The 41,408-nt window shown below is 60.2% G+C and carries 50 protein-coding genes and 2 tRNA genes; 17 read left to right on the top strand and 35 right to left on the bottom strand.

Features of this window, described 5'->3' with window-relative positions:
• Positions 1-162: 162 nt before the first annotated feature.
• On the bottom strand, positions 163-1,302 hold the full coding sequence (locus H6M51_RS11265; protein ID WP_185809931.1) for an HPP family protein: 1,140 nt from the start codon (positions 1,300-1,302) through the stop codon (positions 163-165).
• A gap of 312 nt (positions 1,303-1,614) precedes the next feature.
• On the opposite strand from H6M51_RS11265, the gene H6M51_RS11260 reads away from it, so the two are divergent.
• Positions 1,615-1,767 carry a hypothetical protein gene (locus H6M51_RS11260; protein ID WP_185809930.1) on the top strand — a complete coding sequence of 51 codons (153 nt, stop codon included), beginning with the start codon at positions 1,615-1,617 and terminating at the stop codon, positions 1,765-1,767.
• A 57-nt stretch (positions 1,768-1,824) separates the two neighbouring features.
• On the opposite strand, the gene H6M51_RS11255 is transcribed toward H6M51_RS11260, so the two are convergent.
• The 7 genes from H6M51_RS11255 to H6M51_RS11225 all read right to left on the bottom strand — a co-directional run bounded on the left by H6M51_RS11255 (position 1,825) and on the right by H6M51_RS11225 (position 9,322).
• Positions 1,825-2,643, bottom strand: coding sequence for an MBL fold metallo-hydrolase (locus H6M51_RS11255; RefSeq protein ID WP_185809929.1), 819 nt, complete (start codon positions 2,641-2,643; stop codon positions 1,825-1,827).
• A 10-nt stretch (positions 2,644-2,653) separates the two neighbouring features.
• The gene (locus H6M51_RS11250) at positions 2,654-3,439 is read right to left on the bottom strand and encodes a TatD family hydrolase (protein WP_185809928.1); all 786 of its coding nucleotides are present in this window, start codon (positions 3,437-3,439) and stop codon (positions 2,654-2,656) included.
• A gap of 4 nt (positions 3,440-3,443) precedes the next feature.
• Positions 3,444-4,997, bottom strand: a complete 1,554-nt coding sequence (gene metG / locus H6M51_RS11245) for a methionine--tRNA ligase (protein ID WP_185809927.1) — start codon at positions 4,995-4,997, stop codon at positions 3,444-3,446.
• 172 nt (positions 4,998-5,169) lie between these two features.
• Positions 5,170-6,195 (bottom strand): DNA polymerase III subunit delta', encoded by a 1,026-nt coding sequence (locus H6M51_RS11240; protein ID WP_185809926.1) that lies wholly within the window; start codon positions 6,193-6,195, stop codon positions 5,170-5,172.
• Positions 6,192-6,887, bottom strand: coding sequence for a dTMP kinase (gene tmk, locus H6M51_RS11235; protein ID WP_185809925.1), 696 nt, complete (start codon positions 6,885-6,887; stop codon positions 6,192-6,194). The genes H6M51_RS11240 and tmk overlap by 4 nt, the downstream gene beginning before the upstream one ends.
• Positions 6,888-7,008: 121 nt before the next feature.
• Complete coding sequence (locus H6M51_RS11230) at positions 7,009-8,184, bottom strand: D-alanyl-D-alanine carboxypeptidase family protein (protein WP_185809924.1); 1,176 nt, start codon at positions 8,182-8,184, stop codon at positions 7,009-7,011.
• Positions 8,185-8,257: 73 nt separating this feature from the next.
• Positions 8,258-9,322, bottom strand: coding sequence for a septal ring lytic transglycosylase RlpA family protein (locus H6M51_RS11225; RefSeq protein WP_185809923.1), 1,065 nt, complete (start codon positions 9,320-9,322; stop codon positions 8,258-8,260).
• Positions 9,323-9,622: 300 nt separating this feature from the next.
• On the opposite strand from H6M51_RS11225, the gene H6M51_RS11220 reads away from it, so the two are divergent.
• A tRNA-Ser gene (locus tag H6M51_RS11220) sits at positions 9,623-9,712 on the top strand.
• Between the two features lie 187 nt (positions 9,713-9,899).
• Here the strand turns inward: H6M51_RS11220 and H6M51_RS11215 are convergent.
• From H6M51_RS11215 to H6M51_RS11205, 3 genes are all read right to left on the bottom strand, one after another.
• Positions 9,900-10,121, bottom strand: a complete 222-nt coding sequence (locus tag H6M51_RS11215) for a hypothetical protein (protein ID WP_185809922.1) — start codon at positions 10,119-10,121, stop codon at positions 9,900-9,902.
• 126 nt (positions 10,122-10,247) lie between these two features.
• Positions 10,248-10,324: transfer RNA gene (locus tag H6M51_RS11210), tRNA-Arg, on the bottom strand.
• A 9-nt stretch (positions 10,325-10,333) separates the two neighbouring features.
• On the bottom strand, positions 10,334-10,591 hold the full coding sequence (locus H6M51_RS11205) for a hypothetical protein (protein ID WP_185809921.1): 258 nt from the start codon (positions 10,589-10,591) through the stop codon (positions 10,334-10,336).
• A 449-nt stretch (positions 10,592-11,040) separates the two neighbouring features.
• Between H6M51_RS11205 and H6M51_RS11200 the strand changes: the two genes are divergently transcribed.
• Positions 11,041-11,853, top strand: coding sequence for a hypothetical protein (locus tag H6M51_RS11200; RefSeq protein WP_185809920.1), 813 nt, complete (start codon positions 11,041-11,043; stop codon positions 11,851-11,853).
• Between the two features lie 41 nt (positions 11,854-11,894).
• On the opposite strand, the gene H6M51_RS11195 is transcribed toward H6M51_RS11200, so the two are convergent.
• Genes H6M51_RS11195 through H6M51_RS11185 form a run of 3 tightly spaced genes read right to left on the bottom strand, consistent with a single transcriptional unit; the run spans position 11,895 to position 15,041 of the window.
• Complete coding sequence (locus tag H6M51_RS11195) at positions 11,895-12,560, bottom strand: DUF5131 family protein (RefSeq protein WP_185809919.1); 666 nt, start codon at positions 12,558-12,560, stop codon at positions 11,895-11,897.
• 22 nt (positions 12,561-12,582) lie between these two features.
• Positions 12,583-14,832 (bottom strand): tape measure protein, encoded by a 2,250-nt coding sequence (locus tag H6M51_RS11190; protein ID WP_185809918.1) that lies wholly within the window; start codon positions 14,830-14,832, stop codon positions 12,583-12,585.
• Positions 14,832-15,041, bottom strand: a complete 210-nt coding sequence (locus H6M51_RS11185) for a hypothetical protein (RefSeq protein WP_185809917.1) — start codon at positions 15,039-15,041, stop codon at positions 14,832-14,834. The genes H6M51_RS11190 and H6M51_RS11185 overlap by 1 nt, the downstream gene beginning before the upstream one ends.
• A 194-nt stretch (positions 15,042-15,235) precedes the next feature.
• Here H6M51_RS11185 and H6M51_RS11180 point away from each other — a divergent pair, with 194 nt between their 5' ends.
• Positions 15,236-15,616: a PadR family transcriptional regulator gene (locus tag H6M51_RS11180; RefSeq protein WP_185809916.1), complete on the top strand. Its 381-nt coding sequence runs from the start codon at positions 15,236-15,238 to the stop codon at positions 15,614-15,616.
• A gap of 249 nt (positions 15,617-15,865) precedes the next feature.
• Here H6M51_RS11180 and H6M51_RS11175 read toward each other — a convergent pair whose 3' ends face one another.
• The 9 genes from H6M51_RS11175 to H6M51_RS11135 form a co-directional block, all read right to left on the bottom strand.
• Positions 15,866-16,138, bottom strand: coding sequence for a hypothetical protein (locus H6M51_RS11175; RefSeq protein WP_185809915.1), 273 nt, complete (start codon positions 16,136-16,138; stop codon positions 15,866-15,868).
• On the bottom strand, positions 16,129-16,413 hold the full coding sequence (locus H6M51_RS11170) for a hypothetical protein (protein WP_185809914.1): 285 nt from the start codon (positions 16,411-16,413) through the stop codon (positions 16,129-16,131). Before H6M51_RS11170 ends, H6M51_RS11175 begins: the two co-directional genes overlap by 10 nt.
• Positions 16,413-16,763: a hypothetical protein gene (locus H6M51_RS11165; RefSeq protein WP_185809913.1), complete on the bottom strand. Its 351-nt coding sequence runs from the start codon at positions 16,761-16,763 to the stop codon at positions 16,413-16,415. The genes H6M51_RS11170 and H6M51_RS11165 overlap by 1 nt, the downstream gene beginning before the upstream one ends.
• Positions 16,764-16,874: 111 nt before the next feature.
• Complete coding sequence (locus H6M51_RS11160) at positions 16,875-17,195, bottom strand: hypothetical protein (RefSeq protein ID WP_185809912.1); 321 nt, start codon at positions 17,193-17,195, stop codon at positions 16,875-16,877.
• 29 nt (positions 17,196-17,224) lie between these two features.
• On the bottom strand, positions 17,225-17,818 hold the full coding sequence (locus H6M51_RS11155) for an HK97 family phage prohead protease (protein WP_185809911.1): 594 nt from the start codon (positions 17,816-17,818) through the stop codon (positions 17,225-17,227).
• Positions 17,802-17,942, bottom strand: coding sequence for a hypothetical protein (locus tag H6M51_RS11150; RefSeq protein ID WP_185809910.1), 141 nt, complete (start codon positions 17,940-17,942; stop codon positions 17,802-17,804). The genes H6M51_RS11155 and H6M51_RS11150 overlap by 17 nt, the downstream gene beginning before the upstream one ends.
• On the bottom strand, positions 17,942-18,517 hold the full coding sequence (locus H6M51_RS11145) for a hypothetical protein (RefSeq protein ID WP_185809909.1): 576 nt from the start codon (positions 18,515-18,517) through the stop codon (positions 17,942-17,944). The genes H6M51_RS11150 and H6M51_RS11145 overlap by 1 nt, the downstream gene beginning before the upstream one ends.
• 9 nt (positions 18,518-18,526) lie before the next feature.
• Positions 18,527-19,033: a hypothetical protein gene (locus H6M51_RS11140; RefSeq protein WP_185809908.1), complete on the bottom strand. Its 507-nt coding sequence runs from the start codon at positions 19,031-19,033 to the stop codon at positions 18,527-18,529.
• A 231-nt stretch (positions 19,034-19,264) separates the two neighbouring features.
• Positions 19,265-20,377 (bottom strand): hypothetical protein, encoded by a 1,113-nt coding sequence (locus H6M51_RS11135; RefSeq protein WP_185809907.1) that lies wholly within the window; start codon positions 20,375-20,377, stop codon positions 19,265-19,267.
• A gap of 330 nt (positions 20,378-20,707) precedes the next feature.
• Here H6M51_RS11135 and H6M51_RS11125 point away from each other — a divergent pair, with 330 nt between their 5' ends.
• Entirely contained in the window at positions 20,708-22,456 is a 1,749-nt protein-coding gene (locus tag H6M51_RS11125; RefSeq protein ID WP_246780477.1) for a flagellin, read from the top strand.
• A gap of 387 nt (positions 22,457-22,843) precedes the next feature.
• Here H6M51_RS11125 and H6M51_RS11120 read toward each other — a convergent pair whose 3' ends face one another.
• The 6 genes from H6M51_RS11120 to H6M51_RS11095 all read right to left on the bottom strand — a co-directional run bounded on the left by H6M51_RS11120 (position 22,844) and on the right by H6M51_RS11095 (position 27,238).
• Entirely contained in the window at positions 22,844-23,026 is a 183-nt protein-coding gene (locus H6M51_RS11120; RefSeq protein WP_185809906.1) for a hypothetical protein, read from the bottom strand.
• Positions 23,027-23,191: 165 nt separating this feature from the next.
• Complete coding sequence (locus tag H6M51_RS11115; protein ID WP_185809905.1) at positions 23,192-24,436, bottom strand: AAA family ATPase; 1,245 nt, start codon at positions 24,434-24,436, stop codon at positions 23,192-23,194.
• Complete coding sequence (locus tag H6M51_RS11110) at positions 24,436-24,825, bottom strand: hypothetical protein (RefSeq protein ID WP_185809904.1); 390 nt, start codon at positions 24,823-24,825, stop codon at positions 24,436-24,438. The genes H6M51_RS11115 and H6M51_RS11110 overlap by 1 nt, the downstream gene beginning before the upstream one ends.
• Positions 24,826-25,075: 250 nt before the next feature.
• Positions 25,076-25,732 carry a hypothetical protein gene (locus H6M51_RS11105; protein WP_185809903.1) on the bottom strand — a complete coding sequence of 219 codons (657 nt, stop codon included), beginning with the start codon at positions 25,730-25,732 and terminating at the stop codon, positions 25,076-25,078.
• The gene (locus H6M51_RS11100) at positions 25,729-26,031 is read right to left on the bottom strand and encodes an AlpA family transcriptional regulator (protein ID WP_246780476.1); all 303 of its coding nucleotides are present in this window, start codon (positions 26,029-26,031) and stop codon (positions 25,729-25,731) included. The genes H6M51_RS11105 and H6M51_RS11100 overlap by 4 nt, the downstream gene beginning before the upstream one ends.
• Before the next feature lie 46 nt (positions 26,032-26,077).
• Positions 26,078-27,238, bottom strand: a complete 1,161-nt coding sequence (locus H6M51_RS11095) for a site-specific integrase (RefSeq protein WP_185809902.1) — start codon at positions 27,236-27,238, stop codon at positions 26,078-26,080.
• A 295-nt stretch (positions 27,239-27,533) separates the two neighbouring features.
• On the opposite strand from H6M51_RS11095, the gene H6M51_RS11090 reads away from it, so the two are divergent.
• From H6M51_RS11090 to H6M51_RS11075, 4 genes are all read left to right on the top strand, one after another.
• A complete protein-coding gene (locus H6M51_RS11090) occupies positions 27,534-28,811 on the top strand; it encodes an efflux RND transporter periplasmic adaptor subunit (protein WP_185809901.1) in 1,278 nt (425 codons plus the stop codon).
• Between the two features lie 8 nt (positions 28,812-28,819).
• Entirely contained in the window at positions 28,820-29,536 is a 717-nt protein-coding gene (locus tag H6M51_RS11085) for an ABC transporter ATP-binding protein (protein ID WP_185809900.1), read from the top strand.
• Entirely contained in the window at positions 29,526-30,731 is a 1,206-nt protein-coding gene (locus H6M51_RS11080; RefSeq protein ID WP_185809899.1) for an ABC transporter permease, read from the top strand. Before H6M51_RS11085 ends, H6M51_RS11080 begins: the two co-directional genes overlap by 11 nt.
• A 126-nt stretch (positions 30,732-30,857) precedes the next feature.
• The gene (locus H6M51_RS11075) at positions 30,858-31,199 is read left to right on the top strand and encodes a hypothetical protein (protein ID WP_162547929.1); all 342 of its coding nucleotides are present in this window, start codon (positions 30,858-30,860) and stop codon (positions 31,197-31,199) included.
• Positions 31,200-31,525: 326 nt separating this feature from the next.
• Here H6M51_RS11075 and H6M51_RS11070 read toward each other — a convergent pair whose 3' ends face one another.
• Entirely contained in the window at positions 31,526-32,191 is a 666-nt protein-coding gene (locus H6M51_RS11070; protein ID WP_185809955.1) for a phosphodiester glycosidase family protein, read from the bottom strand.
• 251 nt (positions 32,192-32,442) lie between these two features.
• Here H6M51_RS11070 and H6M51_RS11065 point away from each other — a divergent pair, with 251 nt between their 5' ends.
• Complete coding sequence (locus H6M51_RS11065) at positions 32,443-33,003, top strand: GNAT family N-acetyltransferase (RefSeq protein ID WP_185809898.1); 561 nt, start codon at positions 32,443-32,445, stop codon at positions 33,001-33,003.
• 39 nt (positions 33,004-33,042) lie between these two features.
• On the opposite strand, the gene H6M51_RS11060 is transcribed toward H6M51_RS11065, so the two are convergent.
• Together H6M51_RS11060 and H6M51_RS11055 are read right to left on the bottom strand one after the other, a co-directional pair.
• Entirely contained in the window at positions 33,043-33,777 is a 735-nt protein-coding gene (locus H6M51_RS11060; protein ID WP_185809897.1) for a ferredoxin, read from the bottom strand.
• A gap of 98 nt (positions 33,778-33,875) precedes the next feature.
• On the bottom strand, positions 33,876-35,441 hold the full coding sequence (locus H6M51_RS11055; RefSeq protein ID WP_185809896.1) for a trimethylamine methyltransferase family protein: 1,566 nt from the start codon (positions 35,439-35,441) through the stop codon (positions 33,876-33,878).
• 270 nt (positions 35,442-35,711) lie between these two features.
• On the opposite strand from H6M51_RS11055, the gene H6M51_RS11050 reads away from it, so the two are divergent.
• Positions 35,712-36,413 (top strand): B12-binding domain-containing protein, encoded by a 702-nt coding sequence (locus H6M51_RS11050; RefSeq protein WP_162547933.1) that lies wholly within the window; start codon positions 35,712-35,714, stop codon positions 36,411-36,413.
• Positions 36,414-36,436: 23 nt separating this feature from the next.
• Here the strand turns inward: H6M51_RS11050 and H6M51_RS24850 are convergent, their stop codons facing one another.
• Together H6M51_RS24850 and H6M51_RS11045 are read right to left on the bottom strand one after the other, a co-directional pair.
• On the bottom strand, positions 36,437-36,568 hold the full coding sequence (locus H6M51_RS24850; RefSeq protein ID WP_281418950.1) for a hypothetical protein: 132 nt from the start codon (positions 36,566-36,568) through the stop codon (positions 36,437-36,439).
• A gap of 49 nt (positions 36,569-36,617) precedes the next feature.
• Complete coding sequence (locus H6M51_RS11045) at positions 36,618-36,779, bottom strand: entericidin (protein WP_185809895.1); 162 nt, start codon at positions 36,777-36,779, stop codon at positions 36,618-36,620.
• Positions 36,780-36,817: 38 nt separating this feature from the next.
• Here H6M51_RS11045 and H6M51_RS11040 point away from each other — a divergent pair, with 38 nt between their 5' ends.
• The gene (locus H6M51_RS11040) at positions 36,818-37,444 is read left to right on the top strand and encodes a DUF1638 domain-containing protein (RefSeq protein ID WP_185809894.1); all 627 of its coding nucleotides are present in this window, start codon (positions 36,818-36,820) and stop codon (positions 37,442-37,444) included.
• Positions 37,445-37,470: 26 nt separating this feature from the next.
• Here H6M51_RS11040 and H6M51_RS11035 read toward each other — a convergent pair whose 3' ends face one another.
• Positions 37,471-37,599: an entericidin B signal peptide protein gene (locus tag H6M51_RS11035; RefSeq protein ID WP_162547969.1), complete on the bottom strand. Its 129-nt coding sequence runs from the start codon at positions 37,597-37,599 to the stop codon at positions 37,471-37,473.
• A gap of 261 nt (positions 37,600-37,860) precedes the next feature.
• Between H6M51_RS11035 and H6M51_RS11030 the strand changes: the two genes are divergently transcribed.
• The 5 genes from H6M51_RS11030 (at position 37,861) to H6M51_RS11010 (ending at position 41,399) form a co-directional block, all read left to right on the top strand.
• Complete coding sequence (locus H6M51_RS11030; protein WP_162547936.1) at positions 37,861-38,508, top strand: exopolysaccharide biosynthesis protein; 648 nt, start codon at positions 37,861-37,863, stop codon at positions 38,506-38,508.
• Positions 38,509-38,519: 11 nt separating this feature from the next.
• The gene (locus tag H6M51_RS11025) at positions 38,520-39,296 is read left to right on the top strand and encodes a formyl transferase (protein ID WP_246780475.1); all 777 of its coding nucleotides are present in this window, start codon (positions 38,520-38,522) and stop codon (positions 39,294-39,296) included.
• Positions 39,297-39,404: 108 nt separating this feature from the next.
• Complete coding sequence (locus H6M51_RS11020; protein ID WP_162547937.1) at positions 39,405-39,707, top strand: virulence factor; 303 nt, start codon at positions 39,405-39,407, stop codon at positions 39,705-39,707.
• A complete protein-coding gene (locus H6M51_RS11015) occupies positions 39,700-40,299 on the top strand; it encodes a methylenetetrahydrofolate reductase C-terminal domain-containing protein (RefSeq protein WP_162547938.1) in 600 nt (199 codons plus the stop codon). Before H6M51_RS11020 ends, H6M51_RS11015 begins: the two co-directional genes overlap by 8 nt.
• A 2-nt stretch (positions 40,300-40,301) precedes the next feature.
• Positions 40,302-41,399, top strand: coding sequence for a methylenetetrahydrofolate reductase (locus tag H6M51_RS11010; protein WP_162547939.1), 1,098 nt, complete (start codon positions 40,302-40,304; stop codon positions 41,397-41,399).
• Positions 41,400-41,408 lie beyond the last annotated feature (9 nt).

The raw sequence follows: 41,408 nt of genomic DNA, 5'->3' as shown, positions 1-41,408 counted from the left end.
ATTGACCAGTGCATCAAGAGGCGAGGCTGTCGCATCTCTAACTGGCCCAACTGTCGCATTACTAAATAGCCCCTACAGACAAAGATCGCATAAGATGGATTATGGAACTATCCGATATGGCCTTCGCTGCATCCGGCCTGAATTTGCCGGCCGCTTTGCGGTTCAACCCGCCGCTTTCGCCGTAACGCCGGCACCGTGTGACAGGCTTCGCGCCAGCGTGGCCAGGAGATCGGTCTGCGACACGACCCCCAGCACGTGCCTATCATCGTCGGTCACGACGACAATGTGGCTGAGACCATCCGTCAGCCTTGGCAGCAAGCCGACCGCCGGTTCCGTCGGCGTGGCGGTTACGGCATCAGCGATCGGCAGCCGCTCGGCATCCGAAGCCGCGGCAAGTTCGCGCAGTCCAACCTGACCCGCCAGCCGACCAGCGCTGTCAAGGATCGGCAGCGTCCGGACCTTGTGCAGCAGAAGAAGTCGGCGGGCTTCATCCGGTGTTTCGTCAGCGGCCACGGTGATCACATCGCGTGACATCACATCCGCGACAGACAGCGCGCCGTGCTGGCGCATTAGCGCCTCTTGCTCGACCTCGCGCAAGAGAACATCGAGATCGGCTCGGCTTACATCCAGAGTTTCGTGGAACTTGGCCACTGCGGCATCGATGTCGGCGCTGGTGAAGCCGACGCGCAGACCCGGCGGCAGGTCCTTTGTTTCATGCTGGTTGACGGGTGCAGCGGCCGGGCGATGCGGATAACGTCGGCCGGCAAGCCGGTGAAACAGGACGCCCAGAGCGACCAGTATGAGCGCGTTGATGGCGACGGGCACAAGCGGAAACCAGAAGCCTGCTCTGGATACCGCTGCACCGCCAATGACCGCAGTCAGCGCGGCTGCGCCACCCGGCGGATGCAGCGACCGCGTCAGCGACATCGCGAGAATGGCAAGCGAAACAGCGAGCCCCACGGCCAGCAGCGGGTCGGACACCAGTTGCGCGACGGCAACGCCGACCAGTGCGGAGATCGTATTGCCGCCGACAATCGGCCATGGCTGCGCAAGCGGACTTGCAGGAACGGCAAACAAGAGAACCGCCGAAGCGCCCATCGGCGCTACAATCAGCGGAATCTCAGGATCTCCGCCGATCGCCAGGCTGCAGACCAGCCCGGTGAGGCAGATGCCGATCAGCGCACCCAGGCAACCGATCAGCCGGTCGCCAAACGTCGCGCCGGTCAGGATCGGCGCGAAGACGGGCCGATCTGCGAGCCAGCGGGCGATCTGCCGCAGATGCGTAGTGCGCATGAAGTTCATCGCGGAAGAGTCTCCACTTGCTTATGTTTTCCGCACTAAGCCCAAAATTGCGGCAAGGCAACCTGTGCCTTCCCGGCGTGGCGGAGACCACGTGTGTCGCAGGCGGCATTCCGGGTCCCCTCGCCATCCAGGCTGCAATGGCACAAGGCTCGCTCTTCAGATCCCGTCCGCACGGAGCACCCATGGATCTGAACCGCTTTTGCTTGTCACTGCCTGCGCCGCCAGTCTGCCGAGTGCGGCGCTCATGCTACGCCAAACCACGGTTGGTCTCGCCGCCCGTGGGCATCGTATGCGCAGGACTGGTGCTGATGCATGAAACGATGGGCTGGTGGGTGGTTGACCGCACTTGCCGGCGCCACGATCCCCAGACTGGTCAGTCAACCCATCATGCGACAGCCCCTGCTGACCTTCGCCATCGTTTCATTCCTCGTCTATCTGACGAGAATGGAAGTGATCGCAGGATAAAAAAGCACGCGTCAGCAATGCCCTGTAGGGGTCTGCTGAAAAATGGGATTAATTATTTCATGTATCTATATGAAATTCCGAAGTATGTCCGTCGTAGCCCGGCTCGACATGCGGCGGCGTCTCTCCCATGACTGTTTCATAGTCGAGCGGCGTATGCATATGGGTCAGAACCGCGTGTTTGGGCGCCAGACGCTCGATCCAGCCGAGTGCCTGTTCGAGCGAGAGATGGCTCGGATGCGGCCGGTACTGCAGCGCGTCGAGGTAAAGCAGCTCAAGGCCTGACAGCTGGGCGACGGTTTCCTCTGGGAAGTCGGAGACATCACAGCAATAGGCCACGTCGCCGATTCGCAGCCCAAGCGAGATGATATCCCCATGCTGCTGGAGGAGCGGTAGAAGCGGAATGGGACCGCCTGCCCCATCGATGACGATCGGTTCGGCCAGATTTTCGACCACCACCGGCGCGACGATCGGCGGATAGCTGCTGCCGGGCGGCGTCTTCAGGCAATAGCCGAAACCTTCCTCGATCCGGGCCATGGTGAACGGCTCCGCATAGATCGGGATCCGGTTTTTCTGCGTTATGAAATAGCCTCTGATATCGTCGATGCCGTGCAGATGATCGGCATGTGCGTGGCTGTAGACGACGGCATCGAGGCGCTCGACTTTGGCGCGGATCATCTGCTCGCGAAAATCCGGGCCGGTATCGACGACGACAACCGTCTTGCCGCCATCAGCCCCGATCTGCTCTATCAGGAAGGAGGCACGCGTCCGGCGATTGCGCGGATTATTCGGGTCGCAATTGCCCCAGTCGCCATTGATCCTGGGCACGCCGGGAGACGAGGAACAACCGAGCAGCGTGAACCGGCGCGTGACCTTCATCAAAGCTCCCTCAAGCCACCCGCGGCATTTTCGAGAAGCAGCGGAAGGCATTCTCGGTCGTAATCTCAGCCATCTCCGCGTAGCTCACGCCCTTCACCTCCGCCAGAACCTCCGCCGTGTTCACCACATAGGACGGCTCGTTGCGTTTTCCACGCCAGCGCTTCGGCGCCAGATACGGCGCATCCGTCTCGACCAGCAACCGGTCCATCGGCACGCTTTTCGCGATTTCGCGCAGCTCTTCCGATTTCGGAAAGGTCACGATGCCGGAGAAGGAAACATAGCCGCCGAGCGCGACGCCGGTATCGGCCAGAGCCTGCCCGGACGAGAAGCAATGCAGAATGAAAGGGAAGGCGCCCTTCCCTGTTTCCTCGGTCAGGATATCGGCCATGTCCTCGTCGGCACTGCGACTGTGGATCACGAGCGGTAGCCCCGTGCGCCGCGCCGCCTCGATATGGCGGATCAGGCCCGTTTTCTGGTCCGCAGGCTTCTGCGTGTCGTAGAAATAGTCGAGCCCGGCCTCGCCGATCGCCACGATCTTCTCATGACTTTCCGCCAGCCGCACCAGCTCGTCCGCCGTCACATCCAGCTCGTCGCCGGCATTGTTCGGATGTGTGCCAACCGAGCAGAAAACGCTCGGATAGCGCTCGGTCAGCGCCAAAAGCGTCGGAAGCTTGCGAACCCGGGTCGAGATCGTCACCATCTGTTTCACGCCCGCCTGATGGGCGCGCGTGACAAGTTCGTCGCGCTCGCTGTCGAAGTCGGCGAAGTCCAGATGGCAATGGGTATCGATCAACATCGTCTCAGGCCTTGCCCGCATCCGGGGCAACGTAGCGCGGATAAACCGGCGACGGCGCCGGCAGTTCCGTGCCCGGCTGCAGCCGACCGGCGGCACCGAGCTTCGCAAACACGCGGTCTTCCTCTGCCACAGCCACGAGATCGAGGATCTTCGCCGAGGTTTCAGGCATGATCGGCTGGAACAGGATCGCGATCTGGCGCACGACGTCAGCGGTCACATAAAGCACCGTGCCCATGCGCGCCTCGTCGGTCTTCTTCAACACCCACGGCGCCTGCGCCGCGAAATAGCGGTCTGCCTCGTTGACGATATTGATGATGGCAGCGACCGCCTTGTGGATCTGCTGCTTGCCCATCTCCTCGCGGCAGATGTCGATCGCCTCGTCGGCAATCTTCAGGATCGCCTCGTCTTCTGCGGTGAGCGGACCGGGTGTCGGCACCCTGCCCTCGCAGTTCTTGTTGATCATCGAGAGCGAGCGCGAGGCCAGATTGCCGATGCCATTGGCGAGATCGGCATTGATGCGTGTGCCGATGCCCTCTTCCGAATAGCTGCCGTCCTGGCCGAAAGAGACTTCCCGCAGGAAGAAGTAGCGCACCTGGTCGAGGCCGAAATGGTTCACGAGGTTCACGGGATCGACGACATTGCCGAGCGACTTCGACATCTTCTCGCCCTTGTTGAGCAGGAAGCCATGGGCGTAGACGCGCTTCGGCAGCGGCAGGCCCGCCGACATCAGGAAGGCCGGCCAGTAGACGGCGTGGAAACGGATGATGTCCTTGCCGATGATATGCACGTCGGCCGGCCAGTATTTGGCACGCGGGCCGTTTTTATCTTCGACATAGCCGGTCGCGGTGATGTAGTTGGTCAACGCATCGACCCAGACATACATCACATGCTTGTCGTCGCCGGGCACCTTGATACCCCAGTCAAAGGTGGTGCGCGAGATCGACAGGTCCTTGAGACCCGACTTGACGAAGGAAATGACCTCGTTGCGGCGCTCGTTCGGGCCGATGAAATCCGGCTGCTCTTCGTAAAGCTTGAGGAGCTTGTCTTCATAGGCGGAGAGCTTGAAGAAGTAGCTCTCCTCTTCCACCCATTCGACCGGCGTCCCCTGCGGCCCGTAGCGCACGCCATCGGCGCGCAGCTCGGTTTCCTCTTCCTGGTAATAGGCCTCGTCGCGCACCGAATACCAGCCGGCATAACCGCCCTTGTAGACGTCGCCATTCTTCTCCATCCGCCGCCAGACTTCCTGCACCGTCTCGTGATGGCGCTTCTCGGTCGTGCGGATGAAGTCGTCGTTCGAGGCGTTGAGCAGCTTGCCCATCTCGCGGAATTCGTTGGAGTTCCGCTCGGCAAGTTCCTCCGGCGAAATGCCTTCCGCGCGCGCCGTCTGCTGCATCTTCTGCCCGTGTTCATCCGTGCCCGTCAGGAAGAACACATCCCGGCCATCGAGCCGCTGGAACCGCGCCATGGCGTCGGTCGCGATCAGCTCATAGGCATGGCCGATATGCGGCTTGCCGTTCGGATAGGAGATGGCAGTGGTGATGTAGAAGGGATCGCTCATGGCTTCTTGTTGTCTTTTCGTCGGTTGCGATTGTCTTGGGGCCGGACAATGGCGGCACGGTAGATCCGGCCATGAACGGCAAAAACAAATGGGGTCGAACGCTCTTAAAACATTCCGGCGGCTTTAGGAACATCCGTTTTGCTGCAGCGCCACGAAGCCGATCGCGCCGCCCTCAGCGCACGATCGCCGCCAGCACGTCGAGCATGGTTTGCTTGCGGTCGAGATTATAGGCTGAGGCGACGGTCAGCTGCTCGTTGATCACGGATGTCAGCCGCGCATAATGCTCCGCCGCGGCAAGATCGCCCGAGAGTGCCAGGCGGCGCGCGGTCTCGGCCAGATGATCGCCGAGATGTTCGACAAAGAAGCCGAAGGCAACCTCGCTGTCCTTGCCCGAGAGTGCCTCGGCGATTTTGTACATAAGCTTCCTCTGCGCCGGCCCCGAGGCGGCCAGCATCTGCTCGAAAGCATCGAGAATGTCGGCACCGCCGTAATTCACCAGCTTCAGCGCTCGCGCCACGCTGCCCTTGGCAAGCGACAGCACTGTTTCGCGCTTGTCGGCGGGAATGGAAAGCCCCAGCTGCCCCAGCGACTGATCCATCGCCTGCGGCGAGAGCTCCTGCAGCTTGAGCGGCAGGCAGCGCGAGCGGATGGTCGGCAAGAGCTTGCCCGGCGCATGGGAGAGAACCAGGAACATCGCCCGCTTCGGCGGCTCCTCGAGGATCTTCAGGATGGCGTTCGCGGCATTGCGGTTGAGATCGTCGGCAGGATCGATGATCACGATGCGCCAGTTGCCCGTCCCCGATGTCTGGGCAAAGAAATGCCCGGCCTTGCGCACCTCGTCGACCGTGATTGCGGTCCTGATGCGTCCCGTCTTTTCATCCACCGGCCGCGACAGATGCAGGAGATTGTGGCTCGCCCCGGATGCCAGCTGCCGGGTCACCGGATGGGCGGGATCGGGATCGGCAATCACCTCCGGTGCTGTCGCGGGATCAGGATGGCGCAGGATGTGGTTGGCAAAACGAAAGGCAAGCGTTGCCTTGCCGATCCCCTCCGGTCCCTCGATCAGGATCGCATGGTGTCCCTTGCCCGAGCGATAGCTGCGCGCCAGAAACTCTTCCGCCGCCTCATGCCCGAAAAGCCTGACATTGCTGACGGGTGCGATCGCTCCGTCGAGCAGCCCTGCCCTCTCCTCGCTCATGGTCGCGCCGCCTGCCCGCCGTCATGGCGCGAGCCTTGAAGCCTGGCGATGACCAGCTGCACCTCCGCGAGGATATCGCGTGCAATCCGCCCCTTGTCGAGCGATGCGTCCAAAACCCGGCAGCGATCCGGCTCACGCGAGGCAATATCGAGGAAGCCCTGCCGGCGCTTCTCGTGGATCTCGAGTTTTTCCTTCTCGAAGCGGTCGGGTGACGCTCCCTCGGTTTCTTCGCCCGCTCGTCTTCGCGCCCGCTGCAGGCCGATCTCCGCCGGCAGATCAAGAACCAGCGTCACGTCGGGCATCGTCCCGCCGATCGAGACGCGCTCGAGGGCGGCCATCAGCGGCGGCTCTATGTTGCCGGTCACCCCCTGATACACCCGCGAGGAATCGACGAAGCGGTCGCAGAGCACAACCTCGCCACGCGCAAGCGCCGGTCGGATGACGCAGTCGAGATGATCGGCCCGGGCAGCGGCAAACAGCAGCGCTTCCATCCGCACGCCGAAGGCTTCGGCCGCACCCGACAGCAGCACATGCCGCAAAGCCTCCGCACCCGGCGATCCGCCGGGCTCGCGGGTTGTGACCACCGTATGGCCGGCCGCGCGCAAGTTTTCGGCGAGCAGACGGATCTGGGTCGATTTCCCGGCCCCCTCGCCTCCCTCGAAACTCACGAACAATCCGCGCGCCGTCGCCAATGCCTTGCCTACTTCCCGCCTGGGGCGTCTGAACTCTTTGCCCTTCAGGACCTGCCTACGGCTCTAAACCAAGATGATGCCACGCGAAACCGCGAAGAACAGCAGCCTTGCAAATTTTCCGTCAGATCCAGAAGAACAACAGCTCGATCACCGCGTCCCAGGCTCGCTGGCGAAGCGTCCCGACCTCGACGGCCGCAGCACTCTTCAGGGGCACGCTGACCAGCGGCCGCTCGCCGGAGAAGACGTTCAGCGTCGCAATTTCTGCATCGGCTGCGACGGGCGGATTGAGCGGCCAGCGATAGACGATGCGCGCCTGCAGCCGCTCGGGATTGTTGACCGGCACATAGACCTCGACCGGCTTTGCCGACACCAGTGGCACCGCCGACAGCGCGCCACCATAGACGCTCGCCTCACCGATCACCTCGCCGGCCTGGAACAGCGTGCGCATCTCGAAACTGTCGAAACCCCAGTTGAGAAGCCGCATAGCCTCTTCGGTCCGCTCCTTGTCCGTCGCAACCCCGCTCAATCCCAGAAACAGCCGACGCCCGTCGCGTTCCATGGAGGCGATCATCGCAAAGCCGCTGCCTTCGGCAAAGCCGGTTCCCAGCCCATCCGCGCCGAAGGAGAGAAGCGGATTGCGATTGCGTTGCCGGATCTTGTTCCACTCGAATTCCGGCAGCGCGAAGGTCTTGTAGAGATCCGGATAGGTTTCGACGAGGTGCCGCGACAGCTTGACCAGATCGTAGAGTGTCGACTTGTTGTCGGGATGCGGCAGCCCGGTGGCATTGCCGAAGCGGCTGTCGGCGAGACCGAGTTCGGCGGCGCGCGCATTCATCCGCTCGACGAATTTCGCCTCGGATCCCGCCATGCCCTCGGCTATGATGAGGCAGCCGTCATTGGCCGTGTGCACCGCAATGCCGCGAATGAGGTCGGCAACCGGCACCTGGCTCTTGACCGCCGCAAACATGGTTGCGGTCCGCGAAGGCGCACCGCCCGTGCGCCAGGCAAACTCGGAGACCGGATAGATCGTATCGGGCCGGATCTCGCCCTTCTTCAGGGCATCGAACACCACTTCGAGCGTCATCAGCTTGGCAAGCGAGGCCGGCGCAAAACTCTGCCGCTCGTTCTTGGCAAGTAGAACGGTTCCGGTTGAAGCTTCGACGAGATAGACTTGGCCGGCCTTGCTTTCGATCAGCTGCGGCGGCGGAACGGTCTGCGCCAGCCCTTCGCCAGCCCCAAACAGCGGCAGAACGAGTGAGACCAATAGGGCGAGAACGGAAAACAGGGAACGCATCATCACACTTCGGCTGGCAGGTCTTTGGCGGCAGGACTTGCGGATCCGGCGCCCTGCCCTTGCGGTCGCCGACGGATCACTGCCCCTGCGAGAGCCGGATGCCGCCACTGGCGACCGAGGCGAGAATCGAACGCTCGGTGAGGCTGTCATTGCGCACGAGAATGGCGTCGAAGGCAAGCGCTCCGGCCTGCGGCTTCGCCTCGACATAGGCTGCCGCGTAACCGGAGCCATCATAACCATCGATGTGATGCGGCCGCGGCATCGGGATCGGTCCGAAATCCGGCAGGGCCGCGAAGCTTTCTCCGGAAAGCACGGCCCCGGCAGCAGCCGTGGTCCCGCCCTGCATCAGGCGCTGCGCATCAAGCGTCTGCGCCCCTGCCCCATCCGGCGTCGAGCCGCTCAGCGCCGTCTGGTAGGTCGGCGCGACCGTCGGCCTGAACTGCGGCACGGCCACGTCGTTCGACGCCACCATGACGCCCGAAGCGATCTGCCCGCCCGGATCGATGACCGGCCCGCGCTGGCCCTTGGGAATATAGGAAGCCATCAGATAGGGCATGTCATGCCCGTCCATCCGCGCCGGTCCGATGTACTGCACCCGCACTTCGCCGGTGCCGCTGTGCTTCATGTCGAGCAGATCGGCCGTCTTGCGCGAGAGGTCGATGATGCGGCCCTGATGGAAGGGCCCGCGATCATTGATGCGGACGATCACGGAGCTGCCATTGGTGAGATTGGTGACGCGTGCATAGCTCGGCAGTGGCAAAGTCGGATGGGCCGCCGACAGATGCTCCTTGTCGTAGAGTTCACCATTGGCGGTCAGCCTTCCATGAAAGGCATCGCCATACCAGGAGGCAACACCCACCTTGTCGTAGCGCGGGTTTTCCTTCGGCACGAAGGTCTTGCCCCTCACCACATAGGGCTTGCCCACCATGTAACGACCGCCGCCCTTGGGGATCGGACCACTTTCGACAAGCCTCGGGCTCGCCTTCACGCCATAGACCGACTCGGCGAAGTATTCGTTGGAACGTTTCGGCTTGTCGGCCGTGTCCTTGGTGGTGGAACAGGAGGCTGTGAAGGCGCAAAGCACCACAAGGCCGAGCCACTTCCCGGAAATGGCCAGCCGGCCGCGCGTCGCAAGATGCATGTGTCCCACTTCAGATCGCGGGCGCTGTTCATCCGCGCCCTATCTGCGAGGCCCCCATGCCCCGCTCACTTGCGCGCAATCAAGCCTGTGCAAAAATGGCCAAAATGGGAAAAGTCACAATTTGAATGATTTTGCCGGGGCAAAAGCTGGCAACATGGTTAATACATCCTTTCGGTCGCGTGTGTTACCGGCAGGATCTGATCGCGGTGAGGCCTCCTCTCCCTGCTCCTCCTGCCCCTCGACATTTCACAGAGCCCACCCTTGCCAAATCGCACCGCTTTGCGCATAACGCACCCGTCCGGATGGGTGTCCGAGTGGTTTAAGGAACCGGTCTTGAAAACCGGCGTAGGTGAAAGCCTACCGTGGGTTCGAATCCCACCCCATCCGCCAAAACGGCTGAAAACGCAATAAAATCAATGGCGTAAATCGGGCGACCTAACGTTTGCCATAATATCAGCGCCTCCTTGATTTGCGCCCTGCCCTTCTGAATTCTGACGTCTTGCCGGCGGGTCTTCCATGGGTTGCGCACGGCGATTGGCCGGCAGGACGATTCGGCCTAGCCGAATGTATGCCGCACTCAGTCGGAAATGAGGCCAGCGCTTCGCAGCCATCCCTGGACATCTTGCCACTTGTCACTGTTCGCAGACCTGAACGTGAACAGATCCGGCTTGGCATCGCGAATCTTATTGTAAATCAGAAGTGCCTTAGTGCCATTCAGCCGCTCACTCCGGTTTTCCGGCAAAGCGCTCCATCGGCGGAACTCTTCGATTATTTTGGCTTTCGCCTCGTCCTTCTTCATCGCCTAGTCCTTCCTTCTTCGTTGAAATGGATGCCGCGCTCAAAGCCAAAGCCGAGCGCGGCGCGGTGGTCCGGTGAAGCTGGTGAGGCTTCCATGGTGGTGCCCTCGCCCCCGCTGTCTGCAATATGGTGGCCCGTCGTGGATTCGAACCACGATCCTGCAGGGTAGAAATCCGCCGCGCTATCCAGTTGCGCCAACGGGCCGCAATTCAATCACCCCCGATACACGTCAGACAATGCCCGCGCTTCGGTGCCTGCCATTTCAATGATCCCGGCCAGGGCACGCAGTTCGCCGTTTGGATCATCGTAATCCTCAAGGATATCGGAAAGGCGTTCGGCGGAAAGCATCAGCGCATGAAGGCGCCTTACATGCTCTTCCGACAAAATCAGCTTGCGGGAGTTGGCGCGGTAGTTTGCGGCGCGTTCCTTGGCATCATCACGTCTCGGCATTTCCGTCACTGCTGCGGTCATTTCCTTGCCCTCGTTGGCGTTTCCATGGGCAGAACATGGCGCCAAAAAGCAAAGGCGTCAACATGCTAAATCATTGTTTTTACTATCGTTCTACAAATTTGTCAAAACTCTAAATTAAGATCAAAGAGATGGCTCTTGCGTGGTTGCGAAAAAAAATTCACTCTACCTTCAATTAAATGGGAGATAGGCCGCGAATGAGTCTCGACACCAGTACAAAGGCTATCTGCACATCGATTTTGTTAGCGGCTGTAGCGGTTGCGGCTTCATTGGGTCTCCAGCAAAATAACTTCGAAAGCTGCTTTGCGGAATTGGCGCAACATCGAGAGGAAGAGACCGATGTGAAAATGTGGGCGTATTACGCGGCACGGATTTGTAGCGGAATCGAGCCAAATAGCTAAGAGCAGCCCAAGCCCGCGGCTGTGAAGAGAAAATCTTAGTCGGTGTGAATAATGCCTGAATTGCCATTGAAGAAATCAGTTTTGGGATACGACGTCAGCGAGTTGGCGATCACGGAAATAATTCTGCGCGACTTTGATAACGCATGGGAGTATTACAAGTTCAACCTTGAAGAGAGAAGGGACATAATTTCTAGAATTTATTCATTCATCGGCATTCCTCTGGCTGTAGCGACTATTTTCTTGTATTTGATCGACAACAATTTGATTGAAATAAGCGGAACAGAGCTTGGTGAGCATTATGCTATATTCTTCTCCATATCACTTGCGCTGTTTGCTTACGGAGAGCTCCAGGTTATCGCTCTAGCTCTGGAGAGTGGAGTCTCCCGCGATTATCTGAATTTTTTGAACAACGTGCGGAATTATGCGGGAGTGCATTCAACCGAATTGCAGCCGTTTCTTAAATTTAACAAATATGAAAAAGGGTTGGCCGCGTTTCTGAATCAGCGAATGAATGGCGGTATCCAAGAATACGGAGACTTTCTTGGCACCCCCGAGTGGGCGAGCAGCCAAGCCGCCCCTCCCGCAGCTAAGAAGTTGGTGCACAGAGTCGAGAAGCATATTCGAGATCTAAAGAGCTCTTACTGGCGAGCCTCAAGTGCCATCTTTGTGGTCTCTCTGTGCTTTGCGCTTCTCGTTCTCAGCTTGGTGCTCTGGCGCCGTGGCAGCATCGGCGAAATCGAAGCGGTGGTGATAGGCATAGTGGCGACGACAGCCGCCTTCAGCGGGAACACATTTGTTTTCCGGAGATTGGTCTTTGGCCCGCCTCGCGCGAAGAAGGAGCCAAAGCCGGAAACAGGCGCCTAACGGTGGCGCATTGAGGGCGGCCCGAAGGCCGCCCCGTCGCATCAGAAGCCGCGCTTTGCGACTTCGTCAGCAAGCACATGTTCGGTGACGGGAATACTCGCCGATCGGAAAAACTCGGTAACTTCCGAGTACCAGTCGTCATCACCCTTGGACCGCTCGATCATCACCTGCCGAATCTTCGATCGGTATGCGGAGGCGTCGGCGATTGCGACGCAGTCAATTGGCCCCACGAGGCTGAAGAACATCAGATATCGAAACTGGACCTGAGCGCGCAGAAGGTCTCGGATGCGTTGTGTTGCTTCTTTTTGGCGCTCAACAGACACGCCGAATCCAAGATTACCCGGCGCGCTTCGGCCGCCGTAGCGCCTCTCGATGTACGAAAGCATTCGCTCGGTGCGCTTGGTCAGGATCATGAAGAAGCGGGACCGGCTTTGCTCCATCTCTTCAAATACGTCGTCGAGCCATTCGTCCGGCGCATTCTCGTGAAAGAGATCGCCGTGAGGCAGCACCGCCACCATCGCCCCGCGCACGGTAGCCAACGTTTCTTTCGCCGTGCCATTGCGTCGTAGCTTGCCGTTGAAGACCAAACGGCCCTCCGCTGTGCTGTTGACAAGGGGGCCGGCTTCCGTAGGCACCGCGTAACAGGCGCGGCAACTTGGCGAGATTGGCGAGCACCCCGACCAGGGATGCCACTCAGAAATTTGCATGAGGTTGTTTCCTTGTCGGCGATTACGTGCGCCAATCGGCGCCGGCTTTCTGGGCCTGATGCCGCGCCATTGTCGGGACGACGTTGTTGTTTGCGGCTTCCACGATCTTTGGCGCCGCGGTCGAAACTTCACGCTGCGCAACCTCTTTGACGTAAGCTCGTAAGCCGCCAGTCTCATCAACTTGCACTCCAACGCTAACGCCAATCTGCTGCTGGCCGCTGGCCTTGCGCATGCTAGGCAGCGTCGGCGCCGAACCTACATAGCCGCCGCTTGCGTAACCCTTCAGGCCGCGCCGCATGGCGTCCAGCGCCGCTGGTCCGCCAGCCTTCTGCACCGACTGCCTGTCAAAGACGTATTCGCCTTTGTGGACCACCCCGGCCGGCTGGTACTTGCCGCCATTGCCGGTATAGCCGCCCTTGGCAAAGCCAAAGATGGAGCCGATAGCACCCAAAAAGCCGCCGGCACCACCGCCGCCGCCGATTCCGAAGGCGGAGTTGAGGGCGATGTCGATGACCTTGTCCAACACCTTGTCCAGCGCGTTTCGCAACGCTTCCGCCGCGGACTTGCCGCTGCGCAGGTCGCTGATGAACCCCGAAACAACGTCTTTCGACGTGTTGCGGAAGTCCTCGGCGGCCCGCCGCATGTTCTCTTGGCTGTCGGATAGCTTCTGCGCCTCAACGGACGCGTTGGCGTATCCCGTAGCCAGCTGGTCGATCGTCGCCTTAAGTTGCGGCGTGATTGCCAGCCCGGACTGTTGGGCGGCGGTTAGTAGTTCTTGCGTGGTGCGGGCTTTTTCGAGCGCAAACCCGTAATCGTCCTGCAGCGGGTTAAGGCCAGCGAGAGCGGACGTTTCAGCCTGCAGTGCGGCTGTGCGTTCGCGGATCTGCTCGATTTCCTGCTGGAAGTCAGAGCGTTTGGATTTGCTTCCAGCGCGTCCCCCGCCGCCCGACTTGCCGCCGGCTGGTGGCTTGAAGTCTGCGATGGAAACCGGATCGACCACGGCAGGTGCGGCTGGCAAGCGCCCAGACTTCGGCGACGCCTGGCTGATGCCATTGCGCGCCGCGTAGTCTTGGATGGCTTCAGGCGTCAAACCGCCCGCTGATGCGCGCACTTGGTTTATGGCATCCTGCACCTCGCCAAGGCGGGCTAATGCCCCGGTATTGTCGAAGCCGAGTTCAGTGTTGAGGGCGATGCGGTCCTGCAGGGTCTTGAGCTCTTGCTCGAGCGACGCGATGTCGCCATCTGCGGGCGCGGTATCGACCTCTGGCGCAATGAGGCTGTTGAAGATCTCGTCGTTCAGCGAGAAGTTGGCGAGGAACCCAAGGACCGAACGCGCCTTCTGGTCAAGTTCGTCGAGCTTTCCAAGAAATTGGCCAATCGGGCCGTTGGCGATCCGGACGATGACTTCGCCAAGCACCTCAACGGCGCCCCCAAGCCGTTCAATCGCTTCGCCAGCCTTGTCGCTCGCACCGGTCGCCGCGTTGATGTTGCCGGCCACGTCTACAAGCGTGTTTCTGAGCTTCTCATATTGCTGCGCGGTGGTGAGGACAGAACCGGCGACCTTGTTCTCGAGCGTCACTGAGCCAGCTTCGAATGCGCGGAAGAAGGCTTCAGAAGACACCTTGCCGTCAACGACAAGCTGCCGCAACGTCGCAACGGATCCACCGGCTTCCTTCAGGCCAGCCGCAACCGCTTGGACAATGGTGGGAGTACCCTCCAGCGCCGAGTTGAACTCCTCGGATCTCACGACTCCCCCACCGAGCGCCTGGCTCAACTGCAGAAGCGCGCCACTGGCCGCTTGGGCATCTGTGCCGCCAACACGCAGCGCTAGTGCAACCTTGTCGGTGAAGTTGATGAGCTCTTCGTTGCTGACGCCGAGCTCCTTCTGTGTCAAGGACAGCTTTGAATAAAGGTCGACAAGCGACTGGATAGGCGCGGCGTTCTTTTGCGCACTCGCGAAGAGCTTTTCGTAAACGCCAGTAAGCGCCTCGCCCTCGAGGCCGGCAACCTTTAGCGCGTTTTGGATCTGCGTGGCGGTGTCGATGAGCTCCTGCGCGTTCCGCAAGGCTGCGCCGCTTATGAACGCTCCCGCAAAGGCACCGCCAAGTCGGCCGAATGATGCGCCAATCGTGCTAGCTGATTTCTCTGCGCGCTTTTCGATGGCGCGCAGCTGGCGGTTGGTAATGCCCTGCGCCTTGCGCATGGCGTTTTCGTACCCCTTCAGGTTCGCACTAAGCTGAACGACCAGTCGCTCGAGATCTTGCGTCGCCATCAGCCCACCACCTCGCCGAAGTCGCGGACTGCTACCCAAGTGGCCAGCATCGCCTCAGCGTCATGCTGCCTTCCTGTATCCGCGGCCCATACTGCCAATGCCTGGGCGATGAAGGCGTCAGCAACGATGGCGTTGGGCGCCCCAGTCTTGAGTAATTTGCGCACACATCTGCGCGCCGCGGCTGTCGCCACGTCGAAATGGTCGGTCATCTAGGCTTCCTTCTATGCACGACTGCGCGCCGCGGCGGGGGCCACGGGGTGGTTTTGGATTAGTGGTGATTGGCGTGTGATGGCGGGCAGTTGCCGCCCAAAACATGACAGCTACACGGCTCTTGAAATACTCAACACCGTGTTATATATATACGTCATCCGGTCATGGTGGCCGGACCAACCAAGGAGATGAAATGAATGAACAAGTTCATACGGCAATTCGCCAGCCGGAGGCAGAAGTTCGCGAACTAGGTTCGTTTGAGCTGAAGCTTCTGGCTTCAATCAACAAGCTGCAAGACCGGGCATGGGGCTCCAACCTCCAATCCGATCTTAGCCAGTTAACTGGGCGAGATGTGGCCATCGGCCAACTCTACCTTGCACTCTCCAAACTGGAGAAAAAGGGGATGATCTCGGCCAGCAAAAGCGATCCGGAGCCTGTTAGGGGCGGCCGTTCGAAGAAGGTGTTCCGACTTGAGACACCTGGTGCGAGGGCTCTGGAAAGAACGGTCAGCTTCCTTGAAGCACCACGTGTTCTCCGTCCACAGGAGAATAACAATGGCGAATTCGCCCACTAAGATCGTACGCTTTCTCGTCTGGTGCTCAGTCGAGAAGGAGTTTCGTGAAGATGCTTTGATCGCTTTGGACGAGGGATTCGAGCACGCATACTCCAAGTTTGGGCCGATCTCAGCCCACGTTTGGAGCATTGGCCAGGCGGTACGGTCGTTGCCGTACGGTTTGATTGCCACTTTGGTGAGGTTCGGCGCATCAATCGCCGCACTTGTGAGCTAGAAATCGAGGGTGAAAGTTGTAGCTTTCACCCTCGCTCATTTTCCTGCTGCTACCAGCCGCCGATAAATCGCTACGGCATCAGGGCACGCATCCCAGTTCGCATGTGAGTGGGGATGCCACACGAATGGCGGACAGAACGGCGTGGCCAACACACCAGCATCGGCCAGCAAACCATGCAAGCGCCATTGCTCAGGCCAGCCCGGCCGCTCGTCGCTGTCAATGTAGTCCTTAAACGCATCCAGCATCTCAGGCGTCACGTCGAAGTCGGCGCGGTTCGCTCGCCGGTTCTGTCTACGTCTCACCGGCATCGGCGCAACCTCCCTCGTGGCAATCCGAACTGCTCAACGGCCCACGGGTCGTTTTCGTGATGGCGTCGGCTGATGGCCCATATTGCCAGCAGATCGTCCGCATAGGCTTGCCAAGCCTCTGCGGCGTCTTCCATTGATGGCTTGCCGGTTTCGTCGACGAGAACGCCTGCCGACGGCAAGTCTTCGAAGAAGTCAAAGCCGGCCTCTAGGTAGACCGACCAAGCATCCAAAGACGCCGACGCGCGCCGTCGGTTCACTTTCCGGCGAACTGGCATTAGCGTCGATTCCCGTAGTCAGCCGTCCGCGGTGGGCGCGGTGTTTCCGGGGTGTCTACGCCGTCTAGCGCGAGCTCACGAAGCAGCCTGGCGAAGCCGATCCGGCTGTCTCGTTCAATGGCCACTTCAGGACGCGCCTTAGGTTGCCCGAAGCGGTCATTGTAGGTGAGCCCTTCGACCTCAACGACACGACGCGCTGCGTTCGCTCGATCCCACGCCTCCGCGGCTAAGACGAGTAGCTTGAAGTGATGTTCTTCCAGATCGAAGTCAGAAATGACCGATTTAACCCATGTTTGGGTAGGCTTTTCTAGGTGCTTTGGCACCCTGAAAGCCGCACTTTCCTTGGCCATCAGGGCCTCCAGATTTTTATTTGAACCGGGGCAAGACGAATACACGATGTGGGACCGCGCCGGTCCGTGGGCGAGACCGTTTGAACATCGAAGGCCCCCGGCCCCTGTCGGTTACGCCGCCACCCAGGCCACCTTCCAGCCAGGCTCGGCAAAGAAGTCATAATCTTCACCGGCTCGGCAAAGTGTGCGAGCGCCGGTCGAAGCGTTCGGGCTCGGGCCGATCGCTACCCACGAATCCGCTGCCGCCTGAACGCGGAAGATGGGCGGCCCCATAACTTCGTGGTCTGCGGGCGCCACCAGCGTAGTGGTGCCGCCAGAGGCCAACGATTCACTCCCAGTGATGCGTGTGAGGAGTGCCGCACCCTTGATGAGGTTGCGACCGTAGCTCGGGCCGACGTAGCCGGTGGTTACGTGAAGTCCTGCAAATGCCATTGTGTTTTCCTATCGTGATTGTTGGTGAATTAGAGCTTAGCCAGCGCTGCCCGCAACTTCTCGAGCGGATCGACTGGTTCAGATTTTGTCGATGTTTGCGCGAGTGCTTGCCGCAATCGCTCTGCAGCCTCGTCGTAGTCAGATACGGGAACGACACGGGCCAAGTCGTTGGACGGCTCATCGACGAGGGAGAGCTCCCGAAGGTCGATCTCGTCGAGGTAGCGATTCACGTTGCCCTTGCCGACTGAGGTGCGCTCAGGAACGAAGCCAATAGAGAGGCCGTCCAGAACACCAGCACGCATGAGGCTAAGCAAGCGCTTGCCCTGGTCTGTATCGAGCGCCAAGAGACGTCCCTCAACCCACAAACCCCTATTATCCTCGCGCATCTCAGTCCAAACGCCGATGGGCAAGTCGTCGTGCCTGAAGGGGTTGCTGCTGCTGCCGTGCATCAGCTTCATCGTGGGCAGTCGCCCCTTGACGCGCCAAGCTCTCAGTGACTTCTCGAAGGATCCGCGGCGGATGACGTCGCGGTGACTGTCGAGGTTGTCGAAGACTGCGCCATAGCCTGAGAAGGTGCCGTCCGCCGTGATGACTGGCTTGAAGAGGCTATTCTTTTTTTCCACCGTGCCGCTCCAGCCATTTCAGCAGTTGGGTGGCGGCCTTCAGGCCAATCGGCGGCGTTGGTACCTTCGCCTCGGTAGCTTCTGCTTCCTGGCCGCGGTCGTCATTCTTGGTTGCCGTCTGCATTAGCGATACCCCACCGGGATTTGGCTTTCCTTGATCACTCCGTTGCGAGCCGCCTTACGAAGGTCGATAGCGAGGTCGTTGTTTCGATCACTCGGCGCTCCGAAGAAGTCGCGGCCGAAGTCCGTGAGCCCCGTGGGGTCGACACCCGCTCGCATGAAGTCTCTCCGAAGAGCGCCGAGCTTCCAGTGAGCGGCGGCCGCCAGGCAAAGAGCCGAGTAGAACTCGGTGGCGATTGCCTCATACTCAGGTCGGAAACTCTTCACGATGGCCGCCGAAGCCTGCCGCGTGAGCTCGTTCTTCTTCAGGGCGATTTCGTCAAGCGCGTCTTTGATGTCACGCTCTTCCCGCACCAGGCGCGCGATGGCATCGCGGTCGTCCGCGGGGGGCTCATAGGAGATACCGGCGACCAATGCAGCCACGCGATCTTTGTGCTCCTGCGGCGGCGTTGCCGCCTTGGCATGGATCGCGGCGAGCTCTTGTCGGTTCGCCGCCTGCCGTTTGATTAGCTCTGTCTGGCGCTCAACGAGAGCCATCAAGTCGGCCGAATGCTCTTCGGGCCGGGGGATATTCTTCATGTGTCACCTTCAAGTGATGATTTGCGTGGCCAACCGCTTGAGCAGTGGCAGCGGGATAAGCGCGAGCCGGGTCATGCGGTCAGGGCTACTGAAGCCGCGCTTGTAGATCCGAGTGACTGGATCGGCTTCGAAGCGACGGGCGGCGACTGTCATGAAGCCGCCTTCAGACAGGAAGATGTCACCGGACCGGAAGTCGATGTCCCCACCGGCAAGACCTGCTGCCTGGTCCAGAAGGTCCGTAAGCTCGGTTTCGGCATTGATGGCACCGTCGCCTGCAGTGCGCGGCAGGTCGCCGGTCTGCATCTCTGCCGCTACGCAGGTAACGGCCCGATTGGCGGATAGCGCCAAAATGATGCGCGCCAGTTCGCGCGACGTAAATGTGGCCTTTCGGCCGGAGGAGATGCGATCGGCCTCGCGAAGTCGCCGGACAGTGTCCCGCACGACTGAGGGCGAGACTGATAGCTCAGCCGCGATGACCTCCTCCGCCTCGGCGGAGGTCAGTGTTTTTTTCATCATGATGAAATTCCAGATAAGTGGAGAAAGGAAAACGCAGCAACCGGCCAAGCGCGAAGCCTGGCCGGCGCGCGATCGACACCCGGCGTCGCCGGCGCGGGTGGATTTATCGCCGTGGCGGGACATCCGCGCCTCCGGCAATGGGGAAGAAAAAAGCCAGCCCGAGGGCTGGCTAGTTAGGAACCCTACGAGAGGCCCGATATCTATTATCCGCGCCAGTCTGCAAAATGGGACTCATGCAGCTGACAAAATCTTCGAAAGGCGTTCGCAGGCTTCTTGCAGCGCCTGGCGCCCCTTCCGCTCCGCAACTTTTCCTGCGAACCCTACCACGTTGCCAATGTCGGTCATGTTGCGCGCCGTGAGGGCCGCATCCAGTACGGTGACGTCTTGCGCCGGTAGTTTTGAAACGACTTCGGCACGGTCAAAGGTATGCTCATCATCACGGATCGTTGCCCCCTGGTTCGCCTTCTTCGGCATGGCCACCCATGACGAGAAAATGTCGCCGACATCCAGCGATCCAGTAGGGAGCACTGGCCGGGGATCTTGCTCAACTGGTGGCAAACCGGCGAAAGCCCTCGCTTCGTTCAGCGGCATGGTCGTCGGCGGCAGTGCCGGGAGCGGCCTATCTTTGACGCGATTTGCACGCTCTCGCGCCTTTCTTCGACTTTCGGCAGTCTGCGGTATGAATTCCCCAGCGTAGCAGCCGAGCCAGTTGGCGAGGCGTTGCCGCTTGGCAAACTCCTCCTCTTCATCAAGATCTGCACCCTTAGCTCGTCCGAAGCGGTCCACCGGGCGTTTTCCCCGCCATGAGATGATTTGCCGGTTATTGCCAGGGCGTGTCGTCGTGCCATCTGCAACAGTCGGCATGATCCCGAAGCGCAGCGCGCCAAGCCGTACAATCTGTCCGCCACGCTTCTCGATGTCGCCGCCTACGGGTCTTCTGTCTATGAGGCCTGGGCGATGAGGTTCGAGCTCTACGTTTTTGACCGCAGCCATCAGGGCTCCAACGGTCGGGCGTATCTCGTGCTCGCATTCGACTATGGGCGGCGCCGGCTCGTCGTCGCGCTCCTCTTCCTCGAAATTGTCATTGGCCGGTATAATCGACCAGTTTGTGCGGAGCGGTTCCGCGGGAGGACGAGAAATGGCGCGCCATTTAAGGATCACGGCCAAGTCATCGGATAGACCGGCATGACGAGGTGAAGACGATCTCGAAGTGGTGAAAATGTCAGAATCGTTTGCGGGCGCGTGTTCGCGCCAAGCGGCCACGGCCGCGCGGTGCTGTGCAGTAGTTCTCACGTGGATCTCGTAGGTTCGAGAGCGCTGTCCGTTGTTCGGATCTTTGCGCATGCTGTCGCTGCAGCGGGTTTTCAAACATCAGGGATGCTAAATTGCAGATAAGAATAAGACCCCTGCCGGTAAAGGCGGGTTTGATTAAAAAAATCAAAACCCAGAAAAAACTCTGCACATGAGGTGACCGCGGGTTTGGCGAAAGCCGAATCGGCAAGGAAGTGGATGCCCGGCTGGGTGGCTGCCCAACAGCTCGTCTTCAACAACAATGCACCATAAATTTCTTGTAATCTGAGCTATAATTTTCACTTTTGATTAACCTTAGCTCTGCGAAATGCACTAGAAAGTTGTTTTATTGATTCTGGCTAACCGAGTATCATGAGAAGCATTTTGACAAATACTGCTGCCACCGCAGCGCTTCAAACACTCCGCACGCTTTCTGATAATTTGGCCACTACCCAACGCGAAGTCTCGACCGGCCTGCGCGTGAGCCAAGCTTCTGACAATTCGGCATATTGGTCCGTGGCGACCACTATGCGGTCTGACAATATGGCCCTGTCGGCCATGCAGGACGCACTTGGATTAGGTGGAGCAACCGTCGACACAGCTTATGCCGGCATGTCCGCCGTTGCAGACGTTTTGAGTGAGTTTAAGGCCAAGCTCGTCGCCGCAGCAGAAGAAGGTGTCGACAGATCAAAGATCCAAGAGGAACTTGAGCAACTGAAGCAGCAGGTGGTTAGCATCTCGGAGAGCGCGAGTTTCAGTGGACAGAATTGGCTTAACGTTGATGTAGATTTGAGCACAGCCAAAAGATCCGTCGTTTCCAGCTTCGTGAGAGATGGATCGGGTGGAGTTAGTGTGAAGACAGCTAATATTGAATTGTCGGACATAGCACTGTTCAACAAGAGTAGAGGCGCGATCCTTCAACAGCGATTCGAAATCACCATGCCGGATCCTAATGCGCCCGGCGGCGTCGGGCTAAAAGATGTTGGTGGTATCGACGTCGATCCCTTCATCGGCGCACTAGCCTATTCTGAAATCACATATCCAGGTGTGCTCACCTCTTGGCCAGTTACATTTGCTGCGGCGGATGAGATAACCTTCGATGCTACATTGAATAGCAGCGTATATGGGCCAGGGCAGTCAGCGCAGGTGACTATAAACCAGTCCGTTGTAAACGCCGCGCTTGGAAGGGTGGATGGTGCAATTCCGAACCAGAGTGCGCTGAAGACGGTAATCGATTACGCCTTCAACTTAAGTTCACTCAGCGTCCTGTCAAACGCCGCGTATAGTTTTGGTGCCGTTCAGGTGAGTATTATCCCTAATCAGGGGAGTGAGATTGGCCATAGCATTCAGATATCCAACGTTATGTCTAATTTGGCGGGAGGCTATGCGTTCGGAATCGACAGGCCTCCCATAAAACTAGTGAATAACCCATATCCGAAGGCCTCGTTTAACTTCACATCCCCTTTCAGCGTTCTGGATGACGCATACTTTTCTTTTACGCTAGCGATGTCAGTTCCCGGCGGCGGCCCCATGTCTGTGACCACACATACGGTAAACAAGGCCGCTGTGGACGCGGCACTAGGTACAGCAGATGGGCGCATAGGTAGTGCTGCAGACTACGCAACGGTTTTGGCATACGTAACATCGGGTTCTGACGTACTCTTCAGTGCCACTGGAGGCAGAGTCGACGCAGACATCAACACAGCAGTTCGTCCGTATCAAGGACTGAACTCGACATTCTTCATCGACAATGTCGCGAAACATGAGCGTACGACGGGTGGATCTCCATCAGATCCCGACGATCTTACGACGTTCGATTTCTTGGGAATAGACATCACTACCGGAAACGTCGCTCTGTCATCCTATATTTCTGCAGTAGATAACATGCTCCAGAAAACTGTCAGCGGCGCAGCAGCGCTTGGCGCGGTCCAAAGCCGGATCGACATGCAGAGCGAATTTGCGTCAAAACTCTATGACAGTATAGCTTCGGGCATCGGACGTTTGGTGGACGCCGACATGAACGAGGCGTCTACACGCTTGAAGGCCCAGCAGACCCAAGAGCAGTTGGCCATTCAGTCGCTGTCTATTGCAAACACTAGCGCTGACATGGTGCTTTCGTTGTTCAGGCAGTGACGACGGAGACTACCTGCACACCCGCCGAGATAAGCGTCGCGGCAATCATGAGCGACATGATGGTGAGCAACACTTTATCGCCCATATCGCAGCCCGCATCTTAAGCCGTTCGGCGTCGGCGCGTTTATCAAGCTGCAGCCTTCGGCCTTGGCTATCCGGCGCAGAAGGTCTGGCAGCACCAGGTCAGGGCCGAGTTTCCGAATCATAGCGTTGCCGTCGTAACGTCGGCTCAAGCCGCAGCGATCACAGCCGACGGTCATCTTCTGGTTTTGATATTCCGATAGGCGTCGAGCGCCTGCGCCAAGCGACATGGTTTTGCTCCTGCCGCCGCCTGTGGGTGGCCACCGCTGGCCGTTGGTCGGATTTAGGGCGGTGGCCAGGGTGGCGTCAAGCTCCCCGCCGTGCATCGACATAATCGACCACCTCGGCCTGTATGCCGGCAGAGTCGTTCCGGATGATGATAAGGCGCGGCGAGTAGCCGCTGGCATCAATGCCGACGACCGTCACCTCTTTTCCGCTAGTCGGGTGGAGGCCTTTGTATGTTTCTGTCAGGGGGATCACGCTGGTCATGTGCTTTCTCTCCTCAGGTTTTTGAATTTCTAATTTTACCGGGGCTCAAGCATGTACGCATGTACGGACTATAAGAGTCCGTACACGTACATACATGCCTGATGATGCCGGTGATGTGTTGATGTACGCGTGTACGTACATGTACGCGTACATCACCGTACATGGCTAAAGTGCCGGCTCTATAGGGACAAAGCCCTCGTCAACCTTCTCGACACGGCCCTGCTCAAGTAGCGCCGTCTTTGCCCGGTTGAACTTTTGGTCCAGCGTGCCACGAGACTTGCCCGTGCCGTCGTCAAACACCTCCCGGCACTTCGCCCGCCAGCTTGCCATAGTCACTGGCTCGCCATCCGCATAAAGCTCGTGGAGTGCCGCTAGGGCCTTCCTGTTCGGCCCGTCAAGGGGGCGCTGTGTGGCCGCCGACTCGCCGTCCGACATGGGGACCGCCATAACGGTTGGAACCGGCCGGCCTTTGCTGTCGACCAACTGAGGCGCGCTGACTGTCTGCAGGCGAAAAGATATCGGCTTGAAGTCCGGCCCGCGGTGCTTGCCCTGCCAGTGAAGGCGGACAGCCTCGCCAGTCTTCGACAAAGTCAGGTTGCCGTCCATTTCGGCGATAAAGGCCCCGCCGCCGCGTGGGAGCAGGTTGTCGTTGGCGGCGTTCTTTGTCGGATGGCAGGGAACGATAACACACGGCCTGCCTGGCAGAGTAGTAAGCGCCCGCAAGTCTCGAGCGTGTCCGCCAAGAGCGGTGTTGCCGTTCTCGTCGTCGCCTTGGAAGTATGCGGCTGACGTGTCAACCACGACAAGGCCGGCACCGCCGATCGCCTCGACTTGAGTGCGGATAGCTTCAATTGCTTCAGGAATAGAAAAGCGCTCGGTGATGAAATGCACGTCAAGCTTTGTCGGGTCCAAGCCACGCTCGTGACAAATGCCAATCCAGCGCATTGCGACGTCATCGGGGTTTTCGCCCGCGAAGTAAACAACGCGCCCCTGCGAGACCTCACGGCCAGCAAGCTCCCGCCCCTGTTCCGTAAGAAGCGCAAGCAAAAGTGCAACGGCAGTTTTGCCCGTTCCGGTGCTGGCCGTTAGAGAGTAGACGAAGCCCTTCTGTGCAATGCCCTCAATGGCGTAGTCGGGCGGCTGGAAACCACGAACGAAATCAGCTGAGGACACGAGCTTAGGCGGCGTGTTGTCATTGGCCGGCTCGGTGAAGCGTAGCCGATAGGCAACGCGCTTGTCGACGTGGGCTTGGATGCCGGCTTCCATCCGAGTGGCGGCTGCGGTAATCGCCTCCGCATAGTCGCGGGCATCGCCATTCCCAAGGTCCAAGTCGATGATGGCGTTCTGGAACTCGAGAACGAGATCGGAAACTTCAACGCGCTTTGGCGCCTTGCTTTTCAATGGGGCCATTACACGGCCTCCCTGCTGCCAGCAAATACGACGGGCAGCCAGTGCGGCGTGCTGTATTTGCGGCTGACGCTATCGGCCAGGGGCATGTCGAGCACGCCGCCGTCGAAGCTATAAACAAGCCAGTTTGTCGCCGTCGGAACTATGCGGCCCGCCTCGATGAGGTTCTTCATTGCGGATATTGCCGCGGGGGACATGTCCGCCCAAAGGACCACATTCTGGTCTTCGCGCCCCCACATTTCGGAGCCTGCAAATCCGGGGATATCGCGGGCCAATTCAACCATGGTGACACCGGAACGCAGTTCCAGGTATTTGGAGATTCGGGTCTCCAAGATTGAGGCTTGACGCTCCCTTGAGGAGAGGCGTGACACTAAATCAAATGCTGTGTTCATGACGGGCGATTTCCCCACTGGCGATGATTGCAAGTTGCGCTGCGACTTCGGGCGCGAATGTTACGGCTGGCCCTCCGCTTATGGACGGTCCGAAGACGCGAAGGCCTGTCTTGGCCTGCACGAGCTTCAGTCCGTATGCTTTAACGCCAGGCGCCAACTCGGCATCAAAGCGTGCAAGAGTGTTTCCGCTCGCGGTTTCGCGGCGGATTGATATGATTCTCAATCTGGTCTCCTGTATTTAGGTAATTGCCTAAGCGGCTAGCGCTTGCGGCTGTCTGTCTGGCAGCAAGTCACCGATGACGCTCATGACATCGGCGCAACTCATGCTGTTCTTTTCCATCAGTGCGGCGGCGAGCCGATCAATGGCCAGCCAGTTGTCGAGGACAAGACGCCTTGTCCTGTCCTTTAGCTTCTCCAAGCCAGCGCGCCGCCCGGCAAGGATCTTGAGGTCATCGAAAAGCGCGAAGAGAGATTCGAAGTCGGACTCCCCGACGCCGCTACATATTGCGTTCCAGTGGATTGACTTGAGGGACTTGTGCCCACGAGACACCATGTCCGCATATGGTCCGGCGAGGCACCCGATGATCTCCCATTCAGCGCACTTGATGTAGTGGTCGGCCATTTTGGGCTGCGTACTTTTGACGAATTCCGCCGTTCCAACGCTCGCAGTGTAGAGGCCGGTAATCTCGCAAAGCCCATAGGCGTAAATGGGCAGCCCCTTCCTGCTCAGAAAGAAGTTTGTACCCCTCGGCCTGATGTGGACTTTGTGGATTCCAAACGTATTGCCGTAGACGTCGATGGTGCCAAGGATAGCTGCAACAGCGTGACCGGCCTCATGTCGCGCAATGTTTATCCATTCGTCATCGTCTACATGTGCACTCAGCATGCGGATGGTCTCGCGCTTCATGCCGCCACCTGCCGCGCTGCAATCCGCTGATCGAGCCAAGCCTCAACCTCAGCCCGCACAAATGCGATGCGTCGCTCGGTTAGCTGGACCGGCTTGGGGAACTGCCCTTCCGCAGCCATCAGCGTCAGCAGCGTCCGCGAAAGGCTAGTGGCTTCCGCTGCTTCCTTGGGGTTCATGAGGCGGGGTTTGTTGTCGTTGGCGGCTTTTTCCATCTTTTTCAAAATCTCCTCTTGACAGGCTTGAATAAACTGGTAGATTGACGAATGTGATTTGATTGGCTTATCTGTTGTCAAAGCCAACGGACATTAAAGGCATTCTACAAGTTTGTCAATAGAGAAAATGCGCCTAGCTAGCGCAGTACGCCTCCCAATCGTCCATTAGCGCCCTTCTCTTCTGTAATGCATCCTGACGACGATAAGCGGCTTCCGTCTTGTCCCTAACAGCATGTGCCAGCGCCATTTCGATCACATCGCGCGGGTGGTGGGTCTCGTCACCGGCCCAATCTCTGAATGTGCTTCGCATCCCGTGGATCGTCACCTTCTTGACGCCAGAAGCGGCGCGCAGGCTTTTGTTCATCGCCGTGTCACTGATGGGCGTGCCGATCTTCCCGCCCTCAAAGACAAGATCACTCGTCGCCGCTTGCTTCTGCGCCTTCAGGATGGCGATAGCCCTGTCGGTCAACGGAACGCGATGCTCCGCCCCGCCCTTCATGCGCTTCGCCGGAATCACCCACAACGCGCCATCCATGTCGATCTCGGACCATACTGCGCCACGAACCTCACCGGACCGGCAAGCCGTCAGGCAGAGCAATTCGGTAGCTCGCGCAGACACTGCACTAGATTCCCCCAACGCCCTCATGGTGGCTGGAATTAGCTTGTAGTCGAGCGCTGGATGATGCCCACGTGAAAGCTTATTGCGCGCCGGCAGCAGGTTCTCCAATGCGCCGCGCCATGCAGCTGGGTTATCGCCCTGAAACAAGCCCCTCGCCTTCGCTGCATCCATCACGGCAGCAATGCGCATTCTCGTTCTATCTGCCGTTTCCGGCTTGCTCTCCCATATCGGATTAAGCGTCCTGACCACGTCGTCTATCGTAACCTTAGCCACCGGCAAGTCATGGAGCGGCTTGGCATATTCGCGCAGTGTCATTGCCCACTGCTGGCGATGTTTTTCGTTTTTGCTCGACTTGGCCTTTAGCTTAATGACGTCCTCCATGATCTCCGCAAAAGTCGCGCCGGTCTTCTTGTCTGCCTTTGGATCCTCTTTGCGTGCTAGCATGTCTCTTATCGCTGCAGCCTTATCACGAGCCAAGGAAACGGAGACAGGCGCGGTGCCAGCACCATAGCCCCCTAGCCCCAACTCGGCGCGCTTGCCTTCCCATCGATAGACGAAAAGCCATTGTTTAGATCCGCCTGGCCGAACGCGCAGGTATAGCCCATCCCCGTCCGAGTAGATCCCCGGTTCCGATAACGCCTTGCATGCCTTCTCAGTGAGTTTGTGTCTTGCCATTGCCCAATCCTGCCATAAAATTTGGCCTAAATTCGTTGGGCAATATAAGGCGGACAGACACAAATTCTAGTATGTGTTTTCAGCAGTTGCGCTATTGGTCGTAATCATGCGGACACCCCATCCGCCATCACTCTTGCCGCACGCCTCGACCTTACCAATCTTTCACTGTCATTTCCGCGCCGAAGGTCTATCTCCATATCCTTGCAAGGCAGATCCCGCTTGACCGCGATCAAGGGCTAGGGAAGCGGACGGGTGCAGGATCAGGCAGGACCGACATGACCGTGAAAGACAAGACGTGACCGACGACGCAAGACCCTCGACCGCCTCCGGGACCGAAGAACTCAAGGCCCTTCTCGCCTCGGCCGCGCGACCGAAGCGTCGGTGGGGTTTGCGGCTTGTCGGGCTTCTGGCTCTCGCCACTCTCGGTTATGGCGCCTATCTCTGGTCTTCCGACGGCACGACGGTGAGCTATAAGACCTCAGAACTGAAACCCGGCAACCTCACGGTTCTGGTCACCGCCACGGGCTCCGTCGAGCCGACGGTCCAGGTCGATGTTTCCTCCGAACAGTCGGGCACGATCCGCGAAGTGCTGGTGGATTTCAACAGCGAGGTGAAAAAGGGCGAAGTGCTCGCCCGCCTCGACACGGACAAGCTAAACGCCGATCTGAAGGCGAAGCAGGCGGCCCTGGCGTCCTCTCGGGCTGCCGTCTCCAGGGCGCGTGCCGATGAACAATCGGCCAAGGCCAAGCTCGACCGGTTGACGGCGCTGGTCTCGAGCCGCGTCTCCACCCAGCAGGATCTCGACACGGCGGAATTCACCTTTCAGGCAGCATCGGCCGCCCGCCAGAGCGCCGAAGCCGACGTGATCTCGGCCGAGGCTGCACTCGAACAGGCAAAGCTCTCTTTGTCGAAGGCGACCATCCTGTCGCCGATCGATGGCATCGTCCTGTCGCGCAATGTCGATCCGGGCGCCACCGTTGCCGCCTCGCTCGAAGCCCCGACCCTCTTCACCATTGCCGGTGACCTGCGCGAAATGGAGCTGCAGGTGTCGATCGACGAGGCCGATGTCGGTCGCGTCACGGTCGGCCAGACCGCAAGCTTCACGGTCGATGCCTTTCCCGACAAGCGTTTCCCGGCCGAGATCACGTCGATCCGCTACGCCGCCGAAACCGTCAATGATGTCGTTACCTACAAGGGTATCCTGTCGGTCGCCAATGACGACCTGCTGCTCCGGCAGGGCATGACGGCCACAGCCGACATTGTCGTCGAACAGGTCACGGACGGCTTGCTGATCGCCAATGCCGGCCTGCGTTATGCTCCGCCTGCCCCTGTCACCGAAACGACGAGTGGCGGCACCGGCGTCTTCAGCCTGTTTCGTCCGCCCCGCCAGGCCCCGCCCGTCGCGCCTGAGCCGACCGGCCGGGAGCGGACGATCTGGCTGCTGCGCAATGGCCAGCCCCTCGCCGTCAACATCGAGATCGGCGCCTCGGACGGTCAGAACACCGTCGTCGTCAAGGGCGACGTCAAGGAGGGCGATCGGGTCATCACCGACCAGACCGTCCGCAGTCGCTGAGATCCGTGATGGCCCCTGCCCCGCTCATCGAGTTCCGCCAGATTTCCCGCATCTACGGTCGCGGCGAGGCGACCATCCGCGCCCTCGACCGTGTGGACCTTACCATCGACCGGCATGAATTCGTCGCGATCATGGGCCCTTCCGGCTCCGGCAAGTCGACGGCCATGAACATCCTCGGCTGCCTCGATGTGCCGACCTCGGGCCAGTATCTTTTCCAGGGCATCGACACCTCGGACTTCGACCGGGCGCAATACACGCTGCTGCGCCGTCACATGCTGGGTTTTGTCTTCCAGGGCTTCAATCTTCTCGCCCGCACCTCCGCCGTGGAAAATGTCGAACTGCCGCTGGTCTATCGCGGCATGGACGCCCGCGAGCGGCGCGCAAGGGCGCTGAAGGCGCTAGCGCAGGTCGGCCTCTCCGGTCGCGAGAACCACACCACCCAGGAACTCTCAGGCGGCCAGCAACAGCGCGTCGCGATTGCCCGTGCCATCGTCACCAGCCCCGCTGTGCTTTTGGCCGACGAGCCGACCGGCAATCTCGACACAAGGACCAGCCGCGAGATCATGGAGCTGATCACCGGGCTCAACCGGGATCATGGCATTACCGTCATCATGGTCACCCACGAAGACGATATCGCAGCCTATGCCAAGCGCACCCTGCGTTTTGTCGATGGCCATATCCAGTGCGACAGCCATGCGAAAGCGGAGGTCGCCAGTGTTTCTTGAGACCCTGAAGCTGGCACTGCGTGCCATTCGCCGCAATCTCTTGCGCTCCTTTCTCACCGTGCTCGGCGTCGTCATCGGTGTCGCGGCTGTCATCGCCATGGTCACGATTGGCAATGGCACCACAGCCCAGGTGACGAGCGAAATCTCCAAGCTCGGCACCAACCTTCTGTTCGTCCGTCCCGGCCAGTTTGGCCCCGGTCGCGCCGGCACGGATGCCAAGAAATTCACGATCCGCGACATAGAGGCGATCCGCGACCAGATCCCCGGGCTTCGCGCCGTGGCGGCCATCAACCAGTCCAGCCAGACGGTCATCTTCGGCGGCCAGAGCCGCCAGACCGCGATCATCGGTTCGGGCGGCGATTATCTGGTGGCACAGAACTGGGAGCTCGCAACCGGCCGCAGCTTCCTTGCCTCCGAAGAGCGTGGCGGCCAGGCCGTCTGCCTGATCGGCGAAACGGTGCGCTCGAAGCTCTTCGGCTCGACCCCCGCCGTCGATCAGATGATTCGCGTCGGCAGTGTCGCCTGCCAGGTCATCGGCGTACTGGCAAAGAAGGGCCAGAGCGGCATGGGCAGCGACCAGGACGACGTGGTGATGATGCCGCTCAAGGTCTTTCAGCGGCGCATCAGCGGCTCCAGCGACGTCTCCAGCCTCATGCTCTCGGCCGAAGACGGTGTCTCTACCGCCAAGGTCCAGGCCGATGTCGAACGGCTCCTGCGCGAACGACGCAAGATCGTCCCCGGCCGCGACGATGATTTCACCGTCAACGACATGACGCAGATGGCTGCGACGCTCACCGGTACCACGACACTGATGACCGGACTGCTCGGCGCGGTCGCGGCCGTATCTCTGCTCGTCGGCGGCATCGGAATCATGAACATCATGCTGGTCTCGGTCACGGAACGCACCCGCGAGATCGGCATTCGGCTCGCGATCGGCGCGGTGGAGCGTCAGGTGCTCATGCAGTTCCTGGTCGAAGCCATCACGCTGTCCGTCTTCGGCGGCGTGGTCGGAATCGCGTTCGGCCTCGGCATCGCCTACACGGCGGTCAGCCTGATGTCTGTCCCTTTCGTCGCCAGTCCCTCGGTTATCCTGCTTGCCTTCGCCTTTTCGGCCGCAATCGGCATGATCTTCGGCTATTTCCCGGCAAGGCGCGCCGCCCAGATGAACCCGATCGATGCCCTGCGCCACGAATGAACGGTACAAGCTGAAGTCCGGCGACCAGCTTGGGGCAAACTTGCCATGCTGTAGCTGGGCCTAATGGACATGCGACCGGCGACGGTACGGCTGTCCGGACAGTCGACCACCTGAGGGAGTAAGCCCATGTCCGCATTCCCGGACCGCGACACAGTCGCCGCCAAGATCGCCTCGATGCAGGAGCCCGACCAGGCTTTCCTGCGGCTCATCTTCGAAAACCCGGCCCAGGACGATGCCTTTCTTGAAGGGCTGTACCTTTACCTCGATATCGCATCGGAAGCGCGTTTTCTGAATTCCCTGAAGCTTGAACGCAACGGGGAATGGATTGGCAACAATGCCCCTGGCCGGCTGCAGATCCGTCTGATGGAAGCCGCGCGGTCCAGCCAGCACCCGGCCTTCGCCGCCTTTCGCACCGGCCTGTCACGTTCCGGCGGTCTGGAGCGCGCCTACCCGAAGGCTGCCGTGTAGAACCGTTCATTTCTAAATGGAAGCAGTTCTGCCGGAGCAGATTTTTGTCGGGGCAGCGACGATCGGCGCAGCGCATACCCTGAGGTATGGGCGAGACGATCGTTACTGATCCCGGCGGAAATATGCCCGGCCCTTCGGGTCGGCGGGAACGGGCCGCCTGATCGCCCGGCTGGCTTGGCCGTATGCTATGGCTACGACGCGCGCCAGCCGGGCGACCATCCGACTCCGTTTCAGCCAACAGAACTGATTCCATTTGGAAATGAACGGTTCTAGCGCCATTGCAGCAAGAGTGCACGACGGTTTGCGCAGCCGAATGCACCGACCGACTATTGCGGGATCGGCATGCTGACGGAGAGGATCGGCCCCATCGGGAAAAGCCGGTCCATCCGATTCTCTTCGGCGATGAAGACGCTGGAAATCGTGCCGTCGAGATAAAGCGCGTTTTGGCAGCCGAGACGGTCGCGGAAAAGGGTCGCGAAGTCGTAGAACCGCACCGGCACCCTCGACACGACCATCACGACCCGGCTGTCTGCATCGACGCCCACACCGTTGCGGATCTTGAAGCTGTCGCTGTCGGCCAGGAAGCGAGGATGCAGCTTTCCGTCGATGACCAGCATGGGGCCCGATTGCGTGCCGAAGTCCGGGTCAATCCCACGCGCGACAAAGGACTTGGTCTCCATGACGGACGCTTTGCCGTCCTTCACTAGGAAGACGCCATTCGGCAGCAGATGAAAATTCCCCCAGCCGCCTCCGGTCACGGCCGGCTTCAGCACCTTGCCATACTCGGCGAAGTAGCCGACCGGCGACAGATCGTCGTGATACATGCCGGCATTCATGGCAAAGACCAGAACCCGCCGCTCGGCCCAGAGCTGGCGACGCAGCCCCGCAAATCCGCCATAGGGCAGGCCCTCCGGAGAGGCGAGGTGGAGGCGGATATCGTTCTTTGCAGGATCAAAACGGCAAACGAGATAGCTCTCTTGCTCCTGGCGCATCTCCTCGCAAGCCGCAACGGCAAGCGAGGGCAGGAGTAATCCGGCGAGAAGAACGATGAGCTTCAGTGGGGAATGCACGTGGGACCCTCGGTGGAGCCTCCCTCATGGCGACTATCCCCCGATTTGTGAAGTCTGTCTCCTGGCCTGGTCAACAGCAACAACCGAGCGCCGGCAGTTTTCTTGCCGGGATCTTTGTGCAAGCTTCGATCTGACCTGGCGACCTGGACCAGACTTTCCGACCGAGGGAACCCATGAACGTGATGGAAGCGCCAAGATTGCGCCTAAGATTCGCGACCGCAGGTGATGCCGCGGCACGGTTCTCACTCGGCCATGACCCGGACATAACGTGGATGTTCGGCGTGAGCCAAGCCGACCACAAACCTATGACAATGGAAGCAGCCGAGGCCTGGGCACTCGGCCAATCCAAAGACGTGAACGCCCGGATCATCGAAGTTGATGGACGATTGGTCGGGGAAATCAAGCTGCACAGCATCAACGCTCAGGACCGGCGCGCCTCCATGGCAATCGCGATTTACGATCCGCAGATGCTGGGCAAGGGATTGGGAACCCGGGCAATTTGCCTGCTTTTGCACCACGCCTTCACCCAAATGGACCTCCATCGGGTCGGCGTGCGTGTTCTTGCCTACAACAAGCGCGCAATAAGAGCCTACGAGAAGTGTGGTTTTGTCCTTGAAGGGCGCGAACGGGAAACGGCCTTTGTGGATGGTGTCTGGCATGACGACCTGATGCTGGGCATCCTTTCCCATGAATTCCAACCGCACCAGGACGAATCAATGCCTGCTGAAACGTGAGGCTAGACATCCGCTGCATCTGCACGGTGCCCTGCCGGTTTAGGTGCGGGGTCTCGAAGCGGACCCGTCTGTTCCCGGCAGCCTGAGCGCCTCCATGTGAAACTTGAGCTGTGCCTCCGGATACCGGAACGCGTCACCGACGGGACAGGCGTTGCGGGCCAGGCAGCCAGACGTCATGCAGCCGCCCTGCCCTTGCGGCGTGACGAGATGCCTTCGACAGCCGGCAACGTCGAAGCCATCGGGCGAGACGGCTCCGACAGGACATGTAGATAAGCACGGCTTGTCACGACAGGTATCGCAGGGGTGGACCTCGCTGCGAACAGGCGTTTCCACCGCGCCGTCCAGAGCGCGAAACATGAGCGCGCCGCGATAGCTGTGCCAGAGGCCGAGGCGTGGATGAATGAGAATGCCGAGCGGTGAGGGTTCCAGCCCTTCCGCCTGCATGGCCCAGCGCTGAAAGGGTTGGTAAGGCGGATCCGACGGGTAGCAGGGCTCTGCCCCGATGCGATTGCCAATCTCGTCGATCACGATCTTCGACCAGCGGTCGAGCGGATCGGCACCCCCTCGATCGGCCTGTGACATCCGCCAGCGCTCGAAATGCGGCCACATCGCTCCACCCGCCGCGCCAATCAACAGCACCGCCTCAGCGCGCGCGCCATCGTCAAGCATGGGCGCCGCATCTTCGGGCCCGAAGCGAACGAGCCCGCGCAGCGAAAGCCCGTGCGGCGCAAGCAGCGCCTCGATCTCGGTCAGAACGGAAGAAGGGCCGCTCATCGCGGCCCCTCGATCTTGTAATGCGGTCGCCAGACCTCCTCCTGGATCATGTCGGCAACCTGGCTAGCTCCGCCTTGCTCCCTGGCAACGGGACCCTTTCAGGAGAAGGCGTCGGGCATCGAATCCTTGCGGCTCGCCACATAGGCGAGGAGTGCCTCGTCGATCGCCGGATCAAGAGCGGGTGCTTCGTAAGCATCGAGCCACGAACGGCAGAGCGCGTTGGCGCGATCTTCGATCCGCTTGCGACCCTCGATTTCCCACTGCTCGAAGGAATTGTTGTCGGCGAGCGCCGAGCGATAGAAGGCCGTCTGGAAATTGGCCTGCGTGTGGGCGCAGCCGAGATAATGCGCGCCGGGGCCCACCTCGCGGATGGCGTCCATCGCCTGGCCGCTTTCCGTCAGATCGACGCCCGCTGCCATCTTCTGCATCATGCCGAGCTGATCCTGGTCGATCATGAACTTTTCGTAGCAGGCGGCAAGTCCGCCCTCGAGCCAGCCGGCGGCATGCAGGACGAAGTTCGCCCCGGCAAGCAGTGTCATGTTGAGCGTATTGGCGCTCTCGTGTGCTGCCTGGGCATCCGGAACCTTGGAGGCACAGAGCGAGCCACCGGTACGGAAAGGCAGGCCCATGCGCCGCGCGAGCTGCGCCGCACCATAGGAGACCAGTGCAGGTTCCGGCGTACCGAATGTCGGCGCACCCGACTGCATCGAGATCGAGGCGGCAAAGGTGCCGAACAGCACCGGCGCACCCGGACGGATGAGCTGGGTGAAGGAGGCGCCTGCCAGAACTTCCGCCAGGATCTGCGTCAGCGTGCCTGCGACGGTCACCGGGCTCATGGCGCCCGACAGGATGAACGGCGAAATCACCGAAGCCTGGCCGTGACGGGCATAGACCTTGGCCGCGCCAAGCATGGTCTCGTCGAAGACCATCGGTGAGTTGGCATTGATCAGGTTCAGCATGACGCAATTGTTTTCGACGAAGTCGTCACCGAAGACAAGCTTGGCCATGGCGACCGAATCTTCTGCGCGCTCTGGTGCCGTGACCGAGCCCATGAACGGTTTGTCGGAATATTTGATATGGCTGTAGACCATGTCGAGGTGACGCTTGTTCACCGGAATGTCGACCGGCTCGCAGACCGTGCCGCCCGATGAATGGATCGACGGCGCCATATAGGCGAGCTTTACGAAGTTTCGGAAATCCTCAAGCGTCGCATAGCGTCGATTGCCTTCGAGGTCGCGCACGAAGGGCGAACCGTAGACCGGTGCAAACACCGTCGCATTGCCGCCGATGCGCACATTGCGCTCCGGGTTGCGGGCGTGCCAGGTGAATTCAGAAGGCGCGGTCTTCAGGAGTTCGCGGCACAGGCCCTTCGGGAAATGCACCCGTTCGCCCCTGACATCGGCACCGGCCTGTTTCCACAGTTCCAGCGCCTCGGCGTCTTCACGGAATTCGATGCCGATCTCTTCGAGGACGGTATCGGCATTGCGCTCGATCAGTTCCAGCCCCTCCTCGTCCAGCACCTCATAGGTTTTGATCTTGCGGGTGATATAGGGCATCGACGGACCGGCACCGCCGCCGCTGCGCGATGCTCTGCGGGCCGCGGCCCCCCGTCCTTCGCCGCGTTGGCGGCGGCCTGCGCCCGGTTCTGCCGTAATGTCATCCATGTCTGCTTCCTCGCTCGAGCGCTCATCCGCGCTGCTTCTCTCCTCCATTATGCTATTCCAATCCGCATGTGAAACCATCCTTTATGCGCCAACGGCTTGCGTCTCACAGACATCGGCTTTTCTCACGCTTGTCTGTCTCCGTCGCTTTTCAGGGGCGGCGCGTCGTAATCGAAAAGAGTTTTTCACGAACTTGAGGTTTAAGTTTCCTTCGGGCAGTCTCATGCCCGGCGCGACCGGAATCGCGTTTGAAAAGAAGCGGGAAGCACCACCATGGCCGAAGACGACATCATTCTTTCCGAACTCTCCGACGAGGAACTCGTGCAGCAGATGCATGACGACCTCTATGATGGCCTCAAGGAAGAGATCGAGGAAGCGACACAGATTCTGCTCGATCGCGGCTGGGCACCTTACGACATCCTGACCCAGGCGCTCGTCGAAGGCATGCGCATCGTCGGCATCGATTTCCGCGACGGCATTCTTTTCGTTCCGGAAGTTCTGCTCTCCGCCAATGCGATGAAGGCCGGCATGAACATTCTGCGTCCGCTGCTTGCCGCCACCGGCGCACCGAAGCAGGGCAAGATGGTCATCGGCACGGTCAAGGGCGATATCCACGACATCGGCAAGAACCTTGTCGGCATGATGATGGAAGGTGCGGGCTTCGACGTGATCGACCTCGGCATCAACAATCCGGTCGAAAACTATCTGGAAGCGCTTGAGCGTGAAAAGCCCGATATCCTCGGCATGTCGGCACTGCTGACCACGACCATGCCCTACATGAAGGTCGTGATCGACACGATGAAGGAAAAGGGCATCCGCGACGATTACGTCGTTCTCGTCGGCGGCGCACCGCTCAATGAGGAATTCGGCAAGGCCGTCGGAGCCGATGCCTATTGTCGCGATGCCGCCGTCGCGGTCGAAACGGCAAAGGAATTCATTGCCCGCAAGCACAACAGCATGGGCGCCCGCGCCTGAGACTGGAAGAAAAGAAGCCGGCCCTAGAGGCCGGCTTCCACATATGCGCCCTGCGGTGCCGACATCATGCTCTGCCAGGCGACATGGCCTCCGGCATACAGGACGGCCGCCAGCATGTAGATGGCACTGGCCTTGGCGATCGTCTCGAGCGTCATGCTCTCCTCCTGTGTCAGCCGTGGCGGGCGATATGGTCGTCAGACCAGGTTAGCGGGTTGCTGCACCTTCAACGTTATTGGCAGCAGACTGCGTTGCATTGACGGTGTTGGCCGCATCCTGGCCGACACCACGGATCGTGTTGCCGCAGGACGACAGTGCGAAGATGGTGAGAACGAGGGCTGCGCCGGCTGTCAGTTTTTTCGCCATCATGTTGATGTACCTTCTGTCTGGGTGACGAGTGGAATGCGATGGAACAACGCGCCAAATCGGAAAAGGTTCATGTTATCGCCTGCGGAGCGATTGCCCGTGAAATCTTGGCGGTGAAGGCGCTGAACGGGCTCGACCATTTGAGCCTGGAATGTCTTCCCGCCATCTGGCATGTCTGGCCGGAAAAGATCGCGCCGGCGCTGCGCGAAAAGATCGCCGAAGCCCGGGCTGCAGGCCACGAGAACATCTTCATCGGTTATGCCGAATGCGGCACCCAGGGCGAGATCGACCGGATCTGCGCCGAGGAGCGGCTGACCCGCCTCTCCGGTCCCCACTGTTATGCCTTCTTCACCGGCACCGAAAAATTCCTCGCCGAATGCGAGACGGAGTTCACCGCCTTCTACCTGACGGACCTGATCACGAGGCAGTTCGAGGCCTTCGTCATCGAACCGCTGAAACTCGATCGGCACCCCGAACTGCGCGACATGGTCTTCGGGAACTACACGAAGATTGTCTATCTCGCCCAGACCGAAGACGCCGAACTGCAGGCCAAGGCAAAATGGGCGGCGGAATACCTGAAGCTCGATTACGAATACCGCTTCACGGGCTATGGTGATTTGCAGCCGGAACTGCTCGAGGCCGCACGCGCTACCGCGCCGGCCGACTGATTTCTCCGCTTTCCGAAATGAATCGGCTACCGGATCGAGTTCGCGACGCTGCGCCCGGCATCCTTGGTCGCGTCAACCGCATTGCCGACATCATTGCCGATCCCGCGGATCGTATTCCCGCAGGAAGAGAGCCCCAGCGTCAGCACCAAAAGCATGGCGAGGGTGCCGACCGTGCGATGAGCAAAAACAGTCATCCTGATTCCCCGTCTACCTGTTCAAGCAGGATTAGGTGACAAGCCATCACGAAAAAATCAAGGCAAGGGGTTAGGACGGTTTCTACGGAAAGCAGAAGGCAGCATTCACGCTCCCTTCACCATTCTCGAAACCGTGAACACGACACGGATCCGCTTTAATCCGGTTGTAATCACCGTCTGTGACACTGGCTGACAGGTCAACAAAAACCAAGAGAATGAGAAATGACCGACAGGGCAGATACATGGGCGGCAGGTTTCGCCGCCGCGCGTGAAAGCAACCATCCAGAAAATCTTTCGGACCTCCTCGTCCGTTTGGCCCGCACGACCGACCGCAAGGTGACGATCCGTGATATTGCGATCGCCCTACAGGACCGATCCTTCGGCGCCTTTCTCCTCGTTTTCGCCCTGCCCAACCTTGTGCCTCTGCCGCCCGGGGCGACCTTCATTTTGGGCTTGCCGCTGATCTTCGTCGCCTGGCAGATGATGGCGTCGCCCGGCGGGCGGGTCTTCTTCCCTCGCATCGTCAGCGATTACGGCGTCGAACCCCAGACCTTCGAAGCCATCGTCAAACGCCTCGTGCCGTGGATGCGCTGGGCTGAAAAGCTGGTGGTGCCGCGCTTCTGGCTCTTCGGGAGCCGGTTCGCGGAGCGTTTGATCGGCGTCCTCGCGCTGATTCTCGCCATCGTCGTCTTCCTGCCGATCCCGCTTGGCAACTGGCCCCCGGCCTTTGCTCTGGCAGTCCTCGGTTTTGCCCATTCCCAGCGTGACGGTCTCGGTGTCGTCATCGGCTGCCTGATCGGCCTCCTGTCACTGGCTGTCGCCGGCTTTGTCGTCTACACCGCCGTTGCCGTGGTTTCGCTTGTCGTCTGATGCAGATGCCCATGCCAGTGTCCCGGAACCGTAAGGTGGTCGTCATGACGGCCGGTGGGCTCAATCCCACGATCGTCATCCAGCATCTCGCCAGATCCGGGATGGACGTCGAGGTCATCCTCGAAGAGGCCGAGAGCAAGGGGGAGATCGTCAGGCGGCGGGCCCGTCGCCTGGGCTGGATCAACGCGCTCGGCCAGCTTGGAACGATGATCGCAGCGCGCGCCTTGCGCCGTGCCGCCAACCGCCGTGTCGCCGAACTGCTCACCCGTCACAACTTCGACCGCACACTTCCGCAGACTGTCCCGATCCACCCGGTCACCTCGATCAACGCGCCGGAAACGGCGGCACTCGTCGATGAACTGAAGCCCGGCGCCATCCTGCTCGTCTCGACCCGCCTGATGTCGGTACGACAACTGGCCGCCCTGCCCTGCCCGGTCATCAACCTGCATGCCGGCATCAATCCCAACTATCGCGGCCAGATGGGTGGCTACTGGTCGTTGCGCGAAAACGATGCCGAAAATTTTGGTGCAACGCTTCATCTGGTTGATGCAGGCACCGACACAGGTGGCACGCTGTACGAGGTCCGCACAAAACCAGCACCCTCCGATTTCATTTCGACGTATCCGCTGCTGCTGACCATTGCCGCTCTGGACATCACGCGCCAATCGATCGAGGACGCGCTGGCCGGACGCCTGGCGCCCCACATGCCGCCGGGCCCCTCCGCACTCCGCTTTCCCCCCACCCTCTGGTCGTGGATCTGGTGCGGCCTAATGCGCCGAATCTGGTAAAAACATCGCCGATCGTGGCAGCGTCGTTTTTGGCGATAAGCGACGTCGTGAAAAGCGCAGTCCGGCGAATGCCCCCCGTGCATTCTGCCCTGAAAGGGAGTGAGTGGCATGGCAGACAAGATCGTCGTTTACTGGCGGGATATCCCGGCCCAGGTGATCGTCAAGCAGGGACGCAAATCCGCAAAACGCGAGCTTTCGCTGCGCTTCACCGAGGCAATCGACATGGCGGCGATGCGCTCGGGCGCTGCCGAAACCGACGCCTATCTCGCCGACTGGCGCAAGGCCGATCCGGTCCCGGTCGGTGATGATCTGGACGCCGAAGCCGAAAGTGCTGCCGCCGAACTGGAGGCGGCTTACGACAAGGCCCGCCTCGTAGCCCTCGTCCATGCAGGAGGCCGCGACAATGGCTGAACCCAAACTCGTCGATCCCGGCCCGCCGAAGAAGGGCAATGCCGCCCCGGGCGCCAAGGCTGCCAGCGGCGCCTTCACGCCTGCGGGTGTCTCGCCCAACCGCCGCGCCCGCCGCTCCTACACGATCCGTCTCTGGGCGGTGCGCAACTCGCGCTTCCTCGAATGGTTCTACCGCAATTTCGCCAATGCCTTCCTCTTCCTCCACCCGGTCTGGAAGAAGCTCGGCTACAACCGCGTCGAAAAGCCGATCACCTTCGTCGAACGCAATGTGAAGGGCCTGCTCTTCGACTGTCGCATGTGCGGCCAGTGCGTGTTGTCCTCGACCGGCATGTCCTGCCCGATGAACTGTCCGAAACAGCTGCGCAACGGCCCCTGCGGCGGTGTCCGCGCCAACGGCAATTGCGAAGTCGAGCCCGACATGCCCTGCGTCTGGGTCCAGGCCTGGAACGGCTCGCGCAACATGGTCGCCGGCGACGCGATCCTCAAAGTTCAGAAGCCGGTCAACCAGTCGCTGCGCGAAACATCCTCCTGGCTGCGGGTGACGGCGGAAGCCGCCGCCGAGCGGGAAAAGAACACGGCAAAGGAAGCCTGAGCATGGCCCAGATCGACGAAAATCCGCTTGGCGTTCACCTGCCGCTCGATCCCCTGCCCGGCCATTCCTCGCTTGGTCGGCTGGAACGCGTGCTCCGCCGCGGTGAGTTTGCCGTCACCGCCGAGCTGAACCCGCCCGACAGCGCCGATCCGGAAGATGTCTACGAGCGTGCCAAGGTCTTCGACGGCTGGGTGGATGGCATCAATGCGGTCGATGCGTCCGGCGCAAACTGCCACATGTCCTCGGTCGGCATCTGCGCGCTTTTGACCCGCATGGGTTACGCCCCGATCATGCAGATCGCCTGCCGTGACAAGAACCGCATCGCCATCCAGGGCGACGTCTTGGGTGCCGCCGCCATGGGCGTCGCCAACATCATGTGTCTGACGGGCGATGGCGTGCAGGCCGGCGACCAGCCGGGTGCCAAGCCCGTCTTCGACCTCGACTGCATGTCGCTTCTGGAAACCGTCCGCACCATGCGCGACCAGTCGAAATTCCTGTCCGGCCGCAAGCTGACCAGCCCGCCGAAGGTCTTCCTCGGGGCGGCGATCAACCCCTTTGCCCCGCCTTACGATTTCCGTCCCTACCGGCTCGGCAAGAAGATCGAGGCCGGTGCCCAGTTCGTCCAGAGCCAGTATTGCTTCGACGTGCCGATGTTCCGCGAATACATGAAGAAGGTCCGCGACCTCGGCTTCCACGAGAAATGCTACATCCTCGTCGGTGTCGGTCCGCTGGCCTCCGCCAAGACCGCCAAGTGGATCCGCTCCAACGTTCCGGGCATCCACATTCCCGACCACGTCATCAAGCGCCTGGAAGGCGCCGAGGATCAGAAGAAGGAAGGCAAGCAGCTCTGCATCGACATCATCAACGAGGTGAAGGAGATCGAGGGCGTCTCGGGCGTACACGTCATGGCCTATCGCCAGGAGGAATATGTCGCCGAAATCGTCCATGAATCCGGCATTCTGAAGGGTCGCAAGCCCTGGAAGCGCGAACATGCCCGGGCCGACGATATCGCCGCCGAGCGCATGCGCGAGATCGGTGCCGATCCGGTCCAGGACCAGCAGGAACTCGCCGCCAGGGCTGCCCACGCGCAGCAACACTGAACAACCGCC

The organism is Rhizobium sp. AQ_MP (assembly GCF_014237835.1).
Taxonomy (GTDB): domain Bacteria; phylum Pseudomonadota; class Alphaproteobacteria; order Rhizobiales; family Rhizobiaceae; genus Allorhizobium.
The sequence above is the reverse complement of the archived record's forward strand: the minus strand, read 5'-3'. Positions and strand labels throughout refer to the sequence as shown.

Coding starts and splice junctions, on each gene's coding strand:
- H6M51_RS11140 (WP_185809908.1), bottom strand. CDS start 19,033: ATGATGAAAAAAACACTGACCTCCGCCGAGGCGGAGGAGGTCATCGCG.
- H6M51_RS11030 (WP_162547936.1), top strand. CDS start 37,861: ATGACCGACAGGGCAGATACATGGGCGGCAGGTTTCGCCGCCGCGCGT.
- H6M51_RS11250 (WP_185809928.1), bottom strand. CDS start 3,439: ATGTTGATCGATACCCATTGCCATCTGGACTTCGCCGACTTCGACAGC.
- H6M51_RS11160 (WP_185809912.1), bottom strand. CDS start 17,195: ATGGCATTTGCAGGACTTCACGTAACCACCGGCTACGTCGGCCCGAGC.
- H6M51_RS11195 (WP_185809919.1), bottom strand. CDS start 12,560: ATGCAAATTTCTGAGTGGCATCCCTGGTCGGGGTGCTCGCCAATCTCG.
- H6M51_RS11165 (WP_185809913.1), bottom strand. CDS start 16,763: ATGGCCAAGGAAAGTGCGGCTTTCAGGGTGCCAAAGCACCTAGAAAAG.
- H6M51_RS11050 (WP_162547933.1), top strand. CDS start 35,712: ATGGCCGAAGACGACATCATTCTTTCCGAACTCTCCGACGAGGAACTC.
- H6M51_RS11240 (WP_185809926.1), bottom strand. CDS start 6,195: ATGAGCGAGGAGAGGGCAGGGCTGCTCGACGGAGCGATCGCACCCGTC.
- H6M51_RS11265 (WP_185809931.1), bottom strand. CDS start 1,302: ATGAACTTCATGCGCACTACGCATCTGCGGCAGATCGCCCGCTGGCTC.
- H6M51_RS11110 (WP_185809904.1), bottom strand. CDS start 24,825: ATGAACACAGCATTTGATTTAGTGTCACGCCTCTCCTCAAGGGAGCGT.
- H6M51_RS11095 (WP_185809902.1), bottom strand. CDS start 27,238: ATGGCAAGACACAAACTCACTGAGAAGGCATGCAAGGCGTTATCGGAA.
- H6M51_RS11055 (WP_185809896.1), bottom strand. CDS start 35,441: ATGGATGACATTACGGCAGAACCGGGCGCAGGCCGCCGCCAACGCGGC.
- H6M51_RS11105 (WP_185809903.1), bottom strand. CDS start 25,732: ATGAAGCGCGAGACCATCCGCATGCTGAGTGCACATGTAGACGATGAC.
- H6M51_RS11060 (WP_185809897.1), bottom strand. CDS start 33,777: ATGAGCGGCCCTTCTTCCGTTCTGACCGAGATCGAGGCGCTGCTTGCG.
- H6M51_RS11045 (WP_185809895.1), bottom strand. CDS start 36,779: ATGATGGCGAAAAAACTGACAGCCGGCGCAGCCCTCGTTCTCACCATC.
- H6M51_RS11085 (WP_185809900.1), top strand. CDS start 28,820: ATGGCCCCTGCCCCGCTCATCGAGTTCCGCCAGATTTCCCGCATCTAC.
- H6M51_RS11200 (WP_185809920.1), top strand. CDS start 11,041: ATGCCTGAATTGCCATTGAAGAAATCAGTTTTGGGATACGACGTCAGC.
- H6M51_RS11020 (WP_162547937.1), top strand. CDS start 39,405: ATGGCAGACAAGATCGTCGTTTACTGGCGGGATATCCCGGCCCAGGTG.
- H6M51_RS11185 (WP_185809917.1), bottom strand. CDS start 15,041: ATGACCGACCATTTCGACGTGGCGACAGCCGCGGCGCGCAGATGTGTG.
- H6M51_RS11150 (WP_185809910.1), bottom strand. CDS start 17,942: ATGCAGACGGCAACCAAGAATGACGACCGCGGCCAGGAAGCAGAAGCT.
- H6M51_RS11010 (WP_162547939.1), top strand. CDS start 40,302: ATGGCCCAGATCGACGAAAATCCGCTTGGCGTTCACCTGCCGCTCGAT.
- H6M51_RS11170 (WP_185809914.1), bottom strand. CDS start 16,413: ATGCCAGTTCGCCGGAAAGTGAACCGACGGCGCGCGTCGGCGTCTTTG.
- H6M51_RS11175 (WP_185809915.1), bottom strand. CDS start 16,138: ATGCCGGTGAGACGTAGACAGAACCGGCGAGCGAACCGCGCCGACTTC.
- H6M51_RS24850 (WP_281418950.1), bottom strand. CDS start 36,568: ATGACGCTCGAGACGATCGCCAAGGCCAGTGCCATCTACATGCTGGCG.
- H6M51_RS11205 (WP_185809921.1), bottom strand. CDS start 10,591: ATGACCGCAGCAGTGACGGAAATGCCGAGACGTGATGATGCCAAGGAA.
- H6M51_RS11180 (WP_185809916.1), top strand. CDS start 15,236: ATGAATGAACAAGTTCATACGGCAATTCGCCAGCCGGAGGCAGAAGTT.
- H6M51_RS11135 (WP_185809907.1), bottom strand. CDS start 20,377: ATGCGCAAAGATCCGAACAACGGACAGCGCTCTCGAACCTACGAGATC.
- H6M51_RS11255 (WP_185809929.1), bottom strand. CDS start 2,643: ATGAAGGTCACGCGCCGGTTCACGCTGCTCGGTTGTTCCTCGTCTCCC.
- H6M51_RS11190 (WP_185809918.1), bottom strand. CDS start 14,832: ATGGCGACGCAAGATCTCGAGCGACTGGTCGTTCAGCTTAGTGCGAAC.
- H6M51_RS11065 (WP_185809898.1), top strand. CDS start 32,443: ATGAACGTGATGGAAGCGCCAAGATTGCGCCTAAGATTCGCGACCGCA.
- H6M51_RS11225 (WP_185809923.1), bottom strand. CDS start 9,322: ATGCATCTTGCGACGCGCGGCCGGCTGGCCATTTCCGGGAAGTGGCTC.
- H6M51_RS11070 (WP_185809955.1), bottom strand. CDS start 32,191: ATGCGCCAGGAGCAAGAGAGCTATCTCGTTTGCCGTTTTGATCCTGCA.
- metG (WP_185809927.1), bottom strand. CDS start 4,997: ATGAGCGATCCCTTCTACATCACCACTGCCATCTCCTATCCGAACGGC.
- H6M51_RS11075 (WP_162547929.1), top strand. CDS start 30,858: ATGTCCGCATTCCCGGACCGCGACACAGTCGCCGCCAAGATCGCCTCG.
- H6M51_RS11040 (WP_185809894.1), top strand. CDS start 36,818: ATGGAACAACGCGCCAAATCGGAAAAGGTTCATGTTATCGCCTGCGGA.
- H6M51_RS11015 (WP_162547938.1), top strand. CDS start 39,700: ATGGCTGAACCCAAACTCGTCGATCCCGGCCCGCCGAAGAAGGGCAAT.
- H6M51_RS11120 (WP_185809906.1), bottom strand. CDS start 23,026: ATGACCAGCGTGATCCCCCTGACAGAAACATACAAAGGCCTCCACCCG.
- H6M51_RS11115 (WP_185809905.1), bottom strand. CDS start 24,436: ATGGCCCCATTGAAAAGCAAGGCGCCAAAGCGCGTTGAAGTTTCCGAT.
- H6M51_RS11230 (WP_185809924.1), bottom strand. CDS start 8,184: ATGATGCGTTCCCTGTTTTCCGTTCTCGCCCTATTGGTCTCACTCGTT.
- H6M51_RS11035 (WP_162547969.1), bottom strand. CDS start 37,599: ATGCTTTTGGTGCTGACGCTGGGGCTCTCTTCCTGCGGGAATACGATC.
- H6M51_RS11025 (WP_246780475.1), top strand. CDS start 38,520: ATGCCAGTGTCCCGGAACCGTAAGGTGGTCGTCATGACGGCCGGTGGG.
- H6M51_RS11215 (WP_185809922.1), bottom strand. CDS start 10,121: ATGAAGAAGGACGAGGCGAAAGCCAAAATAATCGAAGAGTTCCGCCGA.
- H6M51_RS11260 (WP_185809930.1), top strand. CDS start 1,615: ATGAAACGATGGGCTGGTGGGTGGTTGACCGCACTTGCCGGCGCCACG.
- H6M51_RS11145 (WP_185809909.1), bottom strand. CDS start 18,517: ATGAAGAATATCCCCCGGCCCGAAGAGCATTCGGCCGACTTGATGGCT.